At 59.2% G+C, this 57,474-nt stretch carries 53 protein-coding genes and 1 other RNA gene (1 of these 54 cut by a window edge); 29 read left to right on the top strand and 25 right to left on the bottom strand.

Going from position 1 to position 57,474, the window contains the following annotated elements:
* Positions 1-340: 340 nt before the first annotated feature.
* Positions 341-793 (top strand): hypothetical protein, encoded by a 453-nt coding sequence (locus GSF67_RS09935; protein ID WP_035214658.1) that lies wholly within the window; start codon positions 341-343, stop codon positions 791-793.
* 23 nt (positions 794-816) lie between these two features.
* Here GSF67_RS09935 and GSF67_RS26230 read toward each other — a convergent pair whose 3' ends face one another.
* Positions 817-945 (bottom strand): hypothetical protein, encoded by a 129-nt coding sequence (locus GSF67_RS26230; protein ID WP_006310517.1) that lies wholly within the window; start codon positions 943-945, stop codon positions 817-819.
* A 49-nt stretch (positions 946-994) separates the two neighbouring features.
* Here GSF67_RS26230 and GSF67_RS09930 point away from each other — a divergent pair, with 49 nt between their 5' ends.
* The gene (locus tag GSF67_RS09930; protein ID WP_006310516.1) at positions 995-1,555 is read left to right on the top strand and encodes a dual specificity protein phosphatase family protein; all 561 of its coding nucleotides are present in this window, start codon (positions 995-997) and stop codon (positions 1,553-1,555) included.
* Positions 1,556-1,746: 191 nt separating this feature from the next.
* Here GSF67_RS09930 and GSF67_RS09925 read toward each other — a convergent pair whose 3' ends face one another.
* Entirely contained in the window at positions 1,747-3,006 is a 1,260-nt protein-coding gene (locus tag GSF67_RS09925; RefSeq protein WP_006310515.1) for an AGE family epimerase/isomerase, read from the bottom strand.
* A 179-nt stretch (positions 3,007-3,185) separates the two neighbouring features.
* On the opposite strand from GSF67_RS09925, the gene metH reads away from it, so the two are divergent.
* Positions 3,186-6,959 (top strand): methionine synthase, encoded by a 3,774-nt coding sequence (gene metH / locus GSF67_RS09920; protein ID WP_006310514.1) that lies wholly within the window; start codon positions 3,186-3,188, stop codon positions 6,957-6,959.
* A 72-nt stretch (positions 6,960-7,031) separates the two neighbouring features.
* Here the strand turns inward: metH and GSF67_RS09915 are convergent, their stop codons facing one another.
* Both GSF67_RS09915 and GSF67_RS09910 read right to left on the bottom strand, forming a co-directional pair.
* Positions 7,032-8,363, bottom strand: coding sequence for an MFS transporter (locus GSF67_RS09915; RefSeq protein ID WP_006310512.1), 1,332 nt, complete (start codon positions 8,361-8,363; stop codon positions 7,032-7,034).
* 78 nt (positions 8,364-8,441) lie between these two features.
* Entirely contained in the window at positions 8,442-9,218 is a 777-nt protein-coding gene (locus tag GSF67_RS09910) for an AAA family ATPase (protein WP_006310510.1), read from the bottom strand.
* A gap of 375 nt (positions 9,219-9,593) precedes the next feature.
* Here GSF67_RS09910 and GSF67_RS09905 point away from each other — a divergent pair, with 375 nt between their 5' ends.
* Positions 9,594-10,193 carry a hypothetical protein gene (locus GSF67_RS09905; RefSeq protein WP_230116181.1) on the top strand — a complete coding sequence of 200 codons (600 nt, stop codon included), beginning with the start codon at positions 9,594-9,596 and terminating at the stop codon, positions 10,191-10,193.
* Positions 10,194-10,220: 27 nt separating this feature from the next.
* Here GSF67_RS09905 and GSF67_RS09900 read toward each other — a convergent pair whose 3' ends face one another.
* From GSF67_RS09900 to GSF67_RS09875, 6 genes are all read right to left on the bottom strand, one after another.
* The gene (locus tag GSF67_RS09900) at positions 10,221-11,264 is read right to left on the bottom strand and encodes a zinc-dependent alcohol dehydrogenase family protein (RefSeq protein WP_010972097.1); all 1,044 of its coding nucleotides are present in this window, start codon (positions 11,262-11,264) and stop codon (positions 10,221-10,223) included.
* Between the two features lie 94 nt (positions 11,265-11,358).
* Positions 11,359-12,417, bottom strand: coding sequence for an ABC transporter ATP-binding protein (locus GSF67_RS09895; protein WP_006310500.1), 1,059 nt, complete (start codon positions 12,415-12,417; stop codon positions 11,359-11,361).
* Between the two features lie 13 nt (positions 12,418-12,430).
* Positions 12,431-13,213, bottom strand: coding sequence for an iron ABC transporter permease (locus GSF67_RS09890; protein ID WP_006310499.1), 783 nt, complete (start codon positions 13,211-13,213; stop codon positions 12,431-12,433).
* Complete coding sequence (locus tag GSF67_RS09885; RefSeq protein WP_006310498.1) at positions 13,210-14,094, bottom strand: ABC transporter permease subunit; 885 nt, start codon at positions 14,092-14,094, stop codon at positions 13,210-13,212. The genes GSF67_RS09890 and GSF67_RS09885 overlap by 4 nt, the downstream gene beginning before the upstream one ends.
* 203 nt (positions 14,095-14,297) lie before the next feature.
* Positions 14,298-15,404, bottom strand: a complete 1,107-nt coding sequence (locus GSF67_RS09880) for an ABC transporter substrate-binding protein (RefSeq protein ID WP_006310497.1) — start codon at positions 15,402-15,404, stop codon at positions 14,298-14,300.
* A 290-nt stretch (positions 15,405-15,694) separates the two neighbouring features.
* Positions 15,695-16,573, bottom strand: coding sequence for a MurR/RpiR family transcriptional regulator (locus GSF67_RS09875; protein WP_010972093.1), 879 nt, complete (start codon positions 16,571-16,573; stop codon positions 15,695-15,697).
* A gap of 172 nt (positions 16,574-16,745) precedes the next feature.
* On the opposite strand from GSF67_RS09875, the gene GSF67_RS09870 reads away from it, so the two are divergent.
* The 11 genes from GSF67_RS09870 (at position 16,746) to GSF67_RS09820 (ending at position 27,454) form a co-directional block, all read left to right on the top strand.
* Positions 16,746-17,519: an N-formylglutamate amidohydrolase gene (locus tag GSF67_RS09870; protein ID WP_006310495.1), complete on the top strand. Its 774-nt coding sequence runs from the start codon at positions 16,746-16,748 to the stop codon at positions 17,517-17,519.
* Between the two features lie 224 nt (positions 17,520-17,743).
* Positions 17,744-19,258 (top strand): amino acid permease, encoded by a 1,515-nt coding sequence (locus GSF67_RS09865; RefSeq protein ID WP_006310494.1) that lies wholly within the window; start codon positions 17,744-17,746, stop codon positions 19,256-19,258.
* Between the two features lie 65 nt (positions 19,259-19,323).
* A complete protein-coding gene (locus GSF67_RS09860; RefSeq protein WP_006310493.1) occupies positions 19,324-20,688 on the top strand; it encodes a glutamine synthetase family protein in 1,365 nt (454 codons plus the stop codon).
* A gap of 68 nt (positions 20,689-20,756) precedes the next feature.
* Positions 20,757-21,179, top strand: a complete 423-nt coding sequence (locus GSF67_RS09855; protein ID WP_006310492.1) for a helix-turn-helix transcriptional regulator — start codon at positions 20,757-20,759, stop codon at positions 21,177-21,179.
* On the top strand, positions 21,172-21,588 hold the full coding sequence (locus GSF67_RS09850) for a type II toxin-antitoxin system VapC family toxin (protein WP_006310491.1): 417 nt from the start codon (positions 21,172-21,174) through the stop codon (positions 21,586-21,588). The genes GSF67_RS09855 and GSF67_RS09850 overlap by 8 nt, the downstream gene beginning before the upstream one ends.
* Positions 21,589-21,605: 17 nt before the next feature.
* Positions 21,606-22,994, top strand: coding sequence for an aldehyde dehydrogenase family protein (locus GSF67_RS09845; protein ID WP_006310490.1), 1,389 nt, complete (start codon positions 21,606-21,608; stop codon positions 22,992-22,994).
* The gene (locus GSF67_RS09840) at positions 22,991-24,136 is read left to right on the top strand and encodes an iron-containing alcohol dehydrogenase (RefSeq protein ID WP_006310489.1); all 1,146 of its coding nucleotides are present in this window, start codon (positions 22,991-22,993) and stop codon (positions 24,134-24,136) included. Before GSF67_RS09845 ends, GSF67_RS09840 begins: the two co-directional genes overlap by 4 nt.
* Positions 24,137-24,148: 12 nt before the next feature.
* Entirely contained in the window at positions 24,149-24,529 is a 381-nt protein-coding gene (locus tag GSF67_RS09835; RefSeq protein WP_035214631.1) for a hypothetical protein, read from the top strand.
* Positions 24,530-24,693: 164 nt separating this feature from the next.
* Positions 24,694-25,410: a ParA family protein gene (locus GSF67_RS09830; protein WP_006310487.1), complete on the top strand. Its 717-nt coding sequence runs from the start codon at positions 24,694-24,696 to the stop codon at positions 25,408-25,410.
* Between the two features lie 144 nt (positions 25,411-25,554).
* The gene (locus GSF67_RS09825; protein ID WP_035214656.1) at positions 25,555-26,202 is read left to right on the top strand and encodes a TetR/AcrR family transcriptional regulator; all 648 of its coding nucleotides are present in this window, start codon (positions 25,555-25,557) and stop codon (positions 26,200-26,202) included.
* A 46-nt stretch (positions 26,203-26,248) separates the two neighbouring features.
* A complete protein-coding gene (locus GSF67_RS09820) occupies positions 26,249-27,454 on the top strand; it encodes an MFS transporter (RefSeq protein ID WP_035214629.1) in 1,206 nt (401 codons plus the stop codon).
* 66 nt (positions 27,455-27,520) lie between these two features.
* Here the strand turns inward: GSF67_RS09820 and GSF67_RS09815 are convergent, their stop codons facing one another.
* Positions 27,521-28,903: a L,D-transpeptidase family protein gene (locus GSF67_RS09815; protein ID WP_035214654.1), complete on the bottom strand. Its 1,383-nt coding sequence runs from the start codon at positions 28,901-28,903 to the stop codon at positions 27,521-27,523.
* A gap of 153 nt (positions 28,904-29,056) precedes the next feature.
* Between GSF67_RS09815 and GSF67_RS09810 the strand changes: the two genes are divergently transcribed.
* The 3 genes from GSF67_RS09810 to GSF67_RS09800 all read left to right on the top strand — a co-directional run bounded on the left by GSF67_RS09810 (position 29,057) and on the right by GSF67_RS09800 (position 30,715).
* On the top strand, positions 29,057-29,890 hold the full coding sequence (locus tag GSF67_RS09810; protein WP_006310483.1) for an aldose 1-epimerase family protein: 834 nt from the start codon (positions 29,057-29,059) through the stop codon (positions 29,888-29,890).
* Positions 29,891-29,987: 97 nt separating this feature from the next.
* Positions 29,988-30,326 carry a TIGR01244 family sulfur transferase gene (locus GSF67_RS09805; protein ID WP_006310482.1) on the top strand — a complete coding sequence of 113 codons (339 nt, stop codon included), beginning with the start codon at positions 29,988-29,990 and terminating at the stop codon, positions 30,324-30,326.
* Positions 30,327-30,373: 47 nt separating this feature from the next.
* Complete coding sequence (locus GSF67_RS09800; protein WP_006310481.1) at positions 30,374-30,715, top strand: RidA family protein; 342 nt, start codon at positions 30,374-30,376, stop codon at positions 30,713-30,715.
* Between the two features lie 153 nt (positions 30,716-30,868).
* Here GSF67_RS09800 and GSF67_RS09795 read toward each other — a convergent pair whose 3' ends face one another.
* The 4 genes from GSF67_RS09795 to GSF67_RS09780 all read right to left on the bottom strand — a co-directional run bounded on the left by GSF67_RS09795 (position 30,869) and on the right by GSF67_RS09780 (position 35,736).
* On the bottom strand, positions 30,869-31,633 hold the full coding sequence (locus GSF67_RS09795) for a HugZ family protein (protein ID WP_006310480.1): 765 nt from the start codon (positions 31,631-31,633) through the stop codon (positions 30,869-30,871).
* Positions 31,634-31,820: 187 nt separating this feature from the next.
* Entirely contained in the window at positions 31,821-33,473 is a 1,653-nt protein-coding gene (locus tag GSF67_RS09790; protein ID WP_083815677.1) for a thiamine pyrophosphate-binding protein, read from the bottom strand.
* Positions 33,474-33,481: 8 nt separating this feature from the next.
* Complete coding sequence (locus tag GSF67_RS09785) at positions 33,482-34,684, bottom strand: CaiB/BaiF CoA-transferase family protein (RefSeq protein ID WP_010972076.1); 1,203 nt, start codon at positions 34,682-34,684, stop codon at positions 33,482-33,484.
* 101 nt (positions 34,685-34,785) lie between these two features.
* Positions 34,786-35,736, bottom strand: a complete 951-nt coding sequence (locus GSF67_RS09780) for an alpha/beta fold hydrolase (RefSeq protein WP_035214652.1) — start codon at positions 35,734-35,736, stop codon at positions 34,786-34,788.
* A 147-nt stretch (positions 35,737-35,883) separates the two neighbouring features.
* Here GSF67_RS09780 and ettA point away from each other — a divergent pair, with 147 nt between their 5' ends.
* The 3 genes from ettA (at position 35,884) to metF (ending at position 39,603) form a co-directional block, all read left to right on the top strand.
* A complete protein-coding gene (ettA, locus tag GSF67_RS09775) occupies positions 35,884-37,533 on the top strand; it encodes an energy-dependent translational throttle protein EttA (RefSeq protein WP_006310476.1) in 1,650 nt (549 codons plus the stop codon).
* Between the two features lie 161 nt (positions 37,534-37,694).
* Positions 37,695-38,708: a metalloregulator ArsR/SmtB family transcription factor gene (locus GSF67_RS09770; protein WP_006310475.1), complete on the top strand. Its 1,014-nt coding sequence runs from the start codon at positions 37,695-37,697 to the stop codon at positions 38,706-38,708.
* A 1-nt stretch (position 38,709) separates the two neighbouring features.
* The gene (metF, locus tag GSF67_RS09765) at positions 38,710-39,603 is read left to right on the top strand and encodes a methylenetetrahydrofolate reductase [NAD(P)H] (RefSeq protein ID WP_006310474.1); all 894 of its coding nucleotides are present in this window, start codon (positions 38,710-38,712) and stop codon (positions 39,601-39,603) included.
* A 465-nt stretch (positions 39,604-40,068) separates the two neighbouring features.
* Here the strand turns inward: metF and GSF67_RS09760 are convergent, their stop codons facing one another.
* The 7 genes from GSF67_RS09760 to GSF67_RS09730 form a co-directional block, all read right to left on the bottom strand.
* Complete coding sequence (locus GSF67_RS09760; protein WP_006310473.1) at positions 40,069-41,295, bottom strand: lytic murein transglycosylase; 1,227 nt, start codon at positions 41,293-41,295, stop codon at positions 40,069-40,071.
* A 123-nt stretch (positions 41,296-41,418) separates the two neighbouring features.
* Positions 41,419-42,198 carry a GH25 family lysozyme gene (locus GSF67_RS09755; RefSeq protein ID WP_006310472.1) on the bottom strand — a complete coding sequence of 260 codons (780 nt, stop codon included), beginning with the start codon at positions 42,196-42,198 and terminating at the stop codon, positions 41,419-41,421.
* Positions 42,199-42,433: 235 nt separating this feature from the next.
* On the bottom strand, positions 42,434-43,153 hold the full coding sequence (locus GSF67_RS09750; RefSeq protein WP_006310471.1) for a class I SAM-dependent methyltransferase: 720 nt from the start codon (positions 43,151-43,153) through the stop codon (positions 42,434-42,436).
* Positions 43,150-44,400 (bottom strand): DUF3419 family protein, encoded by a 1,251-nt coding sequence (locus GSF67_RS09745; protein ID WP_006310470.1) that lies wholly within the window; start codon positions 44,398-44,400, stop codon positions 43,150-43,152. Before GSF67_RS09745 ends, GSF67_RS09750 begins: the two co-directional genes overlap by 4 nt.
* Positions 44,401-44,742: 342 nt before the next feature.
* Positions 44,743-45,819 (bottom strand): lytic transglycosylase domain-containing protein, encoded by a 1,077-nt coding sequence (locus GSF67_RS09740; protein WP_006310468.1) that lies wholly within the window; start codon positions 45,817-45,819, stop codon positions 44,743-44,745.
* A gap of 136 nt (positions 45,820-45,955) precedes the next feature.
* Positions 45,956-46,591: a LysE family translocator gene (locus GSF67_RS09735; protein ID WP_006310467.1), complete on the bottom strand. Its 636-nt coding sequence runs from the start codon at positions 46,589-46,591 to the stop codon at positions 45,956-45,958.
* Between the two features lie 52 nt (positions 46,592-46,643).
* Complete coding sequence (locus GSF67_RS09730) at positions 46,644-47,855, bottom strand: pyrophosphate--fructose-6-phosphate 1-phosphotransferase (protein WP_035214650.1); 1,212 nt, start codon at positions 47,853-47,855, stop codon at positions 46,644-46,646.
* 331 nt (positions 47,856-48,186) lie between these two features.
* On the opposite strand from GSF67_RS09730, the gene GSF67_RS09725 reads away from it, so the two are divergent.
* From GSF67_RS09725 to rnpB, 6 genes are all read left to right on the top strand, one after another.
* Complete coding sequence (locus GSF67_RS09725) at positions 48,187-48,927, top strand: DnaJ family molecular chaperone (protein ID WP_035214648.1); 741 nt, start codon at positions 48,187-48,189, stop codon at positions 48,925-48,927.
* The gene (locus GSF67_RS09720; RefSeq protein ID WP_006310462.1) at positions 48,924-49,703 is read left to right on the top strand and encodes an N-acetylmuramoyl-L-alanine amidase; all 780 of its coding nucleotides are present in this window, start codon (positions 48,924-48,926) and stop codon (positions 49,701-49,703) included. Before GSF67_RS09725 ends, GSF67_RS09720 begins: the two co-directional genes overlap by 4 nt.
* A 247-nt stretch (positions 49,704-49,950) precedes the next feature.
* Positions 49,951-50,490: a lytic transglycosylase domain-containing protein gene (locus tag GSF67_RS09715; protein ID WP_006310461.1), complete on the top strand. Its 540-nt coding sequence runs from the start codon at positions 49,951-49,953 to the stop codon at positions 50,488-50,490.
* Positions 50,491-50,582: 92 nt separating this feature from the next.
* Positions 50,583-51,770 carry an FAD-binding oxidoreductase gene (locus tag GSF67_RS09710; protein ID WP_006310460.1) on the top strand — a complete coding sequence of 396 codons (1,188 nt, stop codon included), beginning with the start codon at positions 50,583-50,585 and terminating at the stop codon, positions 51,768-51,770.
* 59 nt (positions 51,771-51,829) lie between these two features.
* Positions 51,830-53,020 carry an FAD-binding oxidoreductase gene (locus tag GSF67_RS09705; RefSeq protein WP_035214627.1) on the top strand — a complete coding sequence of 397 codons (1,191 nt, stop codon included), beginning with the start codon at positions 51,830-51,832 and terminating at the stop codon, positions 53,018-53,020.
* A 56-nt stretch (positions 53,021-53,076) separates the two neighbouring features.
* An RNA gene (gene rnpB, locus GSF67_RS09700) (RNase P RNA component class A) lies at positions 53,077-53,478 on the top strand.
* A 27-nt stretch (positions 53,479-53,505) separates the two neighbouring features.
* On the opposite strand, the gene GSF67_RS09695 is transcribed toward rnpB, so the two are convergent.
* Genes GSF67_RS09695 through GSF67_RS09685 form a run of 3 tightly spaced genes read right to left on the bottom strand, consistent with a single transcriptional unit; the run spans position 53,506 to position 55,672 of the window.
* On the bottom strand, positions 53,506-54,663 hold the full coding sequence (locus GSF67_RS09695; RefSeq protein ID WP_006310458.1) for a glutathionylspermidine synthase family protein: 1,158 nt from the start codon (positions 54,661-54,663) through the stop codon (positions 53,506-53,508).
* Between the two features lies 1 nt (position 54,664).
* The gene (locus GSF67_RS09690) at positions 54,665-55,261 is read right to left on the bottom strand and encodes a DUF1190 domain-containing protein (protein WP_006310457.1); all 597 of its coding nucleotides are present in this window, start codon (positions 55,259-55,261) and stop codon (positions 54,665-54,667) included.
* 9 nt (positions 55,262-55,270) lie between these two features.
* Positions 55,271-55,672 (bottom strand): DUF350 domain-containing protein, encoded by a 402-nt coding sequence (locus GSF67_RS09685; RefSeq protein ID WP_035214646.1) that lies wholly within the window; start codon positions 55,670-55,672, stop codon positions 55,271-55,273.
* A gap of 705 nt (positions 55,673-56,377) precedes the next feature.
* On the opposite strand from GSF67_RS09685, the gene mraZ reads away from it, so the two are divergent.
* Together mraZ and rsmH are read left to right on the top strand one after the other, a co-directional pair.
* Positions 56,378-56,818 (top strand): division/cell wall cluster transcriptional repressor MraZ, encoded by a 441-nt coding sequence (gene mraZ, locus GSF67_RS09680; protein WP_006310455.1) that lies wholly within the window; start codon positions 56,378-56,380, stop codon positions 56,816-56,818.
* A 14-nt stretch (positions 56,819-56,832) separates the two neighbouring features.
* Positions 56,833-57,474, top strand: partial view of a 16S rRNA (cytosine(1402)-N(4))-methyltransferase RsmH gene (gene rsmH / locus GSF67_RS09675; protein WP_006310454.1) — the 5' portion only. 384 nt of this gene lie beyond the right edge of the window; the window shows 642 of its 1,026 coding nt (coding positions 1-642); the start codon lies at positions 56,833-56,835; its stop codon lies beyond the right edge, outside the window.

The raw sequence follows: 57,474 nt of genomic DNA, 5'->3' as shown, positions 1-57,474 counted from the left end.
TTCTGGCCGCTCTTGCCCCGGCTCGTGGCGTTCTATCGCCCCGTCATGCGGTTCTGATGCAGCGAACGTCCCTGCCCGCGTTTGGTTCCCATTGGTGTTTCGTCAAAGCTCGGGCGTGGCCATCAACCGGTGTCACGCTTGGTTGTCTTGACAGAAGGGGAGGCGACCATAGAGTTGTGGTCGACAGTGATAATGCCGGTGCTTTGCGCCGCATCTCAAGACGCATCATCGCTGTCGAGACGATACCGCCACGCCCACGCCACGAGGGTGGTCGTTGCGGCAGGAAGGGCATGGGAGGATAAGATCGCATGGGGTTTTGTATTTGCTGGAGAGGAATGACGTGATTGTCGGAGCCGTTCTCAGCGCCATTCTTCTTCTCACCCTCATTGCGTTTCCGCGGCATCTCAAACCCGTCGTCATCTGCCTGCTGCTGATCTGGACGACCACTGCCGCCTTTGTCATTTATGACTGGTGGCGTGGCAGGAAGCGGATCGAGCATATCGTTGCGACCGCCAGTTTCGATGCTGCCTGCGCGGATCCGGCCTTGCCCATTCGCGTCAGCTTCCGTAACGACAATGATGTCGCCGTGCAGCGGCTGACCTATACGCTGGAAGGTTTTGAACCTGCATTCCGCGCCTCCGTTGCCTTCGATCCCTACCAGGTGAGCGAAAGGCGGATCGAGGCCAGCGAGACTTTCGCGGCCTGCCGGTCTTTCCGGCTGCGCAACAATGAACGGGTGGAGCCGCAGCGGCTGGAGTGGCGCGTGACCGTCATTTCCGCGGAATTCGACTGAGCTGTTCTCACGACATTTTGTGATCACGGGATTTTGAAAATTTTCGGCGCTGATGAATGGTGCGCGTGAAAGCCTTTGGTCACAGCGACTTCAGCGGAGAGGCGAATGCCTCGCGCCAGCGCTGGCAAAGCCGATGACTTGTTTTCGTCCATTTGCGATGCCATCTCCCCGTCCATCCGATGAATGTGACGGGCTGACGGTTTGTATAGTGTTCTGAAGTTTCTGAAAATCACGGCCATTGGCCTTGTCGCGCTGCCGGTTCTCGCCGGCGCGCATATGGGCATCGGCCAGCTGACGGGGAATTTTCACGAGGTCATCCCCGGCGAGCTCTATCGTTCGGCCCAGCCGAGCGGCAAGGACATCGCTGCTTATGCCAAGGCCTATGGCATCAAGACGATCATCAACCTGCGTGATGAAAAGCGTGAAGGCTGGTATGAGGCCGAAAGCCTTGCTGCGAAAAACAACGGCATCCGGCTCGTCGATTATCCGCTGAGCTCAAGCGAAAAGGTCTCGGTGGAGGATTCAGAAACGCTGGCGGCGGTACTGCGCAATGCGGAAAAGCCTGTTCTCATCCATTGCGAACACGGCGCGAACCGCACCGGGCTTGCCTCCGCCATTTACGTGGCTGTTGTGGCCGGCAAAAGCGAGGCCGCCGCCGAGTTTCAGCTTTCGCCCTATTACGGGCATGTGCCGATCCCCGGCATCGGGCGCTACGAAATGTACCAGTCCTGGGATGATTTTGAGGAAACCATCGGGTTTTGAGGGTTTTGGAACGCCTTTTGATTTACCCTGGCGGTGTCCTTTTCTGCGTGGCGTTATCCTCGGACTTGTTCCGAGGATCCAACCACGTTGGTCCAGTGGATAGGTAGCAGATGCTCGGGACAAGCCCGAGCATGACGGCGGAGAAGTCTTCGACGCCGTCGCCCGCTGGCATCCCTTTCCCGCAATGCACCTCAATAATCCCCGCCGCTCTCCTTGATCACCTTCGTCAGGCTTCCCGCTGCCGGGAAAAGCGGGATCAGGCAGGCCTGAAGCGCGTGGTAGATATCGCCCTTGCCGGGGAACAGCGTGTGGGCCGGCACCAGATCTTCCGTCAGTTCCTCGTGCCAGCCGCCATTCTCGTGATCGATGAAGTTGTTGGCGATGGTGCTCCAGATGCGGCGGTAGCTATCCTCGTAGAAAGGGTCTGCCGGCAGGTTCTCGTTGAGGAAGTGGGCGGCACCCGCTGCCTCGCACATGGGCCACCAGAGCTTTGCCCGCTTGTCGGGATTGTCGTTCCAGTCGAGCGTATAAAAGAAGCCGCCCTTTTCCCGATCCCAGCCGAGCGCCATGGATTGTACGAATAGCGATTTGGCGGCCACCGGCATCCAGTCGTGCTGGCGCTCACCGAGCACCCATAATTGCAGGATGAGACGCGCCCATTCCAGCCAGTGGCCGGGGGTGGAGCCGGAGGGGCGGAACATTTCGTTGCCGCGATACGCCTTGTCGAGCGTCCAGTTCTCGTCAAAGTGCTCCGGCACGCGGAAATCCAGCTCACCGGCGCGGCGGCGGATGACGAGATCGGCGATGCGTTCAGCCTTGGTCAGGTAGTTGCTGTCGCCCGTCGCCTCATAGGCGGCCATCAGTGCTTCGGTCAGATGCATGTTGGAGTTCTGGCCACGGTAATTATCGATGGGCGACCAGTCGCGGTTGAATTCCTCGGCGATGGCGCCGTGTTTTTCTTCCCAGAACCGGGTTTCCAGCACCTCGGTAATGTCGGCCAGCATCTGGTCGGCAAGCGGATGCCCGACGGTCTTGGCGGAAGAAGCGGCCAGAAGCACGAAAGCATGGCCGTAGCCCTGTTTGGTGGCATCGACGGGGCCGGCATCATTCACCTGCCAGAAGTAACCGCCATGTTCGCCATCACGATGATTGTTCCAGAGATAGGTCATGCCGTGGTCGACAATATCGCCGCAGCCCGGGCGGCCGAGCAGGTGGCCGATGGAGAAGCAATGCACCATGCGGGCGGAGGCGTGAATGCCGCGCACCGGGTCATTCGCCTGTAGCGGCGCGCCCTTGGCGTCCAGATCGAAGAAGCCGCCGGCGGGGTTGAGGGCACGGTGCTGGAAGAAGTCGAAAAGTCCCTCGGCCTGTTTTACCAGCCACTGGCGGTGCCAGGGCAGGGTGTTCCAGTTGCGGCTGTTGTGATCGTCTTCAGGCATCTCGTCCTCCATGCGGTTTGCTGCTTCGGCTTATATCCTTGCCGTATAAACCTGTCATCTGTCAGCGATATTTCGTAACGTGATGGAATGGCGCAAAGCCATGCCTGTCCCTTGAAGATATATTGACATAAACATATCTTTATGTGACTTGACTGCTTGCGATCTTGCAAATCGAAATGAGGAGTGTGCCCGTGTTTGACGACCTGTTTGGCCCTGAAGGGGCAAAGCGCGACGGCGCGGAAATTTTCAAGGCGTTGCGCGATGCCGCCAGCGAACGCATCCTCATTCTCGATGGTGCCATGGGCACGCAGATCCAGGGTCTCGGTTTTGACGAGGATCATTTTCGTGGCGACCGTTTTATCGGCTGCGCCTGTCACCAGAAGGGCAATAACGACCTTCTGATCCTGACCCAGCCCGATGCCATCGAGGAAATCCACTATCGCTACGCCATGGCGGGCGCGGATATTCTCGAAACCAACACGTTTTCCTCCACCCGCATCGCGCAGGCCGATTACGAGATGGAGAATGCCGTCTACGACCTCAACCGCGAGGGCGCGGCGATCGTGCGCCGTGCCGCCCAGCGTGCCGAGCGGGAAGATGGCCGCCGCCGTTTCGTGGCCGGTGCCATCGGTCCGACCAACCGCACGGCCTCGATCTCGCCTGACGTCAACAATCCCGGTTACCGCGCCGTCAGTTTCGACGATCTGCGCATTGCCTATGGCGAGCAGATAGATGGCCTGATCGACGGTGGTGCCGATATCATCCTCATCGAGACGATTTTCGATACGCTGAACGCCAAGGCGGCGATCTTTGCCTGCGAGGAACGTTTCGAGGCTAAGGGCATCCGCCTGCCGGTCATGATCTCAGGCACGATCACCGACCTTTCCGGCCGCACGCTGTCCGGCCAGACGCCTTCGGCGTTCTGGAACTCGGTGCGCCACGCCAACCCCTTCACCATCGGCCTCAACTGCGCGCTCGGTGCGGATGCCATGCGCCCGCATCTGCAGGAACTGTCCGATGTGGCCGACACCTTTGTCTGCGCCTATCCTAATGCCGGCTTGCCAAACGAGTTCGGCCAATATGACGAAACGCCCGAGATGATGGCGCGCCAGGTTGAGGGCTTCGTTCGTGACGGTCTCGTCAACATCGTCGGCGGTTGCTGTGGTTCGACGCCGGAACATATCCGGGCGATTGCCGAAGCCGTCAAGAATTACAAGCCGCGCGAAATTCCTGAACACAAGCCGTTCATGTCGCTTTCTGGCCTTGAGCCCTTCGTGCTGACCAAGGACATTCCCTTCGTCAACGTGGGCGAGCGCACCAACGTCACCGGTTCGGCCCGCTTCCGCAAGCTCATCACTGCCGGCGACTATACGGCGGCGCTGGCTGTTGCCCGCGACCAGGTGGAAAACGGCGCGCAGATCATCGACATCAACATGGATGAGGGCCTGATCGATTCGGAAAAGGCGATGGTCGAGTTCCTGAACCTCATCGCCGCCGAGCCTGATATTGCCCGCGTACCTGTCATGATCGACTCATCAAAGTTCGAGATCATCGAGGCCGGCCTGAAATGCGTGCAGGGCAAATCGATCGTCAATTCCATTTCGCTGAAGGAAGGCGAGGAGAAGTTTCTCCAGCAGGCGCGGCTCGTCCACAATTACGGTGCGGCGGTTGTCGTCATGGCCTTTGATGAGGTCGGGCAGGCGGATACCTATCAGCGCAAGGTGGAAATCTGCGCGCGCGCCTACAAGCTTTTGACCGAAAAGGCCGGTCTGTCTCCGGAAGACATCATCTTCGACCCGAATGTGTTTGCGGTAGCTACGGGCATCGAGGAGCACAATAATTACGGCGTGGACTTCATCGAGGCCACCAAGACCATCCGCGAAACCATGCCGCTCACGCATATTTCCGGCGGCGTTTCCAACCTGTCCTTCTCCTTCCGCGGCAACGAGCCGGTGCGTGAGGCGATGCATGCCGTGTTCCTCTACCACGCCATTCAGGCCGGCATGGACATGGGCATCGTCAACGCCGGGCAGCTTGCGGTTTACGACAATATCGATGCGGAACTGCGCGAGGCCTGCGAAGACGTGGTGCTGAACCGCCGCGACGATGCCACGGAGCGGCTGCTGGAGGTCGCGGAGCGTTTCCGTGGTACGGGTGAAAAACAGGCCAAGGTGCAGGACCTTTCCTGGCGCGAGTATCCCGTTGAAAAGCGGCTGGAACATGCGCTGGTCAACGGTATTACCGACTATATCGAGGCCGATACGGAAGAGGCGCGCCAGCAGGCCGCCCGCCCACTGCATGTCATCGAAGGGCCGCTGATGGCCGGTATGAATGTGGTGGGTGACCTGTTCGGTTCCGGCAAGATGTTCCTGCCGCAGGTGGTGAAATCCGCCCGTGTGATGAAACAGGCCGTTGCCGTTCTGCTTCCTTATATGGAAGAGGAAAAGCGCCTGAATGGCGGTTCCGAGCGCAGTGCTGCCGGCAAGGTGCTAATGGCGACCGTGAAGGGCGACGTTCACGATATCGGCAAAAACATCGTCGGCGTCGTGCTGGCCTGCAACAATTACGAGATCATTGATCTCGGCGTGATGGTGCCGACGACGAAAATCCTCGAAACGGCGATCGCCGAAAAGGTGGATGTGATCGGCCTCTCCGGCCTCATCACCCCGTCGCTGGATGAGATGGTGCATGTGGCGGCCGAAATGGAGCGACAGGGTTTCGACATTCCGCTGCTGATCGGCGGTGCGACGACCAGCCGTGTGCATACGGCGGTAAAAATCCATCCGCGTTACGAGCAGGGGCAGGCGATCTATGTCACCGATGCCTCGCGCGCGGTGGGGGTGGTTTCAGCGCTTCTCTCCGAAGAGCAGAAGCCCGCTTATATCGACGGCATCCGAGCCGAATATGCCAAGGTGGCGGAAGCCCATGCCCGCAATGAGCGCGAAAAGCAGCGCCTGCCGCTTTCCCGCGCCCGGGAGAATGCGCACAAGATCGACTGGTCGAGCTACAGCGTTGTCAAGCCGCAGTTCTTCGGCACCAAGGTTTTTGAGACTTATAATCTGGAAGAGCTTTCCCGTTACATCGACTGGACGCCGTTCTTCCAGACCTGGGAATTGAAGGGCCGCTTCCCGGCGATCCTTGAAGACGAAAAGCAGGGCGAGGCGGCGCGGCAGCTTTATGCCGATGCGCAGGCCATGCTTGCGAAGATCATCGAGGAAAAGTGGTTCCGACCACGCGCGGTGATCGGCTTTTGGCCGGCCAATGCCGTGGGTGATGATATCAGGCTGTTCACGGATGAAAGCCGTAACGAAGAGCTGGCGACATTCTTCACCCTGCGTCAGCAGCTTTCCAAGCGCGATGGCCGTCCGAACGTGGCGCTCTCCGATTTCGTCGCGCCCGTCGATAGCGGTGTTGCCGATTATGTCGGCGGTTTCGTGGTGACGGCGGGTATCGAGGAGGTGGCAATTGCCGAGCGTTTCGAGCGGGCCAATGACGATTATTCGTCCATCCTCGTCAAGGCGTTGGCCGACCGTTTTGCCGAAGCCTTTGCCGAGCGTATGCATGAGCGCGTGCGCAAGGAGTTCTGGGGTTATGCGCCCGATGAGGCTCTTGCCGGTGACGATCTGATAGGCGAAGCCTATGCCGGTATCCGCCCGGCACCGGGTTATCCGGCCCAGCCGGACCACACCGAAAAGAAGACGCTGTTTGCCCTGCTGGACGCCACCAATGCGGCGGGTGTGGAATTGACGGAAAGCTATGCCATGTGGCCCGGCTCGTCGGTTTCGGGCCTCTATATCGGCCATCCCGAAAGCTATTATTTCGGCGTTGCCAAGGTGGAGCGGGATCAGGTTCTCGACTATGCGCGCCGCAAGGATATGCCGGTCACAGAGGTGGAGCGCTGGCTCGGGCCGGTGCTCAACTACGTGCCGACCAACGGCGAGGAGAAAATCGACAGCGCTGCGTGATGTTTCACGCATCGCCGGGACAAATAAAAAAGCGCGGGTCTTGCCCGCGCTTTTTTGTGTTTTCTGTTGAGCTTACGACCGCAATGCCGCCAGCTCCTCAATGCCGACATGGCTTTCTACCTCGCTGCCGCGCAGATGGAGGTAGAGGCCGATCGCGAAGGCGAGGACGGCGATGAAGACCAGATACCAGGCGTGGGCCATCGGATTGATGGCAAGCGCCGTCGTTACGCCGATCGGTGTTAGCCCGCCGAAGACGGCATAAGAGACGTTGTAGGCGAAGGAGAGGCCGGAGAAGCGGACCGATGCCGGGAAGGCGCGCACCATGACATAGGGCACGGCGCCAGCCATGCCGACCGAAAGGCCCATCACGCCATAAAGCACGAACATGGTCTGAAGCGAGGTGCCGGCATAGCTGTAGAAGGTGAAGGTGGCGATGCCGAAGAAGATACTGGCGCCCATGAAGAAGATGCCGGAGCCGATGCGGTCGATCAGCGCGCCGGCGATGATGACGCCGAAGATCAGGAACAGTGTGCCGAAGCTGGTACCGGCTAAGGCCTGCGTCGGGGTGTAACCGTAGAGCTTCTGCAGGAAGGTGGCCGTCATCAGCGTGGTGACGACGATGGCCGCCGATAGAACCCAGGTCAGCAGGGCGGAAATGATCACGCCACGCCTGTGATGCTTCAGCACGAGGCCAAGCGGCAGCTTGTCCGTGAGTGACTTCGACTTCTTCATCTCCATGAAGATCGGCGTCTCTTCCAGCCAACGGCGCAGATAGACGGCGATGAGGCCGAAAACGCCGCCAAGCAGGAACGGGATGCGCCAGGCGTAGCCGGCCACGTCTTCCGGCGTGAAGAGCGAGTTGATCGCAAAGGCGATCAGAGATCCCAACATGATGCCGAACGAAAGCCCGGATGTGAGGAAACCGCAGGCGAGGCCAACGCGGCGGAAGGGCACATGTTCGGCAACGAAGGTCCACGCCCCCGGCACCTCACCGCCAATGGCAGCGCCCTGCAGCATGCGCAGGATGATGAGCAGGATCGGGGCCGCCACGCCGATGGTGGCATAGGTCGGCATCAGCGCCATGCCGAGTGTGGAGAGCGCCATCAGGAGGATGGAGAAGGCGAAGACGCGCTTGCGTCCATACCGGTCGCCATAATGGGCGAGCACGATGCCGCCCAGCGGCCGCACCAGATAACCGGCGGCGAAGATGCCGAAGGTCTGAATCATCACCAGCCAGTCCGGCATTTCCGGCGGGAAAAACAGATGGCCGATGACGGTGGCGAAAAATACGAAAATGATGAAGTCGTAAAATTCGAGCGCGCCGCCAAGGGCCGAAAGACCGAGCGTTCTGAAATCCTGGCTGTTGAGGGGACGGGCCGCCGCCGGGGTGGTGGTGGGAGACATAAGCCTGCTTCTTTTCTAAATTACGTATCACTTATGGGAATGCGGCAAGCGCGGCGGGATTTCAAGCCTTATCGATCCTCAATCGTCCAGGTATTTCGACGGACGATCCAGAAAGCGGCGCAGGAAGGCGATGTTTTCCAGTTCGTCATAGAGCCGCTCTGTAATGCCATCCTCATCGAAATAATAAATCGTCGCCTCTGGAATGGCCAAAAGCACGGGTGAGTGGGTGGCAATGATCAATTGCCCGCCGCTATCGGCCGCTTGGCGGATGATTGCCGCCAGTTCCAGCTGCTTTTGCGGCGAAAGTGGGCTTTCCGGTTCGTCGAGAAAATAGAGGCCGGCGCCGTGAAGCCGCCGGTGCATGATATCGAGGAAGCCTTCACCATGTGACCGTCGGTCGAGGCTGTTGTTCCTGACAATCCCGCGAAAGATCTCCGGCGTTTCCTCCGGAAAATCCTCGCCTTTCTTCAGGGCCTTTTCCCGTTCCCAGCGAAAATCGTCCAGCGCATTTTCGTTCTGCCGACGGATATAGCCCAGCACATCTTCGGCGCGCAGAAACATGCGTATCTTCGGATATTTCTTGCGGGCGAAATAGAAGGCCTTCGCCACGGTCTCGGCATGCTGGAGATAGAGGTCACCCTTGACATCGCCATGATTGCCGATGGCATAGGCCGTCATTCCCGCCGCCAGCCCTTCCAGCAATGTCGATTTGCCGGAACCGTTATTGCCGGCAAAAAAGGTGATCGGTGTCTTGAATTCGAGGCGTTCCAGATGGCGCATGGCTGGGACGGAAAAAGGATATTCCTCCCGTCCTTCCGGCTTTTCCTTCATGGCTACGCTGTCGAGAAACAGCATGTCGCAGTCCTTGCCAATATTGATCCTGTTCGGAGATGTTTCGCCCCGGATACCTGTTCGAGGCCCGTGCACCGGGGCGGGTGAGTGTGTCCGGAGCTTAACGCGTCGCGTGGCCCGCGCCAACGGCCCATTCAGTATGCTCCACCGTGTTGAATCTTGTGGTTATTTAGGGAATTATGAAATAATAATTCAGATATTTAAAATCAATACTCTAATTTATTCGGTCTATTCTAAATATATCTGGTATTATTAAAACTATAACTCTGATATAAATGTCAGTTTAAGCGAGATATTCTATTAGTTTTTCATTCTTTTTTCTATTTTGAGGATTGGATGAGGTACACAGCGCTATTTTCAGCCGCAGCCTTATTTTCCGTGATATTCGCGAGTGTGGCGGAAGCGCGGAAGGATCGTTTATTCGCCATCTCCGAATCCGGTGGCGGCGAGACGATTGCTCTCGTCTACGATTTGCCGAATACCCCCGCTTTTCTGGCGGAGGGAAACACGCTCGATCTCGGTTTTCTGAACAGCGACAGTGGCAGCGGTTATGTTCTGTATTATGGCGACCGTTATACCAGGCTCAGCGATGCTGATGTTGCGCGATTGAAGTCGAGGCTTGGTTTCGATCCGACGATCCAGCACCGCCTGGAGCGCGCAGCCCGCGAAAAGCAGAATGAGCGCTGGAATCTGGCCATTTTTTTCATCGTGCTGGTGGTCGGCTTTTTTCTGGTCGTCCTTAAGGGTCTGGACGCCGTCCGGTGGTTTTGGCGATTGCTGACAATGCTCGTCGACACTGACAAAGGGCAGGCGGCTGAGCCTCACGATCCACTCAAAGCTCGCAAGAAGCGGCTGGTGAGACCTCAGTACAGCCAGCCTCGGACAGATTCCGTTGCCGCCAGCCCGGCGCCACCGCCGGTGGAGGCCTCACCCCCGACAGGCGGCACGGCCCGGGCTTTCGGGCGCAGGACCAAGTGAAGCGAAACCGAATGGCTGCGACCGGTACTATTCGAACCGGTCGATGATGCTGATGCCGCTCTCCTGGAACCTATCCATTCCGGGCAGGGCGACGGCCGCTTCGGTCAGCGAGATATGGCGGCCAATCAGCTTTTCCGGCGCAAGCCTGCCGCTTTCGATCATGGCCAGCATGTCCTCGTAACGCCATGCCTGCATGCCGTGGCTGCCGTAAATCTCCAGCTCATGGGCGATGACCCGGGCCATGGGAATGGCCGGCATGGCATGGTCGGCCAGCATCAGCCCCACCTGCACATGGCGTCCGCGCCGGCGCAGGTTGCTGATGGAATTGCAGCAGGTCTGCGGATGGCCAAGCGCATCCACCGACACATGCGCGCCGCCACCGGTGATGTCGCGGACCGCTTCGGCGACATCGGCAACGGAGCGGCTGTTGATGGTTGCGGTTGCACCCAGTTGCCGGGCGAGTTCGAGCTTGTCTTCGGCAATATCGATGGCGACGACCTGTGCGCCGAGGCCGGCGCCGATCATGATGGCGGAGAGACCGACACCGCCGCAGCCATGGACCGCCAGCCATTCGCCGCCCTTCAGGCGTCCCTGATCCGTCACCGCCCGGAAGGAGGTGGCGAAACGGCAACCGAGGCCGGCGGCGGTGGCGTAACTCATCGATTCCGGCAGGTGCACGAGGTTCTGATCGGCATAGTCGATGGCGACATATTCGGCGAAGGAACCCCAATGGGTGAAGCCGGGCTGGAACTGCGTTTCGCAGACCTGCTGATTGCCGGAGCGGCATTCATGGCAATGGCCGCAGCCGGAGACGAAAGGCACGGTAACGCGATCACCCGTCTTGAAGCGGGTGACGTTTCTGCCGACTGCGGAGATGACGCCGGCGAACTCGTGGCCGGGCACATGCGGCAGACGGATATCCGTGTCATGTCCCATCCAGCCATGCCAGTCGCTGCGGCAGAGGCCGGTTGCCTTCACCGCAATCACCACGCCGCCATCGCTCGGTGCCGGATCAGGCAGGGACGCGACTACAGGGGTCTCGCCGAATCGTTCGTAATAAAGCGCGCGCATCATGGCCTCATCATTGGTCCGCAGGTTCAATCCGAACCTGCTCTAGAGCATTTTCAGCAAAAGTGCGAAGCCGTTTTATGTCAGGAGAAGCGCTTCAGTCCTTGATGAGCATCAGGTCGCCGGCAGCGAATTTCAGTGTCACCTGCTCACCGACAGCGGGCGGCGCTGTGCCGGGATCGTTGAACATGTCGAAGGACAGCGTCGAACCGCCCAGATCAAGGCGGGTGCGGATGACGGAGCCGAGGAACTGGCTGGAGGTGACGAGGCCGGAAATGGCAACATCGCCTTTCGCATCGCTGCCGAGGGAACCTGCTTCCGGGCGAAGCGCCAGCGTGATTTTTTCGCCATTCGCTGCATCGACCGGCTTGGGCAGGGTGATCTGCTGCTCTCCGACACGGATGGTGTTGGATGAGGAATCCACCACGGTGGCGTCGATGAGGTTCAACGTGCCGACGAAGGACGCGACGAAGCGCGTGGCGGGTTTGTTGTAGATATCGAAGGGCGAACCGATCTGGTCGGCACGGCCGCCATTCATCACGACGATGCGGTCGGATATCGACAGGGCCTCTTCCTGATCGTGGGTCACGAAAATGGTGGTGATGCCGAGTTTCTGCTGGATCTGGCGGATTTCCTCACGCAGCGAGACGCGGATCTTGGCGTCGAGCGCGGAGAGCGGCTCGTCCAGCAGAAGCACTTCCGGTTTCGGGGCGAGCGCGCGGGCGAGCGCCACGCGCTGCTGCTGGCCACCCGACATCTGATAGGGATAACGGTCCGCCAGATGTTCCAGATGGATGAGCTGGAGCATTTCCTTCACGCGGGCGTCGATCTCGGCTTTTGGTTTGCCGGCGACTTTCAGACCGAAGGCGACGTTTTCATAGACATTCATGTTCGGGAACAGCGCATAGGCCTGGAACACCATGCCGATATTACGCTGGTTCGGTCTGAGCGTCGTCTGGTCCTTGCCGTTGATGACGATCGATCCGCCGGTCGGGATTTCGAAACCGGCGATCATGCGCAGCACGGTGGTCTTGCCGCAGCCCGATGGCCCGAGAAAGGAGACGAATTCGCCCTTTTCAATGGCCATGTTGAAATCATGCACGACCTGCACGGAGCCGAAGGATTTCTTGATGTTGCTAAGTGTCAAAAAGCTCATGAAAATCTTGTCCTCAGGCCTTGGGAGGCGCGCCCTTCTGATAACGGGAAACGAGTTGGATCAGACCAAGGCAACCCCAGGTGATGCCGAAGGAAATCACGGCAAGCGCTGCCGGTTCATAGGCGCGGTTGGCGCCAAGCAGCTGCATGTAGGGGCCAAAGGCCGGGCGGTTCAAAAGGGCCGCCATGGTGAATTCACCGATGACGATGGCGAAGGTCAAGAACGCACCCGAAAGCACGGCGACCAGTACATTGGGCAGGATGATGCGCGACAGGATGGTCGTCCAGCCCGCGCCAAGGCTCTGCGCCGCTTCCGTCAGCGTCGAGACGTCGATGGTTCTAAGACCCGTGTCGACGGCGCGGTACATGTAGGGCAGGGCAAGCGTGGCATAACCGAACATCAAAAGCAGGTTAGTGCCGAAGGTCGTGCCGGTCAGCGGTAGCCAGCTCGAGGTGTTGTAGAGCCTGATATAACCGAAGACTATGACGATGGCCGGAATGACCAGCGGCAGCAGCGTGATGAATTCGATATAGGGGCGCAGGCCCGGCAGTTTCAGACGCACCCAATAGGCTGTCGGCACCACCAGAAGAACCCCGAAAACGATGGTGAACAGCGCCATCACCACCGAATAGCTGAAGGTTTCCTGAAAGCGCGGATCGGTGAGCACCTTGCCATAGGCGTCGAAGGAATATTCGCCGCGCCGCATCTTCAGTGAAAAGTTGGTCATGCCGATTAGCGGCAGAGCGAAATAAAGGAGGCCGAATGTCAGCGCGCCCCAGGCGAAGAAACGCTTCATTTCAGCCACCTTTCGCTGCGGGCGCGCAGCCAGATGTAAAGTGCATTAGCGATGCCGGTCAGGACGATCATGCCGAAGGCGAGGGCGTAACCGAGATGCGGATTGCCGAGAACGTCGCCGCGGATTTGCGCGAAGAGCAGGATCGGCACGATGTTGAGCGACGAGCCGGTGAGCGCGATCGCGGTGGCCACTGCGCCGAAGGCATTGGCAAACAGCAGCGACATGGTACCAAGCAGCGACGGCAACAGGATCGGGAAAGCCACCATGCGCCAATATTGCAGGCCGGTGGCGCCGAGAATTTCGGCCGCCTCGCGCCATTCACGCTTCAGCCCGTCCAGCGCCGGCGTGATGATGAGGATCATCAGCGGTATCTGGAAGAACAGATAGGTGACCGTCAGGCCCCAGAAGGACAGGATGTTGAAACCGAGGAGCCTCAGATCAATGCCGATCTGCGTCTTCAGGAAGACGGTGAGCAGGCCGACCGGGCCAAGTGTGGCGATGAAGGCGAAGGCGAGCGGCACGCCGGCAAATTGCGAGGCGACACCGGAAAAGGTGAGAAGCGGGCCGCGGATACGTTGCGGCAGGCCACCCAAAACGACGGCTGCGGCCACGGCAAAACCGATCAGGCAGCCCAGCGCCGCGGAGGCGAGGCTGATCTTGATCGAGATCCAGTAGGCAGCAAGGATCGAAGAGGTGAAAAGCCCGGCAATGTTGTCCAGCGTGAAGCTGCCATCCGTTTGCTGAAACGCGCCGATGACGATCTTCATCGTCGGCAGGATCAGGAACAGCATAACAAAGACGGCAAAAGGTACGACGCCTATCCAGTTCAGCGGCAACTTTCTGCCCGCGTCGGATGGTCCGCCGGTGTTGTTTGATGGCATGCCTTGTCCCCAAACGCCGTTTTCAAAACGGTCTGTCTCTAAAGGTCTTTCTCGAGCACATCCGGTTAAAACGGAAACGTCGGACGCGCTCTCTATTTTTGTCTTGCGCATTTTCCGGACGTAAAACCGCGACGCACTTTTACTGGAAATGCTTTTAAAGAAGCACCCCGGCTTTGGATCGGCCGGGGTGCGTTTTCAGCAGTTTACTTCACGTTTGCGCCGACGACTTTGTCCCAGCCGCCGGTGACGGCAGCCTTGTTGGCATCAACTTCCTCGAGTGTCGGGAAGATCGCCTTTTCATAGGCTGCTGCCGGCGGCAGGCTGTCGATCAGTTCCTGCGGAACCTTGCCGGCCTTGACCATGGCGTTGAAGCGGATCGGGTGGCAATAGCCCTTCAGCCAGCCGAGCTGACCGTCGTCCGAATAGAGATGCTCCATCCAGAGCTTTGCAGCATTCGGATGCGGCGCGTAGGCGGAAATGCCCTGAACGTAAACGCCAGCGAGAACGCCCTTTTCAGGCACGACGACTTCGGTCGGCGGGTTGTCGTTCAGCGTCTTCTTCCAGGAAAGGGCGTTATAGTCCCAGGCGACGATGATCGGGGTCGCGCCCTGTGCCAGCGTGCCAGCCTTGCCGATGACCGGAAGGAAGTTACCAGCCTTGTTGAGGTCGGCGAAATACTTCAGGCCAGCCTCACCGGCTTCCTTGCCGGACTTCGCGCCGGTGGAAAGACCGGCGGCGAGAACGCCGAGGATCGCCTGGTTGGAGGCGCGCGGGTCGCCGGCGAGCGCTACCTGACCGGAATATTCCGGCTTCAGCAGGTCGGCCCAATCCTTCGGCACGTTCTTGACGAGGTCCTTGTTCACGAACATCGACATGACGCCGTAATAGTCGCCGTACCAGTAACCGTCGGCATCCTTGACGTTGTCAGGGATTTCGGCCCAGGTGGAGACCTTGTAGGGCTGCAGCAGGCCTTCGGCCTTCATCTGCGGTCCAAAGGCGAGACCGACGTCGACAACGTCAGGAGCCTGCGGGCCCTTATTGTCCTTGTTCGCCTTGACCGCTTCCACTTCGTCGGCGGAACCGGCGTCGGGGTTCAGTTCATTGACGGTGATTTCCGGATATTTTGCCTTGAACGCGGCGATCACGTCGCCATAACCGCACCAGTCGTGCGGCAGCGCGACGGTGGTCAGCATGCCTTCCTTCTTGGCGGCAGCGATCAGTTCGGCGCTCGGTTCAGCGGCGGCAATCGCGGCGGAGGCGATGACCAGTGCGGTGGTCGTAGCAAGCAGTCGGCGGCAGTGAGAGATCACTTTTTTCTCCTCTTCGTGTTCTCATATTGCGGACGCTGATACGGAGTCTCGATGAAGCTAATGTGACGGTTGGATTGCAATTTATTTATCCGGATTCCGCCACTTTACACTCGTTTTCCGCCATCATCAGGCTTTTGTGCCTGCAATTGCGGGAGATTCCCCTCGTTATCCGATTGTCCAGATATGTTCCCCAGCTTGGTCTATTATCCTGTTTTATCGTGCTGGTAGCGATTACAGGTATCCAATCAGCGTGCGGCATCCGCGTCAAGTAAGTTGCCGGCTAGATAGTTTCATGTTCTTTCCGGCCTGCGGAACAGCCGTGTCTGTTCGAACAGCCCCTCGAGTGCGTTCATGCGTTCCTTGGTTTCATCCCAGGTGCCGTTCTGCACCGCTTCGATCAGGGCTTCGACCACGAACAGGGTGACGACGGAGGAATCCCACGCCGAGGGCGCCTCGATCCGGACCCGGAAGGTGTGCAGCGCATGGCGCGCCACCGGCGATGTCCATTGGTCGGTGAAGAGGATGATCTGCACACCGTTTGCCTTCGCGACTTCGGCCAACGTCGTCATGTCGTGCTCGTAACGGCGGATGTCGAAAATGACCAGCACGTCGCCGGCGCTCATGTTCAGCATATATTGCGGCCAGGCGCTGGAATTGGACGACATCAGCGTCGTTTTTGGCCGAATCACCTGCATGTGGGTGAAGAAATATTCGGCAATCGCCCCGGTGATGCGCCCGCCGACGAAATAGATGCTGCGTTTGCGGTCCGAGAGCAGCCTTGCCGCATTGTCGAAGACGGCAGTGTCGAGATCACCAAGCGTGTCGCGCAGATTGCCGGTGATGGCGTCGGCGAAGCGGTTGAGAATGTGCAGCCCGGGGGCATTGGTCGCCCAGCGGTCGTGTTTGGCGACCGGGCCTGAGATCGTCGCCTCCAGCTCCTGATGAAGATGCGCCTGGAATTCCGGATAACCCTTATAACCGAGCTTCTGCACCATGCGCGCCACCGTCGGCGTCGAAACGCCGGCGTTTTCGGCGATGGTGGTGATGCTGCCGAGACCCGAAACCGGGTAGTTGCCGAGCAGGCTTTCCGCCAGCCGTTTTTCCGAACGGGTCAGTGCGTCGTAATGGGCATGGATGACATCCGAGACGGTGGCCGTCGTGCTGCGCAAACTTTTCCCCTTCCGGTCTTCTGCCGGTGCATGGCTAAAATAAACATCTGTGCCAGCCATCGAGTCAATGGAAAAATGAAGAGAAAATTTCAAATTCCATTTGACACTCGCGATAATGTGAAGAATTCTTTTCGTCATTGGCGGGATAGCGGGTTTCCGGGCGGGGTCGTGCATGACGGTGCGTTCACGGTTTTTCACAGAAGCGGAGGGGCAGGCTGTCGGCGTGGAGAATGCGGCGGCGAAGGGCGATGTTCTTCTTGTCTGTGAACATGCCTCCGCCACCATTCCGCAGAAATACGGCACATTGGGTCTTTCGGCGGATGTGCTTTCAAGCCATGCGGCCTGGGATCCGGGTGCTATTGCCGTTGCCCGTCTGCTATCTGAAAAATTCGACGCCACGCTCGTCTATCAGCGGTTTTCGCGTCTGGTCTATGATTGCAACCGCCCGCCCGAATCGCCGTCCGCCATGCCGGTGAAGAGCGAGATTTACGATATTCCCGGCAATTTCGATCTCGACGAAGCGGAACGTTTCGCGCGCACGTCGGCGCTTTACGTGCCGTTTCATGACCGCGTGAGCGAGATCATCGCGGAGCGGCAGGCCGCCGGCCGCAAGGTGGTGGTGGTGACCATCCACAGTTTCACGCCGGTTTATCACGGCCGGTTCCGCGAGGTTGAAATCGGCATCCTGCACGATAGCGACAGCCGCCTGGCCGATGCGATGCTGGCGAGTGCCGAAGGGGCCTCGCTGACGGTCAGGCGCAACGATCCTTACGGGCCGGAAGACGGTGTGACACATACGCTGCGGCTGCATGCGCTGCCGGACGGTCTTTTGAATGTCATGATCGAAATCCGCAACGATCTCATCGCCAATGAAGGGGAACAGGCGGCTATTGCCGGTTTCCTCCACGAACTTATGGGGAAAGCGCTCTCATCGATTGAAGAGTGAGGGAGCAAGGGCTGGCCGATGGTGAAGACACCGGGGCCGCCGTCAAAGGAGACTGCCGCCATTCAATAAAGCCGGCCAGAGAAGCCGGAAAGACGCGAAGCGGCAAGGGAACAGCAAGTGCGTGCGGCAGAGCGCGGCAAACATCCGTGTGACGCTGAAAACTGGGGCACAATCGGCCAATAATGGCTGACTGGCTTGTTTTTTTCTTATCAGGAGAGAAGGGCATGGACAGTTCATCATCGGGCGTCAGCTACAAGAAGGCTGATGCATCCTATTTCGAAAAACGCGGACTTTCCCGTTATGCGGGGGTATGGTCGCTCTGGGCACTCGGCGTCGGAGCGGTTATTTCAGGGCATTTCTCCGGATGGAATTTCGGCTTTTCCACCGGCGGCTGGGGCGGCATGCTGGTGGCGGGCATCATCATCGCCATCATGTATCTCGGGCTGACATTCTCGATTGCCGAAATGAGCCCGGCTCTGCCGCACACGGGCGCGGCCTATTCCTTCGCCCGCACGGCCATGGGCCCGTGGGGCGGTTTCGTCACCGGACTTTGCGAGAATGTCGAATATGTGCTGACGCCGGCGGTCGTCGTCACCTTCATTACCGCTTATGTGAATTCCATTCTCGGCCTTGATCCAGCCTATTCGCCCTTCGTGTGGATCGTGTTTTATGCGATTTTCCTTGCGCTCAACGTCTTCGGGCTGGAGCTTTCCTTCAAGGTCACGCTGGTCATCACGCTGATTTCGCTTGCCGTTCTGGTGTTCTTCTGGATCAGCGCCATTCCGAATATCGATTTTTCGCGTTTCGCGCTCAATATTGGCGTCGGACCGGACGGCAAGGCTGTGGAACTGCCGGAAGGCGGCGGCTCCTTCTTCCCCTTTGGTTTCTCGGGCGTTCTTGCCACGCTGCCTTTCGCGGTGTGGCTGTTCCTCGCCATCGAGCAGCTGCCGCTGGCGGCTGAAGAATCGGTGGATCCCAAGCGCGACATGCCGAAGGGCATCATTCTCGGCATGGTCACGCTGATGGTCTCGGCCTTCATGATCGTGCTGCTCAACCCGTCCCTGCCGGGCGTCGGCGCCTTCCATCTCAGCTCCTCGCTGGAACCGCTGCTGGATGGCTTCAAGGCGATCTATGGCGATGGCGGCGTGGTGCTGCTCGGTCTCGTGGCGCTCACGGGCCTGATCGCCAGCTTCCACACGATCCTCTATGCGCAGGGCCGCCAGATCTATTCGTTGTCGCGTGCGGGTTACTTCCCGACCGTGCTGTCCATCACCCACTCGAAATACCGCACGCCATACGTGGCCAATATTACCGGCGCCATAGTCGGGCTCGCGGTCATGCTGGTCATCTGGTTCTCGCTGGGTGCGGAACAGGGCGGCAGCATCATCGGCAGCGTGCTTTTGAATATGGCCGTGTTCGGCGCCATGTTCTCCTACATCATGCAGGCGATTTCCTTCATTCTGCTGCGTAAGAACCTGCCGAATATCGAGCGGCCGTTCCGTTCGCCTTTCGGCATCCCGGGTGCAGTGCTGACTGTTATCATCGCCATCGTGACGCTGCTCTACCAGATCCAGGATCCGAACTTCACCAAGGGTGTGCTGTGGGTAGCCGTATGGTTTGCGGTTGCCATCGCCTATTTCGCCTTTGTCGGACGCCATCGCCTCATCCTGTCGCCGGAAGAGGAGTTCGCGCTGGAGCACAAGCAGGCTGCCGTTGCGGCAGCGGCTGCAAAGGCCTGACGCTCAAATAAAACGGGCGGCCGTTTCCCGGCCGCCCTGTCTGCGCAATCAAGGGAACGGACAAAATGACGAGCTACACATTCGACGCACTTAAAATGGATGTCGCCGAGGGGCGCATCGACACGGTTCTGGCCTGCCTTGTCGACATGCAGGGGCGTCTGATGGGCAAACGGTTCCAGGCGGAATTCTTCGTTGAAAGCGCCTTTGAGGAAACCCATAGCTGCAACTATGTGCTTGCCACCGACATGGAGATGGAAACCGTTCCTGGTTACAAGTCCTCGAGCTGGGAAAAGGGATATGGCGACTATACGCTGAAGCCCGACCTTTCGACGCTGCGGAAGGTGCCGTGGCTGGAAGGTACGGCGCTGGTTCTGTGCGACGTGCTCGACCATCACACCCATGAAGAAGTGCCGCATTCGCCGCGCGCGCTCCTGAAAAAGCAGGTGGCGCGGCTGGAGGCGATGGGGCTGAAGGCCTATATGGCGACCGAACTAGAATTCTTCCTGTTCGACCAGACCTTCGATGCGGCGCGCGCCAGCGGTTATAAAGACCTCAATCTCGCCAGCGGCTATAATGAGGATTACCATATCTTCCAGACGACCAAGGAAGAGGATGTCATGCGGGCGTTGCGCAAGGGCCTGCAGGGTGCGGGAATTCCGGTCGAGAATTCCAAGGGCGAGGCGTCTCCCGGTCAGGCGGAAATCAATGTGCGTTATGCCGAGGCGCTGACCATGGCTGACCGGCACGCCATCATCAAGAACGCCACCAAGGAGATCGCCTGGTCGAAGGGCAAGGCAGTCACGTTCCTTGCCAAGTGGAACTACAATGCCGCGGGCAGTTCATCGCATATCCACCAGTCGCTCTGGAGCCTGGACGGCAAGCCGGCCTTCCTCGACAAGGATGGCGAACATGGCATGTCGGATGTGATGCGGCATTATGTTGCCGGGCTTCTGGCGCATGCCAGCGACATCACCTATTTCTTGGCGCCATACATCAATTCCTACAAGCGCTTCATGGCTGGCACGTTTGCGCCGACAAAGGCGATCTGGAGCCTCGACAACCGCACGGCAGGATACCGCCTTTGCGGCGCGGAAACCAAGGGCATCCGCATCGAATGCCGTGTCGGCGGGTCCGATCTCAATCCCTATCTCGCCATGGCTGCTCTTCTTGCCGCGGGCATTGACGGTATCGAAAATAAACTCGAACTTGAGCCCGCTTTTGTCGGCGATGCCTATGGCGGTAAAGACGTGCGCGAGATACCCAAGACATTACGCGACGCGACCGCCTTTCTGGATGGATCGAAAATGCTGCGCCAGGCCTTTGGCGACGACGTGGTCGATCACTACGTGCATGCCGCAAGGTGGGAGCAGGACGAATACGACCGCCGCGTGACCGACTGGGAAGTGGCGCGCGGTTTCGAGAGAGCGTGAAACCATGGCGTTGTTGAAATCTCAATCGCATAGTATGTTGTTGCTATTACCTCAATGGGGGCGTGGCGATGACCGGCGATCAGATTGATAAGTCGTGGTTTTCACAACAGCTTAAGAGAAAAGGAAAGAGTCAGGCTGATTTGGCCCGCTTCCTGAATCTGGACCGCAGCGCGGTGACGCGAATGTTAAATGGGGATCGCAATATGAGCGTGGAGGAGCAGGATCGGATTGCTGAATATCTCGAGATTCCGGTCGGCGACGTCGCTCTTCATCGTCGGGGCGGAGTTGCCGGCTTTTCGGAAAACAACCAAACGGCCTATTCCGAACCTGCTCCGTCCGGAAGATCAGGCCCTGAGGCAGGCAATGCCAGTACAGCTGAAAGTAGACATCCGATTTTCGGCTGTATGAAAGGCACGATTACCGTCATGCCCGATGTGGACTTAACCAAACCCGTTGATTTTGAATGGGGAGAAAAGCTCTACAATGAGTGACGGCTTTCTTCTCGATACATGTGCGGTGATCTGGATGTCGCAGGGTGAACCTGTTTCAGACGAGGCGGTCAGTGCCTTGAACCAGTCCTATCAGGCAGGTGATCCTGTTTGCGTTTCTGCCGTCACCGCATGGGAGATGGGCATGCTGGTTGCGAAGGGGCGCATCAGTGAGACCAAAAGTCCCCAGCGTTGGTACGACGATTTCAAAAAGGAGGCTGAAGTCATCGAGCAGCCGGTGACCGCAGATATCTTTATAGCATCCTGCTTTCTTCCTCAGCTCGTCCATAAAGACCCGATCGATCGTATTTTGATTACGACGGCGCGAGAACACGACCTGACCATCATCACGCGTGATCGCGTCATTCTGGCTTATGGCGAGGCCGGCCACGTTAAGACTTTAGCCTGTTAGAATCGGAGTTATTTGGCATGACCGTCATTCAAAATATCTCGCCCATTGACGGCTCGGTTTATGCCGAGCGGGAGGCGATGTCGCTGGAAGCGGCGCGCGCCGCCGTTTCGAACGCGCGCAGCGCGCAGAAGGACTGGGCGCGGCGGCCGCTTGAGGACCGCGTTCAGCTGGTTCTGAAGGGTGTCGCGCGTCTTAACGAAATGGTGGCCGAAGTGGTGCCGGAACTCGCGCATATGATGGGCCGTCCGGTTCGTTATGGCGGCGAGTTCAAGGGCTTCAACGAGCGCTCCAACTATGTCGCCTCCATTGCGGCGGACGCGCTGGCGCCGCTCGTTATCGAAGAAAGCGGCAATTTCGAACGCCGCATCGAGCGCGAGGCGCATGGCGTGGTCTTCGTCATCGCCCCCTGGAATTATCCTTACATGACCGCGATCAACACGGTTGCTCCGGCGCTGATGGCTGGCAATACGGTTGTCATCAAACATGCGGCGCAGACGCTTCTCGTCGGCGAGCGCATGGTGCGGGCCTTTGTTGAGGCTGGAGTGCCGGAGGATGTGTTCATCAATGTCTTCCTCGATCACGGCACGACCTCGACGCTCATCTCCGAAGGCCTGTTCAATTTCGTCAATTTCACCGGTTCGGTGGAAGGTGGCCGGGCCATCGAGCGCGCCGCTGCCGGCACCTTCACCGGCCTCGGGCTCGAGCTCGGCGGCAAAGACCCCGGTTATGTGATGGAGGATGCCGATCTCGATGCAGCCGTCGATACGCTGATGGATGGCGCCACCTATAATTCCGGGCAATGCTGCTGCGGTATCGAGCGCATCTACGTCAATGAAAACCTCTATGACGAATTCGTCGAGAAGTCGGTGGCGTGGGTTTCGAACTACAAGCTCGGCAATCCGCTCGAGCAGGAAACGACGCTTGGGCCGATGGCCAACAAGCGTTTCGCCAAGGTGGTGCGGACGCAGATTGCGGACGCGGTTTCGAAGGGTGCCAAAGCGCTGGTCGATCCGAAGCTTTTCCCCGCTGACGATGGCGAGAGTGCCTATGTCGCGCCGCAGATCCTCGTCAATGTCGATCATTCCATGGAATTCATGACCGAAGAGACTTTCGGTCCTGCCATCGGCATCATGAAGGTCAAGAACGACGACGAAGCCATTGCGCTGATGAATGACAGCAAATACGGCCTCACCGCTTCGCTGTGGACGCAGGATGCGGCGCGGGCTGCCCGGATCGGCCGGGAAATCGAGACCGGAACCGTGTTCATGAACCGCGCCGATTATCTCGACCCGGCGCTTTGCTGGACCGGCGTCAAGGAAACCGGCCGTGGCGGTTCGCTCTCCGTCCTCGGTTTCCAGAATCTGACCCGCCCGAAATCCTACCATCTGAAGAAAGTCACGAAATGAATATCGTCGCCAACTGGAGTTATCCCACCGCCGTCAAGCTTGGCCGTGGCCGGATCAAGGAACTGGCGGAAGCCTGCAAAACGCTCGGCATCAGGAAGCCACTGCTCGTCACGGATCGTGGCCTTGCCAATATGGCGATCACCGCGCATGCGCTTGACGTGCTGGAAGAGGCGGGTCTTGGCCGGGCGATCTTTGCCGATGTCGATCCGAACCCCAACGAAATCAACATGGAAGCCGGCATCAAAGCTTACCGCGATGGTGGTCATGACGGCGTCGTCGCCTTTGGCGGCGGCTCGGGCCTCGATCTCGGCAAGATGATCGCCTTCATGGCCGGGCAGACACGTCCGGTCTGGGATTTCGAGGATATCGGTGATTGGTGGACACGCGCTGATGCGTCGAAGATCGCGCCCATCGTCGCAGTCCCGACGACGGCTGGCACCGGTTCGGAAGTCGGCCGCGCCAGCGTCATCACCAATTCGCAGACGCATGTGAAGAAGATCATCTTCCATCCCAAGCTGCTTCCCGGTGTCGTCATCTGCGATCCGGAACTGACGGTCGGCATGCCGAAGGTCATCACGGCCGGCACCGGCATGGATGCCTTCGCCCATTGCCTCGAAGCGTATTCGTCACCGTTCTTCCACCCGATGAGTGCTGGTGTCGCGCTTGAGGGCCTGCGTCTCGTCAAGGAATTCCTGCCGCGCGCCTATAAGGATGGCACGGATATCGAAGCCCGCACCAATATGATGGCGGCGGCGGCGATGGGGGCGGTTGCCTTCCAGAAGGGTCTCGGGGCCATTCATTCGCTCTCGCATCCGATCGGGGCGGTCTACAACACCCATCACGGCATGACCAATGCCGTCGTTATGCCGGCGGTGCTGCGTTTCAACCGTCCTGCCATCGAAGACAAGATCGCGCGTGCGGCCGCCTATCTCGGCATTTCCGGCGGTTTTGACGGCTTCTATGATTACGTGCTGGAACTTCGCAAGGAACTCGGCGTGCCGGAAAACCTGACCGCCATGGGCATCAAGCCTGATCGTATCGACGAGCTGGCGGCAGAAGCGATCAAGGATCCGAGCTGCGGTGGTAATCCGGTGCCGATGACGCTGGAAAATACCAAGGCGCTTTTTGAGGCTTGCTTTTAAAAGGTAGACAGAGTGACCGCGAGATTCTCACTTTTTTCGTCACTGATCGCGGTGGCGTTGTTGGGTTTGCCTGTCGTTGTGCAGGCTGCTTCTTTTAAGGAACTTTCAGGGCAGGGCTACAAAGTTGGAGCCCTCTCGAGCAACAAAGCGGGAATTCGAGGCTGGAACCTGTCTAAAGGTTCCGACCGCTATTTTTGCGAGATGCGCGCGACCATGGCCTATTCCGGAAAGAATGGCATGGTGTCCTTCACGAGTGCCGGGCGCATGATTTCGCTTGATCGCAATACCGTTGAGAAAAGGCTGGGCGGTTCGCTGGATCTGCCCAAATATGAGGATCTCAAAGCCGGCCGGCTGCGGGCGGACGATGTGGGTTCCTGCCGCAAAGTGACATAATCCACTGAACTGGAAGAAGCCCGCGTTACAAATCGCGGGCTTTTTGTTGCGCGGCAAACCGTTCTTAGCTTTTTGTTAACCCTGTTCGTTAAGATTGTGGAAAGCACCATGAAGGCGTCGGTGCGTGAATGAGCATGAAATGGCTCTGACCAACAGGGGGCATCATGTCAGTCATCACTTTTGCCAATACCAAGGGCGGTGCCGGAAAAACCACGGCCGTACTGCTTCTGGCAACCGAACTGGCCCGCAGCGGCCATCGCGTCACGGTTCTCGATGCCGATCCGCAATTGTGGATTTCGCGCTGGCATGAACTCTCCGGTGAGATCGAAAATCTCTCGGTGATTTCTCATGTGACGATGGCCTCGCTTGAGGGCCATATTCGCGAGAATAAAACAAATACCGACTGTTTCATCATCGACCTGCCGGGTGCGAAAACGCCGCTTCTGACCATGGCGCTCGGTATTTCCGATCATGTTCTGATCCCGGTTCAGGGCTCGGCCATGGATGCGCGGGGTGCTGCCGAAGTGCTCGATCACATCGAATTCCTGAACCGCAGGATGGGCAAGGAGATTGCCCATTCCATCGTGCTGACGCGGGTCAACGCCATGGTGGCGACGCGGTCGCTGCTGCTGGTCAAGATGTTGCTGGCGGAAAAGAACGTCTCCGTTCTCAACACGGCGATCGTCGAGCGGGCGGCCTATCGTGATATTTTCGACTATGGCGGCACGCTCCTCTGTCTGGACTGCAAGAAGGTCAGCAATATCGACAAGGCGGTCGAAAACGCGACGGCCTTTGCCGAGGAAGTCATCAACCTCCTGCCGAAAAGACTTCCGAGGCGTGTTGCGCACCTAGCACGTCTCGTGACGCGCGAGGCTGCCTGACCCCACGTTGCGATTTCCGGCTGGTTGCAGCGACGTTGCCGCGGTTGGATGAAATTGGCACCCACAAATTGCTGAGGAGAGGCGTCGTTATGAGGCGCTTCCCATCGCCTCCTCATGGCACGCGTTTTTTTGCTTGATTTGGAAATGATCGTTTCCTATATTGCGGTCATGACCAATACGACCCAAACCCATTCTCAGGAACAGCGCCATCGCGGCCGGCCACGCGAGTTCGATCTCGATCGTGCGCTTGACGGCGCGATCCGTGTCTTTTCCCGGCGCGGCTATCACGCCACTTCGGTTGGTGATCTCACCGATGCGATGGAACTGGCGCAGGGTAGTCTCTACAAGGCCTTCAAGGACAAGAAAGCCATCTTCATCGCCACGATGGAACGCTACAGGATCGTGCAGACCGAACGTTTCGAAGCGGCAGTGGCCGGTTTCGAGACCGGTTATGAACGTCTTAGAGCCGGGCTGATGTTTTATGCCGAACGATCCCATGGCGGTGTGGGTTCGGACGGGTGTCTGGTGGTTGGTGCCGCTGCCGATCTGGCTGCCCTGGACGACGACATTGCGGTCGTGGTCGAGCGGGCGGTGAAGGCGAGGGAGCGGATCGTCGCCCATATCATCACCGAAGGGCAGAAGGATGGTTCCGTGCATTCGACGGCCGACCCGGATGATCTCGCCCGGGCGATGCTGTGCATGATGTACGGCATGCGCGTGGTGGGAAAAACCGGGCGCACCCTGAAAGACATGGTGGCCGTGGTGGATATCGCCATGAAGCTTGCTGATTGATTTTGTGACTATTTAGGAAACATTTGTTTCCATATTGGAGAAAATGATGACGACGCGTGTAATTGATGGGGATGATGTTGAAGCGACATCCATTTCCCCGGCTCTGACGTTTTTGCTGGCGACAGCCTGCGGGCTGATTGCAGCCAATCTTTATTATGGCCAGCCGCTTGCCGGCATCATCGGGGCGGAACTCGGTCTTTCCGCTGGCGCGACTGGCCTGATCGTGACGCTGACGCAGATCGGTTATGGTATCGGTCTGCTGTTCGTCGTGCCACTTGGTGATCTCGTCGAAAACCGCAAGCTGGTGGTCAGTTCGGTCTCGATGGCGGTGTTGTCGCTCGTCGCTGCTGCGTTTGCGCCGCATGCGGCGCCGTTCCTGATCGCCGCCTTCCTGGTTGGCGTCAGTTCCGTGGCGGTACAGGTCATCGTTCCCTATGCTGCGCATATGGCGCCGCACGCCATTCGGGGGCGCGTGGTCGGCAATGTCATGAGCGGGCTGATGGCCGGCATCATGCTGGCGCGGCCGGTCTCCAGCCTGCTATCGGAGGTGGTTTCCTGGCGTGGCGTCTTTCTGACGTCCGCAGCGGTCATGGCGCTTCTTGCCGTGGTGCTTTTCCGACTTCTGCCCGTTCGTATGCCCGAAGCGCGGCTGAGCTACGGCGCGTTGATGGCCTCGATGGGCAGGCTTGCCTTGCATACTCCGATCCTGCGGCGGCGGGCGATCTACCATGCTTTCCTCTTTGCCGCCTTCAGCCTGTTCTGGACGACGACGCCGCTTTATCTGAGCGGGCCGCATTTCAATCTCAGCCAGGGTGAGATCGCGCTCTTCGCACTGGCGGGCGCGGCCGGCACCGTGGCCGCACCAATTGCCGGGCGGATGGCCGATCGTGGCTGGACCCGTGTGGCCACGCTCTTTGCGCTGGTGTCGGTGGCGCTCTCTTTCGCCGTCACGCATCTGGCGCCTGAAGGTTCGCATCTGGCGCTCGCCATTCTGGTCGTCGCGGCAATTGTTCTCGATTTCGGCGTCACCACCAATCTGGTGATTGGCCAGCGGGCTATCTTCACGCTTGGGGCGGAATTCCGAAGCCGCCTGAACGGCATCTATATGGCGACGTTTTTCATGGGCGGCGCGATCGGTTCCGCTGTGGGTGGCTGGGCCTATGCGGTCGGCGAATGGCCAGCCGCGTCGTGGATCGGTTTCGCCCTGCCGGTAGCGGCGCTCCTGTATTTCCTGACGGAAAAGCGCGCATAAAGCTCCATCAAGGAAAAAGCCCGGCGGACCATAATCCGCCGGGCTTTCTTTTTTCTTGCCGTCGCTTTATTCGGCGAATTCGACCACGACGCCGGGGCGGACCATCTTCGCCAGTTCGGTCGCGTCCCAGTTGGTCAGGCGGATACAGCCGTGGCTGTTGGTCTTGCCGATCTTGGACGGTTCCGGCGTGCCGTGAATGCCGTAGGTCGGCTTCGACAGGGCGATCCAGACCGTGCCAACGGGGCCATTCGGACCCGGCGGAATTTGCAGGATTTTGTCGTTCTGGCCCTGCTTGAAGTTGATCTTCGGATTGTAGGTATAGCCCGGATTGAGCGCGACGCGCTCGACCGTATGCGTGCCGCTCGGTGAAGGCGTATCCGTAGAGCCGATGGTGGCGGGGTAGGCGGCAATGAGATTACCGCCCTGATCGTAAGCGAAGACCTGTTTGATGCCCTTATGGGCAACGATGCGGGCGACCTGTCCCTTTTTCGCCTCGCCTGGATTAACGACCTTGATGATGGTGCCGGGGATGGAGAAGTCGATGCCCGGGTTCAGTTCCTTCAGGTAGTTCTCATCCATGTGGAACCGTTCCGCCAGCGCTTCCGGGGTGGACGTGAAGGAGAGCGCTGGCAGCTGCGATTTTGCGGCATAATCGTCGGGAATGGAGGCGACATAGGGGCCAGCGGCATCGGCGGCGGTAATCGTATAATCCACGATCGGCATGCCGCCGGAAGCGCGCAGGCGTTCCAGAATATCATCGGAATTGTTCGGATCGAGCTTGTCGCCGGTCATGTCCTGCCAGGCGGCAATCGCCTTGTTGACGTTGTCACCCATCTTGCCGTCGATCACGCCGGGCGAAATGCCTTCGCGGTCGAGGAAGGTCTGGAGCGCGACGATTTCCTGGCGCGAACGGTTGACCGGCGTGGTCACTGGCGTGTGGCGTTCGATCAGGTGCTCCGGCTGTGGAACGGCGGCCGTGGTGCTTTCGCCCGGCATCGGCTGGCCAAGTGGCCCGCTTTCAACCGCGCCGGGGGCGGGAACGGAGCCGGTATAGACATTGTCGTCAGCGCCATCGCCGCGATATTCGCGATAATCGCGCACGCTGCCATTGTCCTGATAGCCATAGTCGCGCTGCGGCTCGCGGTACTGGCCGCCGGGGGCGGGCGGATAATAGGTGGTGTCCTGCTGCTGCCGTTGCTGATAGCCTGAGGGCATTTCGGTGGCCAGCAGATTGCCGTAGCGGTCGTAAAACACCGTGCGGCCCATCGTGTCACGGCTGATGACGATATCGCCACGCTCGGGCATGAAGTCGAGAACACGACCATCCGGTGTAACCAGCATGGTTTGCTGTTGGTCGCCATAACGCTGCTGCGCGCCCGCCGGTAGCGGGGCGAAAACCGACGCCAGCGCGACCGTCAGACCCAGAGCGGCGTTAAGGAAATGTTTCACGATTCTGCTATCCCTTGCTTCGTCACCGATAAACACACGCTAATCTTGACCCTATTGTGAAAAAGGTGAATTCGCGGTTAATGCAATCTTAATTTTCCTCACAGTTAGTAGCGTTTCCGTGATTTCTGCGTTTTTACTGCCAAGGAGGTTGTCTTGCGTTCGTTTCAGGCCGGCAGATCGCCACGCATTTTCCTCGATGAAACCTCCGTTTTCGATATCGGCGCCTGTATCGTCGATGGAATCGATATCGCGCCCGGCCGCGCCATTCCCGACGATGGCGATGCGCGCATCGATCATTCGCTCGAAGGCTTTCTCTTCACCTGCGGTCCCGATCATATCCGCCATCCCGAGCTGATCGAGGGTGACGTCGAGGGGCGCCGGTATCCGTTGCATGGCTCCTTCTCCTCGCATCCTGCGACCATCATCGCCTTCGACGTTCATGAGACCAATGCGCTGGCGCGCGTTGAGGTTCCCGTGAAGCTTGCCGATGGCGGGACTGCGCTCCTGGAGCGGACATGGCGCATCGACGGCGAAAGCGGCGAAGTCAACCTCGATGACAGGGTCGTCAATAGATCGGACCGACCGATCCCGGTGTTCCTGATGTATCACATGAATATCGGCGCGCGCCTGTTTGACGATGCCGTGCAGCTTGAAGGCGCGATGCTGGATGGTGGCGGCCACGGCTGGCGGTTTGGCGAGGAGCCGGGCAACGTTTTCTGCGTCTCCGCCGGCAAGAACGAGTGGGCGGAATTGAAGCTGGGCCCGATCGCGGCCATCGGCGGCAAGACGCTGACCGTCGGTTTTCGCACCGAGACCTTGCCCTATCTGCAGATGTGGCGGAACCAGCAGGACCCGGCCAATGTGCTTGGTATCGAACCGGTTTCGCATCGCTGGGTGGGGCGCAAGGAGCTGGAGGCGGCCGGCGAGTTCAATATTCTCCAACCGGGCGAAAGCCGTTCCTTCGGCCTGCGCTTTTCCATCCTCTGAGCCGTACCGAATGAAGATGTCCCGTCATTGACGCAGGGGTTTTGACCGCTTACATCGGATGCGGATTTCAAGGGTGACGGCCAGCGGAGGCATGAAGATGGATATCAAGCGCATAGACGACGAATATTCCGTAACGGGTCAGATCAGCGTCGCCGATCTGGATGAGGTCAAGGCACTCGGCTTCAAGTCGATCGTCTGCCACCGCCCCGACGGCGAAGAAGACGGCCAGCCGCTTTTCGCCGATATCGCCGAGCGCGCAGAGCAGCTCGGGCTCACCATCATGCATGTGCCTGTCGGTCGGTACGGCGTCGATGCCGATGCCGTTACCGGCATGGTGGATGCACTTGACGAATTGCAGCGCCCGATGCTCGGTTATTGCCGTTCCGGTGCGCGCTCGACGGCAATTTACGAAAAGACCCATCACCTGCGCGGCTGATTTTCCGCGCATCTTTGAATTTTAATGCCAATCAACAGGAGTTTTCCATGACCATCAAGCGTATCGAGCCGGGCAAGCGCATGAGCGGCGCCGTCGTTCACGGCAACACCGTTTATCTGGCCGGCCAGGTGGGCGAAGGCACTGGTGTGACCGAACAGAGCAAGTCGGCTCTCGCTGAAGTCGACCGCCTGCTGGCCGCTGCCGGTTCCGACAAGTCGAAGATCCTGCAGACCATCATCTACCTCTCCGACATGTCCACCTTCGGCGAAATGAACGCCGTCTGGGAAGGCTGGATCGACCCGGCAAACCCGCCAGCCCGCGCCACCAGCGAAGCAGCTCTGGCAACGCCGGACTACAAGGTTGAATTCATCGTGACCGCTGCTCTCTGAGCGACGGTTTGATCTATGGGAAGGCCGGGTCGTGGAAGCGGCCCGGCCTTTTTTGATGGGAAATTCGAAACGTTTGTTTCGTCATGCTCGGGACAGGCCCGAGCATAACGGAGGCGAGGCGATTGTCTCAGGGTTGTGAATCGCTTGAGCCCTTCACTTCAAAAGCTGAGCGAGCGCCTTCTCAAACTGCTTCAAGGTTTCTACACGCTCTTCGAACCACAATCGGGCCAGATCGCTGGCCGAAGCGAGATCGATGCCGTCAGGATCGATGGATGTGATTTTCCAGCGTCCGGTTTTGGCACCAGCGAGAACTGCGAGCCGCGACGCCTCGCCCTTGATGGCGTTGAGGCGGGTCGCTTCGCTTTCAGCCGCCGCCATCAGTTCCGCCGCACCTGACAGATCAGTGCGCAGATCGGCAGGCGTAATGTTGCTGGCATTGCGGGCTGGGCCGCCATTGATCTGCACACCTTCCGTCCGTAGCCGGTAGAGCCTTGTGTCGGGAAGGGAGAGGTAAAGTTTCGCCTTTGGATAGCGGTCGATGTAGCGCTGTCTCGCAAGCGGCACGTCTTCCGGGTTGATCTGTTCCGCCATGCCGACCAGCGTCAGCCGCGGCAGCGTCAGCGCATCGCCCTTGCCAAAGGGCGCGAGCGTCAGCGAGATGCGCGGGTCGGTCTCGATGTTGCGGGCGTGCAGCGTCAGGCCGGCAGCAAAAAAGAACGGCGTGCCATCCGGCTCGATGCCGATATTGGTGGCGGTCGTGTAGGGATAGCCGCTGACCGGGTCGAGCGTGGCGAGCGCTGCCGTGCGGGATGTATGCAGGACATCGCGGGCGACGCGCACGGCCTCGAAAGGCGCGCCGGCGGAGGGCTCGATCTTTGTACCTCGTGGGGTGATGACGGGAGGGGCAACGTCCAGCATGTCTTGTCCTGAGTTAGTGGATGCTGAGAGAAGCGTAAAACCTCTCCACGTCATGCTCGGGCCTGTCCCGAGCATCTGCAACCGATCGATTTAACGCGACGTGGTTGGATCCTCGGGACAAGCCCGAGGATGACGTCCAGCGAGCGTCAGGATTTACACCATGCCGGAGGCATGTCCATGCGTCATGTCAGCTTTTTGTCCTGATCTGCGTCAGCGTGCGCGTCGGCGTGATCGCTTCCGGGTCCAGCTTCACCTCGATGATGGCAGGCTTGCCGCTTGCACGCGCCCGCTCGAAGGCGGCGGCGAAGTCTTGCGTTCTTTCCACCGTTTCGCCATGGCCGCTATAGGCCTTGGCAAAAGCGTTGAAATCCGGATTGACGAGATCGGTGCCGCTGACACGGCCGGGGTATTCCCGCTCCTGATGCATGCGAATGGTGCCATAGGTGCCATTGTTAACAAGCACGGTGATGATCGGCAGGCCATAACGCACGGCAGTGATGAATTCCTGTCCGTGCATCATGAAACAGCCGTCACCGGCAAAGCAGATCACCTCACGCTCCGGGAACAGATGCTTGGCGGCGACAGCCGCCGGCAGGCCGTAACCCATGGAACCGGAGGTCGGGGCCGATTGCGTGTTGTAGCGGCGGAAGCGGTGGAAGCGGTGCAGCCAGGTGGCATAATTGCCGGCGCCATTGGTGAAGATGGCGTCGTCGGCCACATTGGCCTCGATCCAGTCCATGATCGGCCCCATCTGCACCGTGCCGGGGCCGGTCTGCGGCGGCGTCGACCAGGCGAGGTAAGCCGCGTGCATGGCGGCGGTGCGTTCCGCCCAGGCGGCGCTGCCGGAAAGGGTGAGCGAGGAGAGGGCGGCGACGAAATCATCCGGCGCAGCACAGATCGCCAGATCGGGGCGATAGACGCGGCCGAGCTCTTCGGCTTCGGGATAAATATGGATCAGCTTCTGCGACGGGTAGGGGATGTCGAGCAGTGTATAACCGGAGGACGGCATTTCCGAGAGGCGGCCGCCAAGCAGCACCACCAGATCGGATTCCTTGATCTCCTTCGCTAAGGCCGGGTTGATGCCGATGCCGACATCTCCGGCATAAGAGGGGCTCAGATGATCGAACAGCATCTGGCGGCGGAAGGAACAGCCGACGGGCAGCTTGTGGTTTTCGGCAAATGCCCGGAAGGTTGCCACGCTTTCTTCGGACCAGCGTGTACCGCCGATAATGAAAATCGGCCGTTTCGCCTCGCCCAGCATTTTTGCGAAGGCCGTCATCTGCGAAGGGCCGGGATGCGCCTCCACCGGCATATAGGGCTTTGCCTCGGGCGCTTCGATCTCCTCCACCAGCATGTCTTCGGGCAGCGTCAGAACCACCGGGCCGGGGCGGCCGGAGGTGGCAACGGCGAAGGCACGGGTGACGAATTCGGGGATGCGGCGGGCATCGTCGATCTCGCCCACCCATTTGGCGAATTCGGTGAAGGCGCGGCGGTATTCGACTTCCTGAAACGCCTCGCGCTCGCGGGCTTCGCGCTGTACCTGGCCGATGAAGAGGATCATCGGAATGGAATCCTGTCTCGCAATGTGCAGGCCGGCCGATGCGTTGGTGGCGCCCGGTCCGCGCGTCACCATGCAGATGCCTGGTTCGCCCGTCAGGCGGCCCCAGGTGTCAGCCATCATGGCGGCGCCGCCTTCCTGGCGGCAGACGACGGTTTCGATGCCGCTTTCATAAAGTGCATCCAGCACCGCCAGGTAGCTTTCGCCCGGAACGCAGGAAACGCGCGAGACGCCATTGGCCTTCAGCGCTTCGACGATCAGTTGGCCACCAGTTCTTTTCATTCCTGCCTTCATGGCGTCGCGGTCCTTTCGATAGTTTCCAGTTCGGCCAGCACCTGCGCCTGATGTTCGCCGAGCTTCGGGCTCGGGCGCTCATAACGCAGCGGCGTCTGTGACATGATAATCGGTGTCCGCACACCGGGGATGACGGTGCCGTCTTCCGCCTCCAGATCGACGCGCAGGCCACGTGCCTGAACCTGCGGATCGGCGAACATTTCCTCGATGGAGTTGATCGGCCCGGCCGGCACGGCGTTCGTTTCGCAAGCAGTCAGAAGATCGCGCTTGTTCCATTTCAGCGTTTCGGTGGAAATGATCTGCCGCACTTCGACCTTATGCGCCACGCGGGCCTTGTTTGTCGCATAACGTTCGTCATCGGCAATCGCGCCAATGCCGAGAATGTTGCAGAGGCGGCGGAACTGGCCGTCATTGCCGACCGCGAGGATCAGGAAACCATCGGCCGTCGGCACTACCTCATAGGGGGAAATATTCGGGTGGGCGTTACCGAGCCGGATGGGCGGGCGGCCGGAGATCAGGTAATTCATGTTCTGGTTGGCGAGCACGGCCGATTGCACATCGAGAAGCGCCATGTCGATGTGCTGCCCCTCGCCTGATCGCATGGCGTGGATGAGGGCGGCCTGAATGGCTGACACGGAATAGATGCCGGTGAAGATATCGGCGACCGCCACGCCGGCCTTCATCGGCTGGCCGTCCGGTTCGCCCGTAATCGACATGAAACCGGACATGCCCTGCACGATATAGTCGTATCCGGCAAAATCGGCATAAGGTCCGGTCTGGCCGAAGCCGGTAATGGAGCAATAGATCAGCTTCGGATTGAGCACCCTCAGGCTCTCGTAATCTAGGCCATATTTGGCAAGCCCGTCGCGCTTGAAGTTTTCGATAACGACATCGGCAGTGCGGACCAGCCGGCGCACCAGCGCACAGCCTTCGGGCGTTTTCAGATCGGCGACGATGGAGCGTTTGCCACGATTGGTGGCGTGGTAATAGGCGGCAGACAGGTTTTCGCCATCGGCGCTTTCGACGAAGGGTGGCCCCCATGCCCGGGTATCGTCGCCACCTTCGGGGTTTTCGACCTTGATGACGTCAGCGCCCATATCGGCCAGCATCTGCCCCGCCCAGGGACCAGCCAGAACACGCGCCAGCTCAATGACGCGGATGCCTGAGAGCGGCGGTTTCCTGTTCGGCATGTCGGTCATCTGTCCCCCGGGATTTTCTGCTTGCCGGTTTATAGACCGCTGCTTGCCGCGCCGCATGTGATTTTATCTCATGGACTTATTCCGTTTCGGCAAAGACGCCCTCAGTCTTTGACAACCCGGCCGCACCAGGCAGCGAAATCCGCCGCCACGGCCTGCCAGCCGATCTCGTTCAGCGTCTCGTGCCGCATTCCCTTGTAGATCGTGTGTTCGACATGGCTGAAGCCCGCGTGGCGAAAACGTTCGGCCAGCCACACGATCTCCCTGCCATCATTGGTGGCTGCATCCTGATCGCCGCTGACGAGGAGAAGCGGCAAGGTCTTTGGTAGGCGCTCGATGAGTTTTGGCGCGCGATAGGACAGGTCGAAAACATCCTGCCAGAGCGAAACGCTGGCCTCGAACTGGCAGAGCGGGTCTTCCACATAGGCATCCACGGCCGCCTTGTCGTGGCTCAGCCAGTCGGCATGGGTGCGTTTTTCCGGCATTTTTGCATTCCAGGCGCGGAAGGTCGCCTTCGGCAGGATGGCGCTCGGCACGTCCGATCCCTTCAGCATCTTTTCAAGCCGGAGCACGACCTGTGCGATGCGGCCCATGACGCCGGGATTGAGATTGGAATTCCAGATCGACAGACCATCGAAGGCATCCGGGTGGCTGACGGCGGCGTTGAGCGCCACGAGGCCGCCCATGGAGTGGCCGAACAGAATGACCGGCAGGCCGGGATGTCTTTCACCGACCATGACGCGTATCGCCATGACATCGGAAACGACCTTTTCCGCGCCGTCCTTCCAGGCGAAGCGGCCGAGAGGCGCATCCGCCGCTTTGGTGCGGCCGTGGCCGCGATGATCATGGGCATAGACCTCGAAACCCTGTTTCGCCATGACATCGGCAAAACGGCGGTAGCGGCCGGCGTGCTCGACAAGGCCGTGGCAGATCATCAGCACGCCACGGGCGGGGGATAGAGCGGAAGGCTGATGACGGAAGGCGATCGATGCGCCGGAAGGGGCTTCCAGCCTCTGGATCTGGCTGAACGCGAAGTTATCGGTTGGCTCATTCATCATCGCACCCATCGTCTCATCACGCAGCCTGTCATAATCATGGGGTCATAATCGTGCCAGAGGTTGCCCCAAGGTCCTATTTACCCTACATAGCGGCAAATTTCCCGATACGTACTCTTAAAAATCCGATGTGGAGCATTCGCTACAATGGCACGTCAATTCATCTATCACATGGCTGGGCTGAACAAGTCCTATGGCGCGAAGAAGGTTCTGGAGAACGTCCATCTCTCCTTCTACCCCGATGCGAAGATCGGTATCCTCGGCCCGAACGGCGCCGGTAAGTCGACCGTTCTGAAAATCATGGCCGGCCTCGACAAGGAATATACCGGTGAAGCCTGGCTCGCCGAAGGCGCGACGCTTGGTTATCTCGAGCAGGAGCCGAAGCTCGACGAAAACAAGACCGTGATGGAAAACGTCATGGAAGGCGTGGCGAGCAAGACGGCGATCGTCGACCGCTACAACGAATTGATGATGAACTATTCCGACGAAACGGCGGATGAGGGCGCCAAGCTCCAGGACATGATCGACAGCCAGAACCTGTGGGATCTGGAAAATCAGGTCGAAATGGCCATGGATGCGCTGCGTTGCCCGCCCGGCGACTCTGCCGTAACCGGCCTTTCGGGTGGTGAGCGCCGCCGTGTGGCGCTTTGCAAGCTGCTGCTTTCGCAGCCTGACCTGCTGCTGCTCGACGAACCGACCAACCATCTTGATGCCGAAACCATCGCCTGGCTCGAAAAGCACCTGCGCGACTATCCCGGCGCCGTGATGATGATCACCCACGACCGCTACTTCCTCGACAACGTCACCGGCTGGATTCTCGAACTCGACCGTGGCCGCGGCATTCCCTACGAAGGCAACTACTCCGCCTATCTGCAGGCAAAAGCCAAGCGCATGCAGCAGGAAGCCCGTGAAGACGCCTCGCGCCAGAAGGCCATCAGCCGCGAGCAGGAATGGATCGCTTCCAGCCCCAAGGCTCGCCAGACGAAGTCCAAGGCGCGTATCCGCGCTTATGACGAGCTGGTGGAAGCCGCTGAAAACCGTCGTCCCGGCGACGCGCAGATCGTCATTCCGGTCGCCGAGCGTCTGGGCCGTGTCGTTATCGAAGCGGAAAACCTCACCAAGTCCTATGGCGATCGGGTTCTCATCGAAAACTTGACCTTCAAGCTGCCTCCGGGCGGCATTGTCGGTGTCATCGGCCCGAACGGTGCAGGTAAGACCACACTGTTTCGCATGATCACCGGTCAGGAACAGCCAGATAGCGGTTCGGTGACCGTTGGCGAGACCGTGCACCTCGGATACGTCGACCAGAGCCGTGATACGCTGGCGGGTGACAAGACCGTCTGGGAGGAAATCTCCGGCGGCAACGACATCATCAAGCTCGGCAAGTTCGAAGTGAACTCGCGCGCCTATTGTGGCGCCTTCAACTTTAAGGGCGGCGACCAGCAGCAGAAGGTCGGCAATCTCTCGGGTGGTCAGCGCAACCGCGTGCACCTCGCCAAGATGCTGAAGGCCGGCGGCAACGTGCTGCTGCTCGACGAACCGACCAACGACCTTGATACGGAAACGCTGGCAGCCCTTGAAGAAGCGCTGGAAGCCTTCGCCGGTTGCGCCGTTATCATCAGCCACGACCGCATGTTCCTTGACCGTCTGGCTACCCACATCCTCGCTTTCGAGGGTGACAGCCATGTGGAATGGTTCGAAGGCAACTTCGAAGACTACGAAAAGGACAAGGTCCGCCGTCTCGGCCCGGAAAGCATCAAGCCCGGCCGGGTGAGTTACAAGCGCCTGACGCGCTGATCCTCTTGTCGCATCTCTTCGGAAAGGCCCGCCGCAAAGCGGGCCTTTTCTCGTGCAATAATTCGACTTGAAGACGGCGCATGACACTTTGCGCTTGCATCGAACGCGACATCGACATAAAGATATCTTTATATCTTGATTAGTTTGCGAGGCGCAGCAAATTGGCGTTCGGTTTGGACAAATTGGTGGATCTTCTGAAGGCGGCGGGCGAGCCGACGCGCTTCCGTTTGCTGGCACTTCTTTCCGCTGGCGATCTGACCGTCACTGACCTTACCGAAATTCTCGGCCAGTCGCAGCCGCGCATCTCCCGTCACCTCAAGCTTTTGACGGAAGAGGGGCTGATCGAGCGGTATCAGGAAGGCGCTTGGGCCTATTTCCGGCTTCGGCAGGATGGCGAGCCTGCCGTTGTCGTCAGGCAACTGCTTGGCGCCGCATCGCCGTCTGACGCCGTTCTCCAGCGTGACAGCGAACGTCTTGCCACCGTCAAGCGGGTACGGGCGGAGCGGGCGCAGGATTATTTCAGCCGCAATGCATCCGCCTGGGACGAGCTGCGCCGCCTGCATGTCAGCGACGAGGCCGTGGAAGGCGCGCTGTTGAAGCTGGTGGGCACAACGCCGATCGATTCGCTTCTTGATCTCGGCACCGGCACCGGCCGCATCCTCCAGCTTCTGAGCGGCATCTACCGCCGTGCGATCGGCGTGGATGCCAGCCGCGACATGCTCTCGGTCGCACGCGCCAATCTCGATAAGGCGGGTGTGGGAAATGCATCCGTGCGCCATGGCGATATTCTCAACCTGCCGCTCGAAGGGCAGGATTTCGATCTGATCGTCATCCATCAGGTCCTGCATTTTCTCGACCAGCCGGAAATTGCGCTTTCCGAAGCTGCGCGCATGCTGCGACCGGGCGGGCGGTTGATCGTCATCGATCTTGCACCGCATTCCTTCGAATATCTTCGTGATGAACATGCGCATGTGCGGCTCGGCTTTTCGCATCCGCTGATGGAAGAATGGATGAAGAAGGCCGGGCTTTCGCTGGAACGCGCTGTTGATCTTCATTCTGAAAAAGCGTCCGACGAGGCTCTGGACGTGACGATATGGGTTGCCCGCGACCAGCGGCTGCTGATGGCAGACGATGTGGTGCAAGAGGCGGTTTTACTTCGCTCCGGGAGGGCATGATATGTTGAGGTCTGAAACCGCACGCCGTGATGGCGATATCCGGTTGTCTTTCGAGTTTTTCCCGCCGAAGAACGCCGAGATGGACGCCCAGCTCTGGGAGACGGTTGCCGAGCTGAAGAAGTGGGATCCGGATTTCGTGTCCGTCACCTATGGCGCTGGTGGTTCCACCAAGGCGCCGACGCTGGATGCCGTGCGCCGCATGATCGGTGACAGCCATCTGCCGACCGCTGCGCATCTGACCTGCGTCGATGCCAGCCGTGACGATGTGCATCAGGTCATTGAAGAGTTTCGCAACGCCGGTGTTCGCCATTTCGTGGCGCTGCGTGGCGATCCCTCCACCGGCATCGGCACGGCTTACCAGCCGCATCCGGAAGGTTACGAGAACGCCGCAGCACTGGTGAAGGGGCTGCGCGAGATCGGCGATTTCGAGATTTCCGTTTCCGCCTATCCGGAAAAACATCCTGAAAGCGCAAGCGAGACGGTCGATATCGACATGCTGAAGCGCAAGGCCGATAATGGCGCGACCCGGGCGCTGACCCAGTTCTTCTTCGATAATGATGTGTTTGAACGTTACATGGAGCGCGTCACCGTGGCGGGCATCACCATTCCGGTGGTTCCGGGCATCATGCCGATCCAGAACCTGACCCAGCTCAAGCGTTTCGCCGGCCGCTGCGGTACCAGCGTTCCCGGATTTCTGGATGAGCGTTTTGAAGGCTATGACGAGGATCTGGAAGGGCGCGCCCGCGTGGCCGCTGAAGTTGCGGCCGAGCAGATCGCCGATCTGCAACGGCGTGGCTTTAACGAGTTCCACCTCTACACCATGAACCGCGCTCCGCTGGTCGACGCGGTGCTGGAAAACCTCGGGCTGCAGCGCCTGCGCCGCAGCGCCGCCTGACGCCGGAAAGCCGATTACCGACATGAAAAAAGCGCAGGTCCCTCGGGGCCTGCGCTTTTTAAATTCGTGTCATCTACGGTTCTTAACTGCGTTTGGTCTTCACGTCGCGTCAGATGAAAAGCATCATCGCTACGAACAAAAACGCCAAACCGACTGCCAAGGCATTGAGAGATTTTGTAAGTCCCATGGGTGCCTCCTGTTGTTGACAGGTTCGATAATATGACCGTTTTGTGGCACTTGAAAAGCGGTTTCTGTGATGCGGTGCAGCACGGCTTGGCGCCTATTAAAAAAGTGATTTCTGTAATATATTGAAAATAAATGATTATTTATCTATCACGCAGTGCTTCATATCTTTAAAAAAAGTAAATGACCGGGGTGTTATCCCCAGTCATCCGGTCGAGATTAACAGTTTGCGCCTTGATTCCGGCTGATAGATTAAAGGCCCGGTAGTGCGATTAACCCAGGTTAAAGCGCCTGGAGAAGTGCCTGGGTCGGCCATCCGTCTGCGGGCATTCCGAGGCGCTGCTGTTCCTTCTGGATAGCGACGCGGGTGCCGGAACCGAGAATTCCATCCACCTTGCCGACATCGTGGCCACGCGCTTCAAGCTTGGTCTGCAACTCTTTCATCGTGGCATCATCGAAGCCCGGATCGGGATTGCCCTTGTTATAGACCGGCGCGCCCATTAGGCGGTTGGCGAAATAGGCGGCCGAGGTCGTGTAGATGAAAGACTGGTTCCACTCCAGATAGATATTGAAGTTCGGATAGGTGATGAAGGTCGGTCCCTTGCGACCCTGCGGCATGATGAGGGCGGCAGGCAGGGAGGCGAAGTTCTTGTTGCCGTCGCGCGGGGTCACGCCAAGTGCAAACCAGTCGCCAGCGGTCAGGGACCCGCCAAGGCCGGATTTTTCCCAGGGCAGGTTTTCCGGGACAGAAACTTCCTGCATCCAGGGTTCGCCCTTCTTGAAGCCGAGGTGTTGGATAAATTTCGCGGCTGTCAGGATCGCATCCGGGGCGCTGTCCTTGACGTTGATATGACCGTTGCCATCACCATCGACACCAAAGGCGATGATGTCCTTGGGCAGCATCTGCACCTGGCCGATTTCGCCGGCCCATGCACCCGTATTGGTAGCGGGATCGAGATCGCCGTGCTGGACCATTTCGATCAGCGCCAGCAATTGCGGGCGGAAAAGTTCCGGGCGGCGGCAATCATGCGACAGGGTCACCAGCGCGTTGCGGGTGTTGAAATCGCCCTGAACGGCGCCGAAATCGGTTTCCATCGCCCAGAAGGCGGCGATGACGCCGGCGGGTACGCCGAACTCATTTTCGGCGCGGGCGAAGGTGGAGGAGAGTTCCTGCAGCTTCTTGCGGCCGATATCGAGACGCGCCTGGCTGACGGTGCGCTGGGAGAATTCCAGGAAGGTCTGGCGGAAGACGCCCTGGGCGCGGTCACGCGAAAGCACTTTTGGGTCGATCTGAGCGCCGGCCAGCGCCTTTTCGATGGCAGCGGCTGGAACGCCCTTGGCAACGGCCTCAGCCTTCACGCCCTCAAGAAATGCGCCGAGATCGCCGCCGCAGGCAACCTGCTTTGGATCGTCAGGCGAAGCCACAGGCGGCGTGGCAAGAGCGGAGCCGGTGGAGAGAAGCGACAAAGCGGCGGCAAAAACGATGCTGCGCGACCGGAAGGTGGGCATGGGGAATTTCCTCGATAGGTTGTTGGCCCGCTTTACCCATATGTTTGCGACAAAAAAACGGACCGGACGATCTGGCGTTGCAGAACAACGCCGATTTTTCGAAAGTGTTGCTTCTTGGCCGCCTTATTTGGCGGAAGCAATCCATTTTCGCCAGTTTTTCTCACTTCCGGCAAATACATTGATGTCGGTGGGGCCGTTCACGCCGGGTACGACGCCGGTTGCGGTATATTGCCAAAAGGCCCATTTCCGGTCTTCGTAAATCTTGGCCGGATGGGCGGCGACGGAACGCACCCAGAAATGGTAGTCCTTGAACTGGCCGACGAGATTGTCACGGTGGAAATCGACCGACGTATAGATGATCGGGCGCTTCCCATAATGGGCCTCGAGGCGGTCGAGGAAGCGCTGCATTTCGGCGCGCACGATACCCGGGGCAGGGCGGGTCTTGCAGGTGGGGGAGGAAGGATTCCACTCCACGTCGAGAACCGGCGGCAGGGTGACGGCTTCTTTCGGCACGTTGCTGATGAACCAGTCGGCTTGAGCGTCCGCCGTCGAACAGAAATAATAGAAGTGGTAAGGCGCATGCAGAATATTCGCCGAGGCCGCGCTGCGCCAATGGTCACCGAATTTCGGATCGATACGGTCCGACCCTTCCGTTGCCTTGATGAAAACGAAGGAGACGCCGGATTTGCGCACGGTTTGCCAGTCGACATCGCCATTCCATTTGGACACGTCGATGCCGTGTACCTCATGGCGGTGCGGGTTGTTGACGCCGAAATCCTGCGGGTCGGTATCGGAGAATTTCGGCCTGGAAACGGATGCGGTTTCCAGCAGGTCGTAACTGGTGGACGTGCAGCCGCTGACCAACAGCAAAGCCGACAATAGTGCCGAAAAACGCAGCCGCATTGGAACCCTGATGATTATTGTTGCCCATCCCGCGGCCGCAAAACGGCGCGCCGTATCTCCCGATTTACGCATAACATGGTAAACAAACTGATATGGCAAGGGGGAGCGCGTTTTTTGCACCTCGCAAGTTGCTGGATTCCAAGCGATTTGCGGTTTTAGTGCGGAGATTGGGCCCGACAGAAGCCTTGAGGACGATGCCGCATGGGGTCGGTCGGGTTTCTTAATCCGCCGGGAATCAGGCGTCAGCCAATAAGCGGTGGATCTTCGGCTGCGGGGCTTCGGCAACCGGAAGCGTGATGACAGCCCGCCATGCGTATCCCCTCGCGATTTCCTCGAAGACGAGATTCCCGTCGAAACGGCCGGCCATATTGGCGAGAACGTAACGGAGACTTGCGCGGGGCGTAACGTGAAAGCGGGTGAGCCAGGCTTGAAGAAGCGTGCGGAACCACTTCGGCAACTGTTCCTGCTGGCCGAAATCGACGATATGCAGCGAACCGCCGGGTTTCAGCGCCGCGAGCGCCTGTTCGATCGCTTTTTCCCAGTCCGGTATCATCGACAGCGCATAAGGGATCATGACGCGGTCGAAGCCATCGGGCTGGCCGAATTCCGAAGACCGGAAAGCGGTGGCATCGGCGACACGCAGAATGGGTCGCTCCGCTTTGCCGGCAAAATTCTCGGAGGCGGTCAGCAGCATTTCGGCTGATATATCGAGGCCGAAGAGTTTGGCGTCGGGAAACCGGCGGCTGGCCAGCAGCAGGTTGCGGCCGGTGCCGCAGCCGATTTCCAGCAGCGTGCCGCCCTTTGGCACGTCGAGGCCGGAAATGGTCCGGTCACGGCCGAGAAGATAATATTTGCGGGTGATATCGTAGATATGGCGCTGGTGGCGATACATGCGGTCCATCAGCCCCGCATGCGCGCTGTCTGCAAGGCCGACATTCTCGCCCATGGTTTTCATGCCATAGCCCTCTGGTAGATATGGAAGCCGCCATAAATGGCCGAGCGGTCCATGGCGTTGAGTTCGTTGGAGCGCTCTTCGAGATAGACCCACTGGTTGCGGATGTCAGGCGAAAGCCGGCCTTCGATGACGCTCTTTTCGGCTGCGGTGCGGAAGATGACGCGTGCCCCGGATGCGGCAGTGCGGCTGATCTGCGACCACAACTCGTTGAGCTGCACATCCGTCATCCAGTCCTGTGCATCGAGCAGGATATAGCGGTCGACGCCACTTGCGGGCTTGCGGGAAAGCAGCTCGGTATAAGTGGCGTGATGCACCGCGACGCGCGCGGTGTTGTTGCGGATCGTTTCGTAATATTCCGGCTTGAGATAAGCGGGCAGGGCACCCTCATGCGGCTCGGGATAACGGCGCGCAAAGGCCTGCCAGGCGAAATAATTGTCGCTGAGCGGGAAGTTGCAGGCAAGCTTTTCCAGCCGCTCCTTGAGGACGGAGGCAACCGTGCCGTCGCTGGAAAGGCTTGCCAGCTCGTCATACTGGCGCGGCGGAATGCCAAGGCCGAAAAGCGAGCTCTTGCGCTTCGTCAACCAGCGCACCACCGGCTTGTCGAAAAGCGGCGCGACCTTGCTGTCAAAAAACTGGCGCTGTTCGTCCAGCGTCCGGGTCTTGGCCATTTCGGTGAGTTTCACGCCGTGCAGGCGGGCCATGATGTGGCCGGCGCCGATGAAACGGCCGAGCAGGCCGGTCCGGTAGATGTTCCTGTCGAACACCGAAATGCGACGGCGGCCGGAAAGGGTGCGCTTCGACCAGTATGCCTTGGTCGTGGCATCCAGATGCTCGGCGATGAAACGGTCATAACCGACGCTGTTGCTGCGGGTGCCGGCGCGGCCGAAGTGGCGCACCACATCCTGATGGGCGGGCAGATGGCGGAAGGCAGCGAGCTTCAGCTTGTTCAGCGCGATGTGGTGCGGGTTGAGGTCCACCACATCGATGCTGGCCGGGTTGCGCGAGAGATAGGCCAGCATGTTGCAGCCGCCGGAGCCGATGGTGACGATGCGGTGGCCTTCGCCAAGCTCCATCGCTTCCATGTCGATCTCGGGGTCTTCCCAGATCTGCGGATAGACGAGGCCGGAAAAGAGGACGCCGAAGAACCGTTCGGACAGGCCGCTTTTGGAGAGTGCCTTGTGCTGGAGCAATGCGGACTTCAGTTTCGTGTTTTTGCTGAAGCCGGTCTTGGGTGCCGCACTCGTCATATGTTCACCTCTCAGTCGATTGAGAGGCGTCTACAGCCGCCACGCTACAGTTTGATGACAGGGGTTGCTGGCAGAGCGAGCGAAAAGAAAAGACCATTGGAAAACCCGCCCGCACCAGCCCGAGCCGGGCGCCAGAGAACGGCGGCGTCGCTGGAAGGCGAGGTGGTCACTGACCACCCAGACGTCATCCCCGGGGCTTTTCCCGAGCTTCAACAACAGATCGATTTTTTACGGCATGTTTATATCCCTGGGACAAGCCCAAGAATGACGACAGAAAGAGAGCCGCAGCACTTTCAAAAGAGCCGCTCAGCTGCGCGGCGTTTCCAGCATAGGCAGAGGCCGTCAGTTCCGCAGAACGTGCAGCATGCCCTTGCGCTTGGCATCGTAATAATAACCGCGCGCATAAAGCCGGACGGCATTGTCACGGTTGTTACCCGCCACAACCCATGCGCCGCGCAAATATTTGACCGCGTATTTGAGATTGGTTTCGGCATCGAACAGGCCGGAGGCGGGCCCATCGAAGCCCAGGGAGCGGGCCGTGGCATGACGGATCTGCATCAGGCCGAAATTGCCGCGGCTATAGGCGCCGGGATTGTAGCGGCTTTCGCGCTGCACCACGCGGTGAACCAGATCTTCCGGCACATCATACATGGTGGCGTATTTGGTAATCAGGCCACTCAGCTTTTCGCGTCCCGCCGGTGCGGTTCTGAGCGGTGCGGTCATTGATTCGTTCTGGCGAATCGCGGCGAGCGCGGCATTGGTCGGGCCGGCGGCATAAGCGAGAACCGTGCTGTCCGGTTTCGGCAGCGGGATGACTTTCCGTTCCGCCGTCAACTCGGTGCCGATGGACGGCGAACCGGGTGGTGGCGGCGCGGCCGGGAAGCTGCCCTTGACGGCAGCCACCTGCGGCAGATCGACGGCGGCATTGTGCATGGCCGGTTTTGCCGCCGCATTTGCCGTTTCGATGGCTGCTGCCGCCGGCGTGGTGTGTGTCGGTACAAGTGCCGCGGCCGTGGTCGGCGCGGCTGTCGTTGCTGCGGCTCCAGCCACTTCGGTCGGCTGCTGCATCTGCGTGGCGATGGCTGCGGCGGCTGCAATTTCGGAGGCAGGCGGCAGCGCCACGCGTCCGCCCTTGACGGCGACGGCGGTGGGAAGTGCTGCTGCTTGAGAAGAGGCTGCGGCGTCGGCGGTCTGAACTGCCGGTGCTGCCGGGGTGGCGCCCGCTACGGCTTCAGCCGTCGCTGGTTGCGTCGATGTCTGGGCCGAAGAGGTAGAGGTAACTGTTGCAATTTTCGGGCCGTTCGGCCCATCCTTCGCGGCATATTCGACGCTGGTGCATGCGCTTAATGCCAGTGCCAGACCCACCGTGGAAGACAGAAGAAGTGCACTTCTTCCGCGGAATTTGCCCGAATTTCGCATGTTGCCGCCTTCGTTATGCCTGTCTCTCGATACCCCCGCGTCAAGCGAAGCAGGCAGTGTCCCGTCGCGCCTTCATTAACCTATTGTAAGGAAAGCGGCAAGCGGGGACGTGGCGCCCCGGCTTTCAGGTGGATTTTCAGGCCGCGATGCGCCTGTATCCGGCGCTGACGGCACGGCCGGAAATGAAGTGGGTGCGGTATTTCGGCCGGATTTTTTTATCGCCTGACATGCGGCGCACCAGCGCAAGTGTCTGGCCGGCGAACATCGCCTGCGCTGCCAGAATCACACATGTCAGAATGAGGATAGCGGCCTGTGTCATGGCGAGCGTTTCAACGGCATTGCCCGTGGTGGAAACGAATTGCGGCAACAGCGCGAGGAAAAAAGAGAAATAGCGCGGGCGCAGGGCGGCAACGGCGTAACAATCTCGGAAAATGCCGCTCCAGGATTTGCCCGGCAGATTGTCATTGTCGGCATTGGCCGCCTGGGCTGCGGGCGTTGCGAAGGTCCATAATACGAACAGCATCAGCCAGCCGATGCCTGCCCATTGCACGATTTCCAAGAAAGATTGCGGCAGATAGACGAGACCGGCCACCGGAATGGCGGAAATCGTCATGGCCGTGACGACGCCAAGCGCGCCGCCGCCGACAGAGGCGAAGATCGTCTTCCTGCCGCGAATGGCCGCATAGGAGGCGACAGAGAATACAAGGGGAGAGGGGAGTGCGAACACAACGGCACATGCTGCACAGAAAATCAGCCACGCCTGTCCAGACATTCTCTTCCTCCTTGCCCTCCCTGTCACCGCGTTATTTTAGCCTATCGTAAAATCAGGCCGCTGTGAACGGCTGACCGACGTGTTCCATCACTTCGGTAAACCATTTTGCAGAGAGGTCGAAATGCTTTCCGCCCTTGATACGCGGAAACTCGATGGTCCGCAATTTGCCATTCTGGTCTTCGTCATGGCCGGTGACGCCGGAGACCTTGTTGAGTGCGCTTTCGACCGCCAGATCGACCATGCCCTGGATGAGGCGAAGATCGTCGCCATTGGCGGGCGCGGAGCGGGCGAAATAGCCCGACTTCTGCACCATGGACCGCTCGGCGCCGATGAGGCCGGCGAACTGCTTCTGGAACCAGCCGCCAACATTGATGGTGTCGATCTTCACATGGCCGAAGGCATCGCGCTTGACGGCTTCGCCGGCAGATTCCCGTTCGGCGACGATGGCGTCGAGGCCTGCACCTTCGGAAACGAAGAGCGTGACATAGCCATGTTTGTCCATGACCTCTTTGAGGCGCTCGGCTTCCGCCTCGATGTCGAAGGCCATCTCCGGCAGGTAGATGCCGTCAATGTTCTTCATCTGCGTGTTCATCATCAAGCCTTCGACATAGTCGTTGCCGCGGGTTTTCTGGATATAGGCGCGGGCGGTGGCGGCGGTCAGCCAGCCGCAATGGCGGCCCATGACTTCGTGGATGACGAAGGTCTTGGGTGCCGCGCTCTGCTCGTTGCTGACATTGTCGAAGAAGGAAGCGCCAACTTCGGCGGCCGTCCAGGCGCCGAGTGACTGCTTGATCGGCACGACGTCATTGTCCACCGTCTTTGGCAGGCCGACGACGGTGAGGTTGTAGCCGTTGGCGCCGAGATAGGCGGCAAGGTCCGCGGCGGTGGTGTTGGTATCGTCGCCACCGATAGTATGGAGAATGGTGATGCCGTCAGCCGCCAGCCGTTCAGCGGCGACGCGCAAGGGATTGTCGCCTTCCTTGACGAGGCCGCGTTTGGCGCAATCGGCGGCATTGGTCAGCTTGACGCGGCTGTTGCCGATCGGAGAGCCGCCGTAACGGTGCAGCAGATGCGCCTTTTCGCGCATATCCTTGTTGATCTCGATACGGTCGCCCAGAAGCACGCCCTGATAACCGGAGCGGTAAGCGATGATGTCGATCTCAGGCGCGATGTCGCTATAGCGCTCGATCAGGCCACCCACGGCCGAAGAGAGACAGGGCGCGAGGCCACCCGCGGTCAGCATTGCGACTTTCTGTTTGGCCATCATGGCTCTCCTTTTTGCGTATACCCAAAGACATGTCTGGCAAATGGATGCGACAGCCGCGTGTAGGTGTAAAGTGAATTTATGACGAAAAATGCTGATTTCTTGCGGTTTTTCAGCGGCTTGACGAAAGCAGTCGAATATAATCGTTTCAATCCGCATCAGCGTGGCCGCATTGATACCTCCGGCCGCCGCGCCTGTGGAAAACCACGGTCGCTCCTTTCGCCGCACTCTTGTTCCTGAAGCAAAACTGTCGCAAAGATGAATAAAAGTTAATGCCGACGGGCCGTCCCGCATATTGCATTCGCGGGAATATCCCTTCATGCTTGCCAGCATGATGTTCGATTTCGCCTGTTTGCAAATTTCATCCCTGTGGGAACGGCTGCTCGGCGCAATCGGCGACGCGGCAGGCAATGCGCTCGGGCGCGTTGTCGAAGCCATCCGCACCCTGTTCGAGGGCGACCCGGAAACCCGCCGCAAGGTATCCTTTTCCGTTGCCATCATCGCACTTTCCGCCAAGATGGCGAAGGCTGACGGCGTGGTCAACGATGCCGAGGTTCGTGCCTTCCGGCAGATTTTCGATTTTCCGGACGAAGAAGCCAAGAACGTCGCCCGTCTTTATAACCTCGCGCGTCAGGACGTCGCCGGTTACGAGGCCTATGCGGAGCGGCTCGCGGGTCTGTGCGGTTCGGGTCATGCCAATTGCGAGATGCTGGAAAGCGTCATCGACGGCCTGTTCCACATTGCCAAGGCCGATGGCCTGATCCACGAGCGGGAACTGGCCTTCCTCGGCCGTATTGCGGAAATCTTCCGTATCACCGAAGATCATTTCGAAACGATCATGGCGCGGCATGTGCACATGGACGGTCGCGATCCTTATCGCGTCCTCGGTGTTTCACCTTCAGACGACTTCCTGGATATTCGCAAGCGTTACCGTTCGCTGGTCGCCGAGCACCATCCGGACAAGCTCATCGCGCGCGGCGTGCCGATGGAATTGCATGCTGCTGCAAATGAGCGTATGGCGGCTCTCAACGCCGCCTATGCGGCCATCGAGAAAGAACGCCGCGTCGCATGAATGAATGTCTGCCGGATTTTGCCCCGGATTTCGGGGGCGCAGCCGTTGCGCCTTCGCCTAACCATGGCGAAAGACTTGGCGTGGCCGGCCCCGATATCATTCTTCTCCACTATACCGGCATGACGACTGCGGATGGTGCCCTTTCGTGGCTCCGCAATCCGGAAAGCCAGGTTTCCAGCCATTATTTCGTCTTCGAGGATGGGCGTGTCATCCAGCTCGTGCCGGAAAGCCGCCGTGCCTGGCATGCGGGAAAAAGCTCCTGGGCAGGGGATGAGGACATCAATTCCCGCTCCATCGGCATAGAAATCGCCAATCAGGGTCACCCCGGCGGACTGCCGGAGTTTCCCGAGGCGCAGGTGGCAGCCGTCATCGAATTGTGTCGCGATTGCGGCCGGCGCTGGTCTATCGCCCCGGAAAGGGTGCTTGCCCATTCGGATGTCGCGCCGATCCGCAAGGTCGATCCGGGCGAAAAATTCCCGTGGGACATCCTGTCGCAGCACGGCGTCGGCCACTGGGTGGAGCCCGCGCCGATCCGCGGCGGACGCTTTTTCCAGCGCGGCGACCATGGACAGCCGGTCGAAGCGCTGCAATCGATGCTGTCCATCTATGGATATGGCGCTGAAATTACAGGCGCTTATTGCGAAAAAACGGAAGGGGCCGTGGCTGCCTTCCAGCGGCATTTCCGCCCCGTTCTCGTGGATGGTATCGCGGATTTTTCCACCATCGACACGCTGCACCGGCTGATCTCCAGCCTGCCGAGATATTCAGCCGCCTGAGCGCGGATTCTGGAAAAGCATTCCCGTTTTTCCAGCGCCTCCAAGTCGCTTTTTTGTTGTGCCACAGTTAATCCGCATTGAGGAAGTCTAAGAACGGCACTGTATGCGGTGACGTTCTTCAGGGGAGCCTGCCGTCAATATCAATGAAGGAGACCGGACAGCGGAGCGTCGTGATCGACTTTCCGGGCCCAAGCTGTTTGTGCCATTTCACTGTTTCTGTCATCCGATCTGGAGACTTTTTCTACATATGAACAGGTTTGTTGTTGCTGTCGTGGTGGGCGTTGTTGCGCTCGCTTCGCAGGCGGGGATTTCTTTTGCCAAAGATGAGGACGTCAAGACCAAGACCGTGACGCTGGAGACCTTCGTGCGCAAGCCCGGTTATCCCATTCCCGAAAAAAGCCTGCCTGCCTCTCTCAAGAACGGCTATTCCGATCTGATCGTCAAATATGCCAAGCGTTACGGCGTTCCCACTAACCTGGCGCATGCCGTGGTTTCGGTGGAAAGCAAGTTCAACCCCAAGGCCCGTGGCAGCGCCGGCGAGGTCGGGCTGATGCAGATCAAGCCGGCAACGGCGCGGATGATGGGTTTTCGCGGCACGACCAAGGCGCTCTACGATCCCGAGACGAATATTCGCTGGGGCATGCAATATCTGGCGACGGCGCATCAGCTTGGCGGCGGCGAGGTTTGCAGCACCATCCTGCGTTACAATGCCGGCCACGGTGCCACCCGTATGAACCCGGTCTCCAAGCGTTATTGCGGCAAGGTGCAGGCGCTGCTGGCGAGCTAAGTCCGGTATCGATCGTCTTCGAAATTGCGAAAAGCGATTCCGGTTCGGGCCGCCATGCTGTAGTCAGAAACAAATCTGATACGGAGCATGACATGCCGGATTTCAAATATATCGTGGTCGGGGCCGGGATGATGGGAGCGGCCGCGGCGCGGCATCTCTCAGTGCAAACGGATGGCGTGGCGCTGATCGGGCCGGCCGAACCGGCTGATCGCAAGACACATCAGGGTGTGTTTTCAAGTCATTACGACGAAGCGCGTATCACCCGCGGTTTTGACGGCGATCCGGTCTGGGCCGAACTCGCGTTGCGCTCGATCCGGCGTTACGCCGAGATCGAGGCGAAAAGCGGCATCCGGTTCTTCACCGAAGCGGGCTGCCTGTTCACGGGCAACGGCAAGGGGCTTGCGGGAGACTATGTATCGCGGGCGCTTTCCTCGGCAGATCGTCTCGGTCTTGGCGTGGAAACGCTTGGTGCTAAAGCGCTGGCAGGACGGTTTCCGATGTTTACGCTGCCTGCCGATCATGGCGGGAGCTTTGAGGCCCGCAATGCCGGCCACATCAATCCACGGGCGCTGGTGAAAGCGCAATGCGCAATCGCCGAAGCGCAGGGCGGCCGGCTTCTGCGCCAGACGGCGGCGCATATTCGCGATACCTCCCGTAGCGTCGAGGTCACGACGCGGGAAGGGGCCACCTATACGACGGAAAAGGTCATCGTCGCGGCAGGCGGTTTCACCAATATGGCGGCGCTCCTGCCGTCACCGGTCGATATGGCGGCGACGGGCCGCACCATTGTGTTCTTCGAGCTGGATGAAGCACGGCAGGCGCTGTTCAGCGCGATGCCCTCGACCATCGTGCTGGCGGAAACCGAGGACGATATCGTCTATATCCTGCCGCCGGTGCGATATCCCGATGGCAAGGTCTATCTGAAAATCGGCGGCGAAAGCGAAAAGGGCAGGCTTGAAACGCTGGTCCAAGCGGTCGATTGGTTCCACTCGGACGGCACGCCTGATGAGGTGGAATTCCTGACGAAAAAATCCTTGTCGCTGATGCCGGCGCTGGCCGGCTGCCCGGTCACATCAGGATCCTGTGTCGCCTCCATCACCCGCAGCGGTTATCCCTATATCGGCTATACGCAGTCCTCCAATATTGCGGTTCTGACCGGCGGCAATTTCGTTTCCGCCAAGTCTTCGGATGAGATCGGGCGACTGGGCGCGCAGCTGCTTCTCAATGGCCAGCTGACCGAGGATGAGTTCGCCGCCGAAATGTCGCCGGTTTTTGTCTGACATTCTCCATGCAGGCAGCTACAAGAATGCGGCTGAACGGAACAGGTAAAGAGGGCGGCATGTCGGGACATTTCAACTATATCGTCGTCGGTCGCGGCATGATGGGTGCGGCTGCGGCTCGTCATCTGGCGGAAACGGTGGACGGCGTGGCGCTGATCGGTCCCGGCGAGCCTGCCGATATAAAGTCGCATCAAGGCGTCTTCGCCAGCCATTACGATGAAGCGCGGATTACCCGCACCATCGATGGCGATGCCGACTGGGCCTTACTCGCCAACCGTTCCATCGGGCGTTATGCCGATATTGCCGCACGCAGCGGTGTCGAATTTTACGCGCCGGTCGGCTGCCTGATGGTGGGGCCAGAACGGGGCGGTGCCAATCCCTTCGTCGATGATGTTCTCAGGGCGGCGGCTCGGCTCGGCGTCTCCACGGAACTGCTTGGTGATCAGAGTCTGAAAAGCCGATTTCCCTATTTCTCCTTCGAACCGGGTTGCGAAGGCGTGTTTGAGAGGGACAATGCCGGTTACGTCAACCCGCGCGCGCTGGTGAAAGCGCAGGCGATACTCGCGGAAAAGGCTGGCGTTACGCTGATCGATGATATTGTCGTCTCGACGCGGGAAAAGGATGGCCGCGCCTCGGTCCAGACGGCTTCGGGCGCGGTCTATACCGCAGACCGGGTGCTGGTGGCGGCCGGCGGCTTCTCCATCACCAGGGATTTGCTGCCGCAGCCGGTCGGGCTCGATGTTTATGCCCGTACCGTCGCTTTCTTCGAGATAGATGAGGGCGATTTGGGTCAATATGCGGGCATGCCGTCATTGATCTATGAGCCGCACGACAGCACAAAACATATCTATCTGCTGCCGCCGGTGCGTTACCCCGACGGCAAAATCTATCTAAAGATCGGCGGTGATCCCGATGATAAAAGGGTCGGCAGCGACCCGGAGATCCGGGAATGGTTCCGCTCCGGCGGGCGCGAAAGCGTGCGTGATCACCTTTCAGAGATTGTCGGAACACTGGTGCCTTCCGTTGATCTCTCTCGTGTCTCGATGGCCGCCTGCGTCGTCTCCAAGACAAAGAGCGGCTATCCGGCCATCGGCTTCACCGCGTCGCCGCGTATTGCGGTTCTGACCGGCGGTAACGGCACGGCGGCCAAGAGTTCAGATGAGATCGGGCGGCTGGGTGCTGCGCTCCTTCGGGACAGAAAAATCGCAGATGATGTTTTCTCGACGGATTTCAAACCGGAATTTCTTTGATCTTTGCCGTCGCTTTTCGGTGGCTTTCGCTGCGGAACATGGTTATGCAGCCCATGCCAGTTGGCCGGGCAGCCGCGCTTTACCAATGTCGAAAGACGGTAAGGTGAGGAAAGTCCGGGCTCCACGGAAATACGGTGCCGGATAACGTCCGGCGGGGGCGACCCCAGGGAAAGTGCCACAGAGAGCAAACCGCCATGCCTTGCATGGTAAGGGTGAAAGGGTGGGGTAAGAGCCCACCGCGCCGCTGGTGACAGTGGTGGCAAGGTAAACCCCACCGGGAGCAAGACCGAATAGGGATGACACGGGGCGGGCGAAAGCCTGTTCACAGCCGGTTTCCGGGCCCGTCATCCGGGTGGGTTGCGAGAGGCGGTATGCAAATGCCGTCCCAGATGAATGGCTGCCACGTTCCGGGTCAAACCGGGGCCATACAGAACCCGGCTTACAGGCCAACTGGCGAATTTTCCTGCCGAATTTTTCGGCGGGGCTCACTCCTCGATGATATGGGGAACGTAGCGGGAGAGATTTGCGGTGATGGGCGACGCGTCCTCGCGAATGCCTAGCCCGCAGGATCGATCGCCGACGATCCAGCTTCCCAACACTGCATATCCGAACTCGCTCTTGAACAATGGTGCGTAGGCCTGAAAAACATACCCCTCTTTGCCATAACTGCCGGGGGCCGATAAAATTTCGCGTCGGTTTCGGTAGAGGCTGACATTTTCACCTTCACGCGAGAGAAGCGGCTTCACCACGTAATCCTGTAATTCGTATATTTCAGGATCGTCGGGAAAGAAGCTGGGGAGCAGATTCGGGTGATTGGGATGCCGTTGCCAAAGCATGGGCAGCAGGCCTTTGTTCGATAGCACGGCTTTCCAGGCTGGCTCGATGAAAATGCCGCTTTCCGCAGGCAGATTTGCGGCAAAGGATTCCCGTAACATGAATTCCCAGGGATAAAGCTTGAAGCAGCGCTCAATGACGCGGCTTTGAAGGTCAGCGTAACGCCCGCTCGCATCGATGCCGATGTCCCTGATATCGAGAAATTGGGCGCGGTGGCCAGCCTGAATGGCGCAGTCCATTAGGTAAATTGTCGTGCCGCAATCTTCGGCGCTGTCGCTCACCGCTGCGAAATGGAAAATCCTGTCTCGCGAGAATTGCCCAAAGGCCTCGATCAAGGCTTCTTGAACCGAGTTGAACTGGTCGGTTTGCGCCGGGAGCGTTCCAAGGGCGACCTGATCGGTCAGCCAGTTATACTGGAAATATCCCGTTTCGAAGACGGAAGTGGGCGTGTCTGCATTGTATTCCAGCAGCTTTGCGGGGCCATGTCCGTCATAGGCGAGATCAAAACGGCCATATAGGTGGCGGTCACCCCGCCGCCAGGAATTTCGGATCACATCGTGATAATCGCGCGGGATGGCAAGGCGGGTGAGCGCCTCCTCACTGTTTACGATGTCGGCGACGAGATCCATGCACATATCGTGTAGAATCTGGCTCGGTTCTTCGATATTGCGTTCGATTTCCTCAAGTCCAAAGCAATAGGCCGCATCGTCCACCCAGTAAGGTTCGCCGTGCATTTCATGGAAGGAGAAACCCACGGCATTGGCTTTTTCGCGCCAATCCGGGCGCGGTGGTACTGTGATGCGGCGCATGTCAGCTTCCGGAAAAGGAGTGGCCGCCGAATCCGCCGCGGCCCTTGACGTTCGTTTTGGCGTTGAGCGTCTTCACATCATTGGCCAGCGCGCCGCCTCCTGCAGCGCCTCCGCCTCCGCCGTTGTTCTGTTGGCCGGCACTCACGTCCGGTGTGACGAGGTCGCCGTTGCGTTTTCGATAGGCCGACATCGCACCCGCGGAACCAGACTCGTTGTTTTGCTGACGGCGACGATATTCACTGTAGTCTGAAAAGTTTTCGACGGATCGGGGCATCACAAATCCGGCCGGTGAAGGGACGAAAGCGCTCGTGCTGCTGGAATTGTCGGAATTGACGCTCTGTCTCAGCTGAGCGCAATTACCCGCACCATATTCCATTTCGCATGCGACCATGTTGCGAAATCTCGGTGCCGTGGCGAGGTGATGCTGGTTGGCGTCTTCGGATGCCGCCTGGCAAGCCTTGGGATAAACGCCTGAGGCGACGCACTTGTCAACGGAGGTGTAGAGGACCTCTTCCTCGGTTGAAAAAGCCATAAAAAGGCCTATCGCGGCAATCGTGCCCAGGGCAAGACGCGGATGTTCTGTCACGTCCAGATGCATGTCTGTTCCTCAATACGCCATGCAGGCGGCATTCAAAGTCCCGATGACCACGGCGATGCCGCCGCTCCAGAGCCCGGCCGCGACATTACCCTCCGTGATTTTCAAATGCAGGTCGGTCATGGTGAGCTTGGCGATGTAGAACGCAAGGACTTGCACCAGCAGGCCGATCGCTGCCCAGATCACGTAGTCGGGCAGGCTGACCGAATGGGCCGCCGCCGATGCCAGCGGAAGGCTGAAGCCGATCAGGGCGCCTAGAAAGGCGACCGCCGCCGAAATATTTCCAGCCTTGATGAGCTCAACTTCTTCGTGTGGCGTCAGGCGCGTGTAAATGGTGGAAAAAATCGCAAAACACACTAGGCCGATGCTGAAATAACTTAGAAATGCGGGTAAACCGGCCGCGTATATTGTCATCATTATATCTCAATAAAAATCAATTTGAGGAGCATAAAATCAATTGAAAGTTTAAAAAGTCAAGCTCTCATTGGCCGTATTCGATCTCAACGTGGTCCGTATCAGCGCCGCCGGTGATCTATTCCTTCCTCGTTCGTCTTCATGGCCGCGAGTGGCGGGCGACTCGAAAAAATTACGCCGTTGATAGAAGCGGGGAACATATACACGGTGGTGGATTGGGTCTTCCTGCTCGAGAAGGCCAGAGAGGCGTCGGGGACTGCATGCAAACGGGTCGTAAGGAGGACAAGGTCGTGTAGCCGTAAGTGATGTCCGGCTGCTCTCCTTTTGCAGTTGGAGCGGTGCTCCAAATCATTTCCTTGTTTTTACAACAGAAACGTTGATTTCACAGCGCCTTTCCGCGCCGTGAATGTGCCTCCGTGCGACTGAAGTAAACCATTCGTTAAACTTAACGGCTTATGAATTTCCGATGCGAAGTCGGTATCGTGCCGGCTTCATCCCATTGACGCCCATAGTGTCCCATGATATCCCAAATGCACACCACATTGGGTCGTGTTTTTGACCCGCAATCGCTGAAACGAGTGAGGAGCCTGCGAGGGGCTGCTGCAGGGCATCTTGCCCTGGCGCTTGGCGATGTGTCGTGCGTACCGGTGTCGTCTGCGAAGTGGATGGTTCGCTTTGCGGAATGCGGTTTTGGCGAGTTGAGTAATGGACCGCTTTTTATCGAACGTGACGAACAGGATCGACGCCAAGGGGCGCGTTTCGGTTCCGTCTCCGTTTCGTTCGGTGCTGGCGAGGCGCGACATTCAGGAGCTTTATTGTCTCCAGGATTTCGCCTTTCCGGCAATCAGCGTCGGCGGTCCGGATCTGCTGGAGCGCTACGAGCGGCAGATAGCGTCCATGGATGCCTTCTCGCCGGAGGCGAACGCGATGTCGCTGCTGGTTCACGGCGGCGGTGTTTTCATGAAGCTCGACCAGGAAGGTCGATTGATGGTGACGGATTTTGTGCGGGAATTCACCGGCATCTCCACCGAGGTCACCTTCGTCGGACGGGCGGATCATTTTCAGCTTTGGCAACCGAATGCGTTTCTGGCGGCGCAGGCGGAAGCAAGAGCGGGGCGCGGTTTTTCGGCTGCTCGCCCCGCATAGGACGGGGACACGGAATGGCGGCGAATTCTGGCGGGCGATCTTCTGATGCCGATGGCGGACCTCAGCGTCACATCCCGGTCCTGCTTCGCGAAGTTATTGCCGCGCTGGAACCAGCGCCCGGCAAGGTCATTCTCGACGGCACCTTTGGCGCCGGCGGTTATACCCAGGCCATTCTTGACCAGGGTGCCAACGTCATCGCGCTCGATCGCGATCCGACAGCAATCGCCGGCGGCGAGGCGATGGTTGTCGCCAATGGCGGCCGATTGAGCCTCATCCAGTCGCAATTTTCCGATCTTGCCAAGCATGCTCCCGGGGGTGGGCTTGATGGCGTCGTTCTCGATATCGGCGTTTCCTCCATGCAGATCGACGAGGCCGAGCGCGGTTTTTCCTTCCAGAAAAACGGTCCGCTCGACATGCGCATGTCCGCTTCGGGTGTTTCGGCGGCCGATGTCGTCAACCGTGCAAAGGTTGGCGATCTCATTCGTATCTTCGGTTTTCTCGGTGAGGAAAAGCAGCCGGGACGTATTGCCCGCGCCATCGAGAAAAAGCGGGCGGAAGAGCCCTTCCGCACCACCCGCGATCTGGCTGGTCTCATTGAGATCGTCACGCCGCGCAAGGCGAAGGACAAGATTCATCCCGCAACACGGGTGTTCCAG

Origin of the sequence: Agrobacterium sp. CGMCC 11546 (genome assembly GCF_013365515.1) — a bacterium.
GTDB lineage: Bacteria > Pseudomonadota > Alphaproteobacteria > Rhizobiales > Rhizobiaceae > Agrobacterium > Agrobacterium fabrum.
This window is presented reverse-complemented; position numbering and strand designations above follow the sequence as displayed.

Coding starts and splice junctions, on each gene's coding strand:
- GSF67_RS09870 (WP_006310495.1), top strand. CDS start 16,746: ATGACGGTGCGTTCACGGTTTTTCACAGAAGCGGAGGGGCAGGCTGTC.
- GSF67_RS09735 (WP_006310467.1), bottom strand. CDS start 46,591: ATGTCTGGACAGGCGTGGCTGATTTTCTGTGCAGCATGTGCCGTTGTG.
- GSF67_RS09825 (WP_035214656.1), top strand. CDS start 25,555: ATGATCGTTTCCTATATTGCGGTCATGACCAATACGACCCAAACCCAT.
- GSF67_RS09760 (WP_006310473.1), bottom strand. CDS start 41,295: ATGCCCACCTTCCGGTCGCGCAGCATCGTTTTTGCCGCCGCTTTGTCG.
- GSF67_RS09755 (WP_006310472.1), bottom strand. CDS start 42,198: ATGCGGCTGCGTTTTTCGGCACTATTGTCGGCTTTGCTGTTGGTCAGC.
- GSF67_RS09820 (WP_035214629.1), top strand. CDS start 26,249: ATGACGACGCGTGTAATTGATGGGGATGATGTTGAAGCGACATCCATT.
- GSF67_RS09800 (WP_006310481.1), top strand. CDS start 30,374: ATGACCATCAAGCGTATCGAGCCGGGCAAGCGCATGAGCGGCGCCGTC.
- GSF67_RS09685 (WP_035214646.1), bottom strand. CDS start 55,672: ATGACAATATACGCGGCCGGTTTACCCGCATTTCTAAGTTATTTCAGC.
- GSF67_RS09730 (WP_035214650.1), bottom strand. CDS start 47,855: ATGGCCAAACAGAAAGTCGCAATGCTGACCGCGGGTGGCCTCGCGCCC.
- GSF67_RS09925 (WP_006310515.1), bottom strand. CDS start 3,006: ATGGAGGACGAGATGCCTGAAGACGATCACAACAGCCGCAACTGGAAC.
- GSF67_RS09830 (WP_006310487.1), top strand. CDS start 24,694: ATGTCAGTCATCACTTTTGCCAATACCAAGGGCGGTGCCGGAAAAACC.
- GSF67_RS09690 (WP_006310457.1), bottom strand. CDS start 55,261: ATGCATCTGGACGTGACAGAACATCCGCGTCTTGCCCTGGGCACGATT.
- GSF67_RS09710 (WP_006310460.1), top strand. CDS start 50,583: ATGCCGGATTTCAAATATATCGTGGTCGGGGCCGGGATGATGGGAGCG.
- GSF67_RS09790 (WP_083815677.1), bottom strand. CDS start 33,473: ATGAAAAGAACTGGTGGCCAACTGATCGTCGAAGCGCTGAAGGCCAAT.
- GSF67_RS09850 (WP_006310491.1), top strand. CDS start 21,172: ATGAGTGACGGCTTTCTTCTCGATACATGTGCGGTGATCTGGATGTCG.
- GSF67_RS09695 (WP_006310458.1), bottom strand. CDS start 54,663: ATGCGCCGCATCACAGTACCACCGCGCCCGGATTGGCGCGAAAAAGCC.
- GSF67_RS09740 (WP_006310468.1), bottom strand. CDS start 45,819: ATGCGAAATTCGGGCAAATTCCGCGGAAGAAGTGCACTTCTTCTGTCT.
- GSF67_RS09745 (WP_006310470.1), bottom strand. CDS start 44,400: ATGACGAGTGCGGCACCCAAGACCGGCTTCAGCAAAAACACGAAACTG.
- GSF67_RS09910 (WP_006310510.1), bottom strand. CDS start 9,218: ATGCTGTTTCTCGACAGCGTAGCCATGAAGGAAAAGCCGGAAGGACGG.
- GSF67_RS09890 (WP_006310499.1), bottom strand. CDS start 13,213: ATGAAGCGTTTCTTCGCCTGGGGCGCGCTGACATTCGGCCTCCTTTAT.
- ettA (WP_006310476.1), top strand. CDS start 35,884: ATGGCACGTCAATTCATCTATCACATGGCTGGGCTGAACAAGTCCTAT.
- GSF67_RS09715 (WP_006310461.1), top strand. CDS start 49,951: ATGAACAGGTTTGTTGTTGCTGTCGTGGTGGGCGTTGTTGCGCTCGCT.
- mraZ (WP_006310455.1), top strand. CDS start 56,378: ATGGACCGCTTTTTATCGAACGTGACGAACAGGATCGACGCCAAGGGG.
- GSF67_RS09725 (WP_035214648.1), top strand. CDS start 48,187: ATGATGTTCGATTTCGCCTGTTTGCAAATTTCATCCCTGTGGGAACGG.
- GSF67_RS09895 (WP_006310500.1), bottom strand. CDS start 12,417: ATGAGCTTTTTGACACTTAGCAACATCAAGAAATCCTTCGGCTCCGTG.
- GSF67_RS09705 (WP_035214627.1), top strand. CDS start 51,830: ATGTCGGGACATTTCAACTATATCGTCGTCGGTCGCGGCATGATGGGT.
- GSF67_RS09915 (WP_006310512.1), bottom strand. CDS start 8,363: ATGTCTCCCACCACCACCCCGGCGGCGGCCCGTCCCCTCAACAGCCAG.
- GSF67_RS09885 (WP_006310498.1), bottom strand. CDS start 14,094: ATGCCATCAAACAACACCGGCGGACCATCCGACGCGGGCAGAAAGTTG.
- GSF67_RS09795 (WP_006310480.1), bottom strand. CDS start 31,633: ATGCTGGACGTTGCCCCTCCCGTCATCACCCCACGAGGTACAAAGATC.
- GSF67_RS09780 (WP_035214652.1), bottom strand. CDS start 35,736: ATGAATGAGCCAACCGATAACTTCGCGTTCAGCCAGATCCAGAGGCTG.
- GSF67_RS09720 (WP_006310462.1), top strand. CDS start 48,924: ATGAATGAATGTCTGCCGGATTTTGCCCCGGATTTCGGGGGCGCAGCC.
- GSF67_RS09855 (WP_006310492.1), top strand. CDS start 20,757: ATGACCGGCGATCAGATTGATAAGTCGTGGTTTTCACAACAGCTTAAG.
- metF (WP_006310474.1), top strand. CDS start 38,710: ATGTTGAGGTCTGAAACCGCACGCCGTGATGGCGATATCCGGTTGTCT.
- GSF67_RS09785 (WP_010972076.1), bottom strand. CDS start 34,684: ATGACCGACATGCCGAACAGGAAACCGCCGCTCTCAGGCATCCGCGTC.
- GSF67_RS09900 (WP_010972097.1), bottom strand. CDS start 11,264: ATGCGCGCGCTTTATTACGAACGATTCGGCGAGACCCCTGTAGTCGCG.
- GSF67_RS09840 (WP_006310489.1), top strand. CDS start 22,991: ATGAATATCGTCGCCAACTGGAGTTATCCCACCGCCGTCAAGCTTGGC.
- GSF67_RS09805 (WP_006310482.1), top strand. CDS start 29,988: ATGGATATCAAGCGCATAGACGACGAATATTCCGTAACGGGTCAGATC.
- GSF67_RS09865 (WP_006310494.1), top strand. CDS start 17,744: ATGGACAGTTCATCATCGGGCGTCAGCTACAAGAAGGCTGATGCATCC.
- GSF67_RS09750 (WP_006310471.1), bottom strand. CDS start 43,153: ATGAAAACCATGGGCGAGAATGTCGGCCTTGCAGACAGCGCGCATGCG.
- GSF67_RS09845 (WP_006310490.1), top strand. CDS start 21,606: ATGACCGTCATTCAAAATATCTCGCCCATTGACGGCTCGGTTTATGCC.
- GSF67_RS26230 (WP_006310517.1), bottom strand. CDS start 945: ATGGACGAAAACAAGTCATCGGCTTTGCCAGCGCTGGCGCGAGGCATT.
- GSF67_RS09860 (WP_006310493.1), top strand. CDS start 19,324: ATGACGAGCTACACATTCGACGCACTTAAAATGGATGTCGCCGAGGGG.